Here is a 57,671-nt window from a genome sequence, read left to right on the forward strand (position 1 = left end):
GCACCTCGGAAACCGCGCGCATCATGCCGGCGGTGTTGGCCAGCGGGTCATGGCCCGGATAGGCCGGCCGGGCACTGCGTCGCGCACCGTGGCCGGGCTGCACCGGAAGGGCGATATTGAATCCCAGCTCGCGGTGCAACCGTTCGGCGCGGGCCACCAGCAGATCCGACGCCCCGCCCTGCCCGGCGCCATGCACCCACACCAGCCACGGCCGCGGGGCCGTGCCGTTCCGCACCAGCCTGACCTCCGCGGTCGCCGGCCCGCCCAGGTCGGCCAGCGACGACGGCAACCGCGGGTCGTGGTCGAAGCTCAGGACGTCATAGCGCAATCGGCCGAGTCGCCGGCGCCGAATCGCCTTCACCCGCAGCGGCTCCGGATCGGTGTGCGCCCCCTGAATGCCGAGCCCGCACAGCTGCTCGGCGGCGGGGACACAGGCGCGCAGCGGGCGGGTCAGCGCCGGCGCGGGACTGAACAGCGTGAAGGCGGTCAGGGCGAGCTCGTCGAGTGCGACCTCACCGAGTTGCCGCAGGCCGCGAGCTGACCGCGGACTCCAGCCCGGCGCGGCGCGCAGCGCGCTCACCGAGCGGGGCACCACCGCGGCCAGGTGCACGAGCTGTGGACCGCGCTGTGTCACCATCACGGTTCGACGAACCGCAGGATCGTCCGGGTCAGGTGCAGCGTCGCGATCCGCCATGCGCCGTCCCACTTTTCGTAGGTCTCGTGGTAGTGGCCGACGCCGTGTAGTTCGCGCCCGTCGGCGAAGATCAGCCAGTCCTCCATCGCCCAGATGCCGGTCGCGGTGCCGGCCGAGGTCAGCGTGATCTCCGGGGTGTGGCAGTGGTGCTTGGTCGCAACGCCGTCCAGGCTGGCCAGTACCTGCGGGACGAACGTGTCGGCGCCGTGCACCGGCGGTGCCGTCATGGGGTCGGCGCCGCCCACCGACACCGCCATGTCCAGGGTGACGACCAGGTCGTCGACGAATATCCCCCGCCAGCCCTCGGCGTCCTTGGTGTCCAAAAACCGGCAGTAGCGGGCCTTGAGCTGCCTGATCGCCTCGAGTTCGTCGGCTGCGGCCATCCGTGTCCCTCCATCGATCCACCATCCGGTCTTGCCCGCTCCGGCAACACCTGCTGAAATGGTTACAGTAATGCATTTAGTAGATACTCGCGAGGTGTGGAGGCGGTTGCGTGAAAGTTCCGTTCACCTGGAAAGTCACCGGATGGTTCATGGTCGGCTGGTCCCCCGAATTCCCCGCCGGTGAGGCGCGTCCGCTGCACTACTTCGGCGAGGATCTGGTCGCCTACCGCGACGCGTCCGGCGAACTGCACGTGATGGAAGCCCACTGCAAGCATCTGGGTGCGCACCTGGGCCACGGCGGCAAAGTGGTCGACGACTGCATCCAGTGCCCTTTCCACGGCTGGCGCTGGGGACCCGATGGCGCCAACAAGTACATCCCGTATCAGCCCGATCGCCCGAACCGGGCGCTGAAACTGCGGGTCTACCCGGTGCGCGAGCAGTACGACTGCGTGTTTGTCTGGCATCACCCCGACGGTAAGGAACCGCAGTGGGAGATGCCGGACATCTTCAAGAAATTCCCGCAGTTCGAGACCGACCCGGCGGCCTACTACCGTCCCTACCCGGAGTTCTCCCGGCGTGCCGCCAACGAGCCGGTGCATCCGCAGATCGTCGCCGAGAATGCCCCGGACAGCGCACATTTCGAGTACGTGCACCATGCCACGGTGACGCCCCGCGTGCTGGACTACAAGATCGTGGACCAGGAGTGGCAGTTCATCGCGGGCTGGCCCGACGCCGCCAGCGATGACCCGCAAGACCTCGCGCTGCGGTTCCACAGTCATCTGTTCGGGCTGGGCGGGGCGATCAGCGTGTTCGAAGGTGTGCAGAACCATCGGCTGATCTTCACCTGCACGCCCGTCGACGACGAGGTGTCCGATCTGTTCTATTCCATCTGGTGGCCGCGCATCCCGGGTGATGTCGCCGACGTGCCCTCCGGCGCGTTACGCGAACGCATCGAGCAGCAGTTCCTGTCGACCGTGTTCGACGACCTGCAGATCTGGCGCTACCAGAAGTACGTGGAGAACCCGGCGTTGTCCAAGACCGACGCCAAAGGCTATATGGCGCTGCGGAAATGGGCTACCCAGTTCTACGATGTGCCGCCGGTCGAGCCGATGGCCGCTCGCCGGTGACGGTCGACCTTGCCGCGCTGGCCGCACCGGCGCACACCGCGATCATCACCCAGGAACTGCAGGGCGCGGTGGTCGGACCGGATGCGGGTCTGGGGGTGCTGGCCGCCGAGGCCCGCCGGGTCGCCCTGCCCAGCATCGCGCGACTGCTTCCCGTGGCCCGCTCCGCGGGGGTGCGTGTGGTGCACTGCCTGGTGCAGCGCCGGCCCGACGGGCTGGGCTCCAACCACAACGCCAAGATCTTCGCCATCGGCCGCTCCGGCACAGACCTCACGCCGGGCAGTCCGGGTGCGACGTTGCTGCCGGAGTTCGGCCCGGACCCCTCGGATCTGGTGCTGACCCGCTGGCATGGGGTGGGTCCGATGGGCGGTACCGACCTGGACGCGATCCTGCGGAATCTCGGCGTGTCGACGCTGGTCGTGGTCGGGGTATCGCTGAACCTCGCCATTCCCAACGTGGTGCTGGATGCGGTCAACAGCGGCTACCACGTCGTGGTTCCCCGCGATGCGGTGGCGGGTGTTCCGACCGACTACGGTGCGGCGGTCATCGACCACACGCTGTCGCTGGTGGCGACGATCACCAGCACCGACGAGCTGCGGCAAACGTGGCTGCGGTGATCGAGAACACATCAAGTACGGTGCTCAGGGGGACGGGCCTATCTGAGTTGGAGGAATGATGTCGCAGACCGTTGAGAAGCCCGCCGTACAGTTCACGGTTCCCGCGGTCGTGAACGCGATCGCCGCCGCGATCGGTGACCGCGAGCTGATCATCCAGGGCGACAAGCGCTACACCTACGCGCAGACCGTCGACCGTGCCAACCGGCTCGCCGCCTACCTGCATTCCCGCGGGCTGGGCTGCCACACCGAGCGTGATGGGCTCGCCGGCCACGAGGTCGGCCAGGACCTGCTCGGCATCTACGCCTACAACGGCAACGAATTCGTCGAGACGCTGTTGGCGACGTTCGCTGCCCGGGTGGCCCCGTTCAACGTCAACTACCGCTACGTCAAAAACGAGCTGGCCTACCTGCTGGCCGATTCCGGCGCCACCGGCCTGGTGTATCACGCCGCATTCGCGCCGACGCTGGCCGAGGTGCTGCCGGACCTGCCCCACCTCACGGTGCTGATCCAGATCGCCGACGGATCCGGCAACGCCCTGCTCGACGGCGCCGTCGACTACGAGACCGTGATCGCCGAGACGGCGCCGCAGCCTCCGCCGGTGCAGCCGTGCCCCGACGACCTCTACGTCCTCTACACCGGTGGCACCACCGGGATGCCCAAGGGTGTGCTGTGGCGCCAGCACGACATCTTCATGGGCTCCTTCGGCGGTCGCGACCTGATGACCGGCGAATCGTTCGGCTCCATCGACGAAATCGTGGAAAAAGCCACTGCGAGTCCCGGCGCCAAGCTGATGATCCTGCCGCCGCTGATCCACGGCGCCGCGCAGTGGGGTGTGATGACCGCGATCAACAGCGGCCAGACGCTGGTGTTCCCGTCGGTGGTCGATCACTTCGACGCCGACGATGTGGTCCGCGCGATCGAGCGGGAAAAGGTGATGGTGGTGACGGTGGTCGGCGATGCCATCACCCGGCCGCTGGTCGCCGCGATCACCAGCACCAACGCCGATGTGTCGTCGTTGGCGGTGGTGGCCAACGGCGGCGCGCTGCTGACCCCGTCGGTCAAGCAGCAGGTGGTGGATCTGCTGCCGCACGCCATGATCGTCGACGGCGTCGGCTCCTCGGAAACCGGCGCACAGATGCGGCACCTGTCGACCTCGGGCTCGGTGTCGACCGGCAAGTTCTCCGGTGGCCCGGACACCTGTGTGGCCGCCGAAGACTTCAGCGCGGTTCTCGAACCGGGGCATGAGGGGCTGGGCTGGCTCGCGCAACGCGGATTCGTCCCGTTGGGCTACAAGGGCGACGCCAAGAAGACCGCGGCGACGTTCCCGGTGATCGGCGGGGTGCGGTTCGCGGTGCCCGGCGACCGGGCGCGACTGCTGGCCGACAACTCGATCGAGCTGCTGGGCCGCGACTCAGTGACGATCAACTCCGGCGGGGAGAAGATTTTCGCCGAGGAGGTCGAGATGGCGATCGCCTCGCATCCCGCGGTCATCGACGTGGTGGTCGCCGGCCGGCCCAGCGAGCGCTGGGGTCAGGAGGTCGTCGCCGTGGTGGCCCTGGCCGAGGGTGCCACGGCCGATGCCGCCGAACTCGTCGAGCACGCCGGCACCTCCATCGCCCGCTATAAGCTGCCCAAGGCGATTGTGTTCCGGCCGGTCATCCAGCGCAGCCCGGCCGGCAAGGCCGACTACCGGTGGGCGCGCGAGCAGGCCACCGAAGGCTAGCCCCCGTCCGTTATGCGCCGAACGTGTACTGGGCCCGACCTGCGGGCCGATTTTTCGGTCTGAGTACACGTTCGGCGACCCAGCCGGGTCAGCGTCTGCGCAGCCGGCGCCGCGTCCGGTTGCGCGCCATCCGCACCATCGTGTCGCCGTAGAGGCGCATCGCGCGGCCGAACGGCGGCGCGGCGGTCCCGGTCAGGCTGAACGGCAGATCCGAGCCCACCACCGTGCGGTAGTGGCTGAACGCGTCGAATCCGGCTTTGCCGTGATAGGCGCCCATCCCGCTGCGGCCCACCCCGCCGAACGGCGCCGCCGACGGAATCATCTGTGCGGCAAAGTCGTTGCGGGCCACCCCACCGCTGCGGGTGCGCCGTACGAAATCGCGGAAGTCGGCGCCATCGGGTCCGTACCAGTAGGCCACCAGCGGCGCGGGCCGGGCGTTGATGTGGTCGACGGCGTCGCTGACATCTCGGTAGCCCTGTACCACCAGCACCGGCCCGAAAATCTCCTCCTGCGCGATCGTCATCGCCGCGTCGACATCGCGGATGATGGTGGGCGCGATCTTGCGAGTGGCCCGGTCCGGCAACACTTCGCCTGCCGGAGCGACGGTTTCGACGCGGGCACCACGGTCGCGGGCGTCGTCGATGAGGCCGATCACCCGGTCGAAGTTCGCCTCGTTGACGCTCGAGCAGTAGTCGCCGTTGGTGACGATGGTCGGGAACATTTCCCGCAGCGTGCGGCGTGCCACGTCGACGAACGTATCGATCTGCGCCTCGGGCACCATGACATAGTCCGGGCACACACAGACCTGGCCCCCGTTGACCATGCGGGCCGACGCGATCCGGGCCGCCGACCGTGCGATGTCGGCGTCCGGGGCGACGACGACGGGGTTCTTGCCGCCCAACTCCAAGGTGACCGGGATGAGGTTGGCGGCGGCGGCGCGCTGCACTCGGGCGCCCACCGACGGTGAACCGGTGAAGAACAGGTGGTCGAACGGCAGCTCGGTGAAAGCCGCCGCCACGTCCGGCCCGCCGGTGACGATGTCGAGTTCGCTGGCATCGAAGTAGTCGGGTGCGGTGTCTTTCATCAACGCCGCGGTGTGCGCGGTGATCTCGGACATCTTGATCATCACCCGGTTGCCGGCCGCGAACGCCGCCGCCGCCGGCAGCACCACCAGGTTGACCGGGAAATTCCACGGGCCGATGATCCCGACCACACCGACCGGCGTCGGTTGCACCTCGGCGCGCAGCCCCACCATTCGCCCCGCCCTCAGCAGTGCTGTCGACCGCATCCACTGCGCCACATGCGATCTGGTGTGTTCCACGACCGGGATGATGCCGACCACCTCGGTGAACAACGAGGCGGACCGCGACCGGGTGCCGAAGTCCGCGGCCATCGCATCGACGAACGCGTCGGTGTTCTCCAGCAGCATCGCCAGCAGCCGGTCGATGCGGTTGCGGCGCAAAGCCACGGTGGGCGGACCGTCGGCCAGGAAGGATCGGCGCTGACGCTCCAGAACGCCGCGCATCGTCGCTTCTTCGCCGGCGTCGATGCGCCCGACGACGTTCGTCATGGTCGACTCCTTGCTGTACAGCGCCCCGCGCTCGGGCCAACGCTAGCATTGTCCACCGGCCCAGAATTGTTTACAGTCGAGCTTACTGTCGGGCATTCGGTGAGGCGGGAGAGGCTGGTCGGTGTGAACGACGCGCGACGCAAGGTGGTGGTGGTCGGCGCCGGATCGGGGATCGGCGCCGCGACGGCCGCTCACTTCCACAACCGCGGCGATTACGTGGTGGCCGTCGATATCCGGCCGAACCAGACACCGGCGTCGCGGCACCTGCGGTGCGACCTGCGCGATGCCACCGCCATCCGCGATCTGCTCGGCGACATCGGCCCGGGCTGGGATCTGTTGGCCCACGTCGCGGGGGTGCCGGGCACCGCGCCGGCCGACGACGTGTTGACGATCAACTACCTCGGGATGCGCTGGATGACCGAGGGCATGCTGCCGCTGCTGCACCCGGGCGGATCGGTGGTCGCGGTGGCCTCGACCGCCGCGTTGGGCTGGCAGCAGCGGGTGGAGATCCTCAACGGGCTGCTCGAGGCCACCGACGCCGAGGCGGTGCGGCGCTGGCAGGCCGGCCAGGATCCCGACTTCCCGGTGTACACCACGTCCAAGCAGGCGGTCATCCTGTACGCCAAGCGCCTGGCCGGCCCGGCCTGGTCCCGCTACCGGGTGCGGGTCAACACCGTCAGCCCGGGGCCGATCGAAACACCGATCCTGACCGATTTCGAACGGTCCATGGGCAAAGAGGTTCTCGACACCGTGCGGGCCACCGTCGGCCGGCACGGCACGGTCGATGACATCGTGCCGCTGATCGAGTTCCTCGGCTCACCGCAGGCCGGGTGGATCACCGGCCAGGACATCCTCGCCGACGCCGGCTTCATCAGTGCGATGACCGCCGGTGCGCCGATCCCACTGTAGGTCTCAACCAGGAGCAGCCCATGACCGTCGCCAGCCCGCCCACCTCGCCACACCCCTACCACAGTTTGGACATCTCGGATCCAAGCTTCTGGGACAAGACCTTTGACGTCCGAGACGAATACTTCGCCCAGCTGCGCGCCGAGGACGGGCTGAGTTGGCACCGTCCGATCCCGGCGATCTTCCCGCATGAGGAGACCGGCTACTGGGCGGCCACCCGGCACGCCGATGTGAAATACGTCAGCCAGCACACCGAGCTGTTCGGCTCCAGCCAAGGTGTCAGCGTCGACCCGATGCCGGCCGAGATCCAGCGCGGCATCAGCTTCTTTCTCACCATGGACCCACCCGAGCACACCCGCTACCGGCGCCTGATCAGCTCGGCGTTCACTCCTCGCCAGATCCGCCGCATCGAAGACCAGATCCGCACCAACGCGCGCGACGTGGTCGACCAGCTGATCGCCGACCTGCACTCCGGCGACCAGATCGATTTCGTGGCAAGCTGTTCGGGCAAGCTGCCGATGCGCACCATCTCGGACATGATCGGTATCGACCCCGCCGATCAGCAGGCCGTCGCCTACGCCGCGGAGAGCCTGTTCTCCACCAGCGACGACGACTACGCCTCCCTGGAGGAACGCGCCGTGCACGTGATGACCCAACTCGGGGTGCTGACCAACGCCGGCATCGAATTGGCCAAACTGCGCCGCAGCGCGCCGCACGAAGATCTGATGACCGAGATCGTCAACGCCGAAGTCGACGGTCACCGGCTGTCCGATGAGGAGATCGGCGCGTTCATGGTGCTGCTCGGCTCGGCCGGCAACGACACCACCAAACAGGCCACCTCGCATGCCTTCAAGGCGCTGGTCGATCACTCCGAGCAGCGGGAGTGGCTGCGGGCGGACTTCGACAACCGGATCGACGCGGCCGTCGAGGAATTCGTGCGCTGGTCGACACCGGTGATCGCGTTCTCACGCCACGCGCTGGTCGACACCGAGGTCGCCGGCACCCCGATCGCGGCCGGCGAAAAGGTGGCGCTGTTCTACTGTTCGGCCAACCGCGACGAGACGGTGTTCGACCGCCCGCATGACTTCGACATCACCCGCGCCCCCAACGCCCACCACGGCTACGGCGGCGGCGGCGCACACTTCTGCCTGGGCAACCAGCTGGCCCGCATGGAACTGCGCCACCTGTTCTACGAGTTGGTGACCCGGATGCCGGAGGTGACGCTCGGCGAGCCCGAGTACCTGCACAGCACGTTCGTGCACGGCATCAAGCGCATGCCGATCAACCTGGCCTAGAGTCGTTGCCATGGACCAATACCGGCGTGGCGACCTCGTCTTCGATGTGCTGGATCGCGGTCCGGCCGACGGCCCGGTGGTGATACTGCTGCACGGCTTTCCGCAGCAGAACACGTGTTGGGACGGGGTGATCCCGCGGCTGACCGCCCAGGGCTACCGCTGCCTTGCCCCCAACCAGCGGGGCTACTCGCCCGGCGCGCGCCCCAAGCGCCGCCGCGACTACCGGCTGCCCGAGCTCGTCGAGGACATCGCGGCCCTCATCGACGCGTCCGGTGCCGACAAGGTGCACCTGGTCGGGCATGACTGGGGCGCGGCAGTGGCCTGGGGCGTGGCGGCGCAGCACCCGGAGCGTCTGATCACGGTGGCGCCGATGTCGGTGCCACATCCGGCGGCGTTCAGTCGGGCCGCGCTGACCAGCAGGCAGGGGCTGGCGTCCTGGTACATGCTGTTCTTCCAGCTGCCCCGGATACCCGAGTGGCTGTTGCTCGGGAGGTCGGGCGGCATGGCGAAAGCCTTGCGCGCCACCGGGCAGAACCCCGCCGCCGCCGAGCGCGACGCCCGCGCGATGACCGAGCCGGGTGCGTTGACCGGCGGACTCAATTGGTATCGGGCGCTGCCATTGTCGGACTTCCGGCAGGTGGGCCAGAAGATCACCGTCCCCACCATGTACCTGTGGAGCGATCACGACTCCTACCTGGTGGAAAAGGGGGCCCGGAACTCGGCCCGTTACGTCAGCGCCGAATACCGCTTCGAAATCCTCGGCGGCCTTTCGCACTGGCTGATGGACCAGGAACCCGACAGGATCGCCGATCTGCTGCTGGACTGGTTCGCCGCGCACCCTTCCTGAACCCACTCGCCGTCTACTATACTGTAACCATTACAGTTAGGACGGAGAGCAGCCGTGGAACGTCTAGTCCAGGATGTCGCGGGCGTGCCACGCGCCGACTATCTGCGCGACCCCTATCCCTTCTTCGCCCAACAGCGTCGTACCGCCGGTGTCTTCGAGGGCACGGTGATGGATTACTCCAAGACCCCGGAGTCGTTGCGCCCCAAGCAGAGTTACGCCGCGATGTCGTTCAACGCGGTCAACACCGTCTTCCGCGACGCCAAGTCGTTCGACTCGCGAATCTACGACACCACCATCGGCCTGTTCATCGGGCCGACCATCCTGGCGATGGAGGGCGAGGTCCACCGCAAGCACCGCAACCTGGTCTCCGCGGCCTTCAAACAGAAGTCCCTGGCCCACTGGGAGCCCGATATCGTCCGCCCGGTCTGCACGGCACTGATCGACGAGTTCGTCGATGCCGGTTCGGCCGACCTGGTGCACGACTTCACCTTCGAGTTCCCCACCCGGGTCATCGCCCGACTGCTCGGACTGCCGCAGGAAGACCTGGCCTGGTTCCGCCGGCGGGCGATGGAACTGATCAGCTACACCGTCGACTACCAGCGCGCGTTCACCGCATCGGCGGCCCTCAAGGACTACTTCCTGGCGCAGATGGACATCCGCCGATCCGCACCGAGCCCGGACATCATCGGTGACCTGGTCGGCGCCGAGGTCGACGGCGAAAAACTCAGCGACGACGCCATCTTCTCGTTTCTGCGATTGCTGTTGCCGGCCGGGCTGGAGACCACCTACCGGGCTTCGGGCAATCTGCTGTTCCTGCTGCTGACCCGCACCCACCAACTCGACGCGGTGCGCGCCGATCGTGGCTTGATCGGCGCAGCCATCGAGGAGGCGCTGCGCTACGAGACACCGCTGACGACCGTGCAGCGCACCGCTACCCGCGACACCGAATTGGAGGGAGTCGCGATCCCGGCCGGCGCGGTGATCGACGTCTGTGTCGGCTCGGCGAACCGCGACGAGCAGCGCTGGGAGCGTCCGGAGGACTTTGACATCTCCCGCAAGTGGATTCCGCACATCACGTTCGCCGCCGGCGAGCACACCTGTCTGGGGCTGCACCTGGCGCGCATGGAGATGCGGGTTGCGCTGGAAACGCTTCTGGACCGGGTGATCAACCTCGAGTTGCTCGGCGCGGACAACCCGCACATCTCCGGTCAGCCGTTCCGGTCGCCGCGGGCGCTGCCGGTCCGTTTCGACGTCCGGTAGCGCTCACGCCCGCCGCGGCGCGCGGTGCCCGATGGTCTTGGTCTCCAGATACTGTCCGAAACCCTCGATCCCGCACTGGCGGCCGATTCCGCTGCTCTTGTAGCCGCCGAATGGCGCGTCGGCGCCGTAGTACATGCCGCCGTTGACGCCGATCGACCCGGTGCGGATCCGCCGCGCGATGCCCATCGCGCGTTCACCGGAGGCCGAGAGCACCGCACCGGCCAGGCCGTAGGCGCTGTCGTTGGCGAGCCGGACGGCGTCGTCGTCATCGGCGAACGGCAGCATCACCAGCACCGGACCGAACACCTCCTGTTGCGCGATGGCCGCGCTGTTGTCCACACCGACGATCACGGTCGGCTGCACATAGTGCCCGCCGGCCAGATGCTCCGGAAGATCCTCGAACGATCCTCCTCCGGTGGTGAATTCAGCCCCGTCGCGGCGCGCCTGGTCGCAGGCGGCCAGCACCCGCTGCTTCTGGGCTGCGCTGATCAGCGGGCCGACCAGGGTGTGCGGTGCGACCGGATCACCGACCGGCACCGCCTGGAAGGTCGCGGTGACGGTGGCGACCGCCTCCTCGAACAGCGACTGGTGCACCAGCATGCGGGTGGTGGCAGCGCAGGCCTGTCCGGCGTGTACGCACACCCCGAACGCGGCGGGGGCGAGCTTGGCCGGGTCCGCGTCGTCGAGCACGATCAGCGCCGACTTGCCGCCCAGCTCAAGGAAAGTCCGGCGCATCGTGTCAGCGCTCTGCTGCAACAGCAGCCTGCCGACGGCGGTGGAACCGGTGAACGAAACCATGTCGACCCGGGGATCGGTGCCCAGCAGGCCGGCGACCTCGTTGGACGGGGTCGGCACCACGTTGACGACGCCGGCCGGAATGTCGGTGCGCTGCGCGATCAGCCGACCCAGCCGGGTGGCGTTCCACGGTGTGTTCGGATCCGGCTTGAGCACGACGGTATTGCCGGTCGCCAGGGCCGGGCCGAGCTTGTTGAGGATCACTTCGATCGGAAAATTGGACGGGGTGATGGCGGCGACCACACCGATCGGCTCCTTGACCACGGTGCGCACATTGCGTTCGCCGAAAAGGCCGCCGCCGTCCAGCACCCGCTCCCACTCGAAATCGTCGATCAGCCGCGCCGGATAACGCAGCCCGTCGGCCAGCGGCCAGTCCAGCTGCGCGGTCGCGGTGGTCAGCACCGGGCAGCCCACCTCGGCGATCAGCTCGTCGCGCAACTCCTCCTGCTCGGCCTCCAGTGCCGCCTGCAACTGCTCCAGGCACCGGCGGCGCAGGTTGCGGTTCGTCGACCAGTCGGTGTCGTCGAAGGCGCGTCGGGCGGCGCCGATGGCGGCATCCATGTCCTCGGTGCCGGCCGCCGCGGTGCGTCCCAGCAGCCTGCCGGTCGCAGGGCTGAGGTTGTCGAACTCGGCGCCGCTTGCCGCCCCGGCCAGCCGACCGTCGATGAGCATCCGCGTCTCGGCGCGTTCGGCTGCCCGCTCCCCGACATCCACGCTGGTAGCGACGTCGCTCACAAGATCTCCTACCTGTCCGGGATGTACAACGGTAAACATTACAGTAGAATCATCTCGGCGACGGCGGGAGAGGGCTGCGGTGATCAAGGTGATGGAGGGCTTGCGGGTCCTCGAGGTGGCACAGTTCACGTTCGTTCCGGCCGCCGGCGCGATCCTGGCGGATTGGGGCGCCGACGTCATCAAGGTCGAGCACCCGGTGCGCGGCGACACCCAGCGCGGCTTCGTCAACATGGGCGGCTTCCAACTCGACCCGGACCGGCATCCGCTGATCGAGCACCCCAACCGCGGCAAGCGCAGCGTCGGTATCGACATCTCCACCGCCGACGGCCAGGAGGTGCTGTACGAACTCGCCCGCACCGCCGACGTCTTCTTGACCAACTATCTGCCCGCAGCCCGGCAGAAGAACAAGTTCGACCTCGAGCACATCCGGGCGGTGAACCCGTCCATCATCTACGCCCGCGGCAGCGCCTACGGCGACAAGGGACCGCAACGCGATGTCGGAGGGTTCGACGGCACCGCGTTCTGGACCCGCAGCGGAGTCGGCCACGCGTTGAGCCCGGAAGCCCTGGGCGGCCTGGTGTCCCAGGGGATCCCGGCGTTCGGGGACTCGATCGGCGGGATGAACATCGCCGGTGGGATCTCGGCCGCCCTGCTGCATCGGGAACGGACCGGGCAGGCCCTGGAGGTCGATGTGTCGCTGCTGTCCACCGCCTGGTGGGCGGCGGGTGCGAGCATGACGCAGGGCATGGAGACCGGGGAGACGATGCGCTCGGAGATGCCACAATCCGGCGGCTCGCCGTTCAATCCGTTCCTGGGCAACTACCTCACCTCCGACGGCGGCACCATCAACCTGTGCATCGTCAGCCCGACCGGCTACATCCGGGACACCTTCGAGCATCTGGGTATCGGCGAGGTCGCCGACGACCCCCGTTTCGCCGACGTGCTGCCGTTGATGGAGAACGCCGAAGCCGCAAGCGAACTGATCGTCGCGGCCGTCGCCGCCAAGCCGTTCGCGTACTGGCGGCAGCATCTGAAGACGATGAAGGGCCAGTGGGCGCCCGCACAGAGCTTCATCGAACTCAGCACCGATGAGCAGGCGATCGCCAACGACATGATCGTCGAGGTGGAGGCCGGCGACGGCGGAGCACCGCTGCGGGTGGTTCGCGGGCCCGTCCAGTTCAACCATGAACCGCTTCAGACCAGCCGGGCCCCGCAGGCCTCCGAGCACACCGAGATGGTGCTGATGGAGTTGGGTTTGGACTGGGACCGTATCGCTGAGCTCAAGGAGTCCGGGGCGATCGCCTGACCGCGTTGACTCTGCGCTGACGGCGCAGCCCACTCGACTTTTTCCGCCCCCTACGCACACCAGGAGGATTCATGCAGAAGGCTCTCGCGCCCGACATCACGACCTGGCCGGAGGACCATCCGCAGCTGGTCGGCAGCCGGTGCGGCGCGTGTTCGGCGACGGTGTTTCCCGAACAGCAGCGCTGCCCCCGATGCAGCAGCGACGCCATGACCCGGGAGTTGCTGCCGCGCAGCGGCACGCTGGTGGCGTGGACCACCCAGGGCTTCCCGCCCGGACCGCCCTACCGCGGCGCGACCGGTGCGACGTTCGTGCCGTTCGGCGTGGGTCTGGTGCAACTGGGCGACGTGATCCGTGTCGAGGGCCGGCTGACCGAGAATGACCCCGACAAGCTGGAATTCGGGATGTCCGTCGAGCTGACGATGGTGCCGTTGAACACCGACGACGACGGCAACGAGATCCTCACCTTTGCCTTCCGACCCGGCGAGGCGCGGTCATGAACGAGGTCGCCATCATCGGTGTCGGCCTGCACCCATTCGGCCGCTTCGAGGGCAAGTCAGCGATGGAAATGGGTGTGGACGCCATCTTTGCCGCGGTGGCCGACGCCGGCGTGCAGTGGTCGGACATCGGCGCCGCGACCGGAGGCAGCTGGACGGTGGCCAACCCCGACGCCATCGTCGGGATGGTGGGACTGTCCGGGATTCCGTTCACCAACGTGTTCAACGCCTGCGCCACCGCGGCCAGCGCCGCCAAGGCCTGCGCGGACGGAATCCGGCTGGGCGACTACGACATCGGGATCGCCGTCGGCTTGGACAAGCATCCGCGCGGCGCGTTCACCGAGGATCCGGCCCTCGTCGGGATGCCGCGCTGGTACGCCGAGAACGGCCAGTACCTCACCACCCAGTTCTTCGGGATGAAGGCCAATCGCTATCTGCACGACCACTGCATCTCGCAGGCCACCCTGGCCAAGGTTGCCGCCAAGAACTTCCGAAACGGCGCGCTGAACCCGAATGCGTTCCGCCGCAAACCCATTCCGGAGTACGAGATCCTGGCGTCGCCGATGCTGAACTATCCACTGACCCAGTACATGTTCTGTGCGCCCGACGAGGGTGCGGCCGCGGTGGTGATGTGCCGGGCCGACATCGCCCACCGCTACACCGACAAGCCGGTGTACCTGCGCGCCGTCGAGGTGCGCACCCGTCGCTACGGTGCCTATGAGGTCAACACCACGTTCGCCCCGGTCGCCGAGGACCTCGCCCCGACCGTCTATGCGGCCCGCGCGGCGTTCGAGCGGGCCGGCGTCGCGCCGCAGGACGTCGACGTGATTCAGCTGCAGGACACCGATGCCGGCGCGGAGGTCATCCACATGGCCGAGTGCGGGTTCTGCGCCGACGGCGAGCAGGAGCGGCTGCTGGCCGACGGCGCCACCGAGATCGGCGGCGCCCTGCCGATCAACACCGACGGCGGGCTGATCGCCAACGGCGAGCCGATCGGCGCGTCGGGGCTGCGCCAGATCCACGAGCTGGTGCGCCAGCTGCGCGGCCAGGCCGGGGATCGCCAGGTGCCCGGTGCGCCCAGGGTCGGTTTCGCCCAGCTCTACGGTGCCCCCGGCACGGCGGCCGCCACCATCCTGACCACCTGATCCCCGGCGAGCAGACGCAAATGTGCCCTTAAAGCCACCATTTTGGGCACTTTTGCGTCTGCTCGCCGTGTACAGAGAGGACCCCCATGACTCAGTTTCGTGACGCACCGATCTTCGATGCCGATCAGCACATGTACGAGACTCCGGAGTCGCTGACGAAGTTCCTTCCCGAGAAGTACTCACGGGCAGTCCAGTTCGCCCAGTTCGGCCGCCAGACGCGGATCGTGATCAACGGCAAGGTCACCGACTTCATCCCCAACCCCACCTTCGAGCGGGTCGCGGCTCCCGGCGCGCATGAGAAGTTCTTCGCCGGCGACAACGTCGAGGGTCTCACCCTGCGCGAGATGCAGGGGCCGGCGATCGACGCCCCGGCCGCCACCCGCAACCCCGACGACCGGCTGGCCGAGCTCGATCGGCAAGGTGTGGTCGAGGCGCTGAACTACCCGACGCTCGCCAGCCTCGTCGAACACTCCAGCGCCGAGGACCCGCAGTTGACGCTGGCGATCATTCACGCGCTGAACCAGTGGATGCTCGAGCACTGGGGCTACGTGTACCGGGACCGGATCTTCTCCACGCCGATCATCAACCTGTCCGAGGTCGATGCCGCCCAGCGGGAGCTCGCCTATCTGCTGGACAACGGCGCCCGGGTCGCGTTGATCAAGCCGGGACCGGTCAACGGCCTGCACGGGTGGCGCTCCCCCGCACTGCCCGAGTTCGACCCGTTCTGGCGTGACGTGGAGGCCGCCGGCCTGCCCATCGTATTGCATGCCAGCTACCCGCCACTCGACGACTACGTCAGCCGCTGGGAGCCTCCGCACACGCAGAACTTCATGGCGCAGAGCGCCTTCCGCTGGATGGTGTTTGGCCATCGCGAGATCGCCGACATGATCACCAGCCTGATCTGCCACGGCACGCTGACCCGGTTCCCCAAGCTGCGCATCGCCAGCGTGGAGAACGGCAGCTCATGGATCTACCCGCTGTTCGGTGACTTCGAGGACCTGTGCAAGAAGATGCCGCAGAACTTCCCGGAACACCCGCACGACGTGTTCCGCCGCAACATCTGGGTCAGCCCGTTCTGGGAGGGGTGCGTGGCCGACGTGGTCGACACCGTCGGCTGGGACCGGGTGCTGTTCGGCTCGGACTACCCGCACCCGGAAGGTCTGGCCGAACCCAAGGGCATCTGGAAGTACGCCGAGGGCATGGACGTGCGCCGCACCTACGACTTCATGGGCGACAACGCCCGCCGGTTCATGGGCCTGCCGATCGCCAACCCCGACCCGGCCGCCGGGCATCCACCGGCTCTGGCGCGGACCTGACGGTCCCCGGCCCCAGCCCCAGCCCCGGCCCCGGCCCCGGCGAGCAGACGCAAATGTGCCCAAAAAGCCCTCGTTTTGGGCATATTTGCGTCTGTTCGCGCTATCGGGCCGGGGAGTAGTTGGGTTTTCCCAAACCCAGGGCGTATTGGGCGATCATGTTGCGGAACACTTCCAGGGTGCCACCGTAGATACCGACCAGCGGCGCGAACCGGTAGACGTATTCGCTGCGGTCGCCGGCACCGCCCTCGGCGCCGATCGGCAATGCCGTCACCGCACCGCCGATGTCCATCAACTCCGGTGAGATGTCCCGCATGGTCTGGGCGATCGCCACGCGACCGAAGATGCTCGGCGTGGACAGCGCGACCTCCATCCGGGCGGTGCTGCGTCCGAGCCGGTAGGCCACCGAGCGGTCGTCGACGCCGCGACGCCCGACCAGTGCCGCGACATGGTCGGCGGCCTCGCACATGAACATGGCCTGGTGCATCATGATCGACACATCGGCCAGGCCGTCGACGGCGGCGGCCACCGCGCCGTGTTCGGCGTCCAGCGGTTCGCGCACCACCGCCCAGCCACCGTTGACCTCGCCGAGGCGGTAGCGGTCGTCGACCCGGACGTCGCTGTAGTAGACGATGTTGGTGCGGTCGCCGTCGACGGTGCGGATGCCCTGGATCTCGATGCCGGGTGAGTCCAGCGGAACCAGAAACATGGTCAGGCTCTTGTGCTTTGGCGCGTCCGGGTCGGTGTTGGTGATCAGGAACACGTACTGGCAGTTGTGCGCGCCGGTGGTGAACATCTTCGAGCCGTTAATCAGCCAGCCGTCGCCGTCGCGCACCGCGCGGGTCTTGCAGGTCGCCACATCCGAGCCGCCTTCGGGTTCGGTGTAGCCCAGGCACAACCGGACCTCGCCGCTGAACACCCGCGGCATGACCTCGTCCCGCAGCTCGGGCGAGCCGAATTTCGCGACCGACCGCGCCACCATCGAGGTGGTTCCCCAGGTCACCCAGGGCACTTCGTAGCGCCGCTTCTCCAGCTCCCAGATGCGCCGGCGCACCCGGCTGAACCCGCCATCGGCCTCCGAGCGCCATTCGGCCTCCAGATACCCGGCCGCGCCCAGCGCCAGATGCACGCCCTCGTCGAAGTTGTCACCGGTCTCCCGGTCGCGTCGGATCACCTCCTCGGTGACAACCGTGCCCAGCAGGGTGCGTACCTCGTCGCGGAAGGCCTTGTCGTCGGCGGACAGTTCGACGCGTGAGAAATCCATCGGTTGCTCCTAAACCTGTGCCGCGGCTTCGCGGGCGGCCACCAGTTGCGCGATGTACACCGCGGTGGCCCCGGGGTCTCCGCCGGCCAGCGGCCAGCCACGGGCCCGCACCAGGTAGGCCGTGGCGGCGGCCTCCGCCGACACACCGAGACCGCCCTGGATGTGCACCGCCATGGTGGCTGCCTTGGCGGCCTCCTCGGCCATGAACACGAACGCCGACGGCGCCAGCTCCGGACGCTCGGCCGGCTCGTTGTCCATGAACCACGCAGCGCGGTGGGACAATCCGCGCCCGCCCTGCACGGCGATGGCCATGTTCGCCAGCGGATGTGAGATCGCCTGCAGCGTCGAGATCGGCACCCCCAGGGTGTAGCGGGTCTTGGCGAACTCCGCGGCGATGGTCATCGTTTCCTCGACCAGACCGACCAGGGCCGCCGCCGTCAGCAGCCGCCACTCATCCAGTGCCCGCTGATACTGCGCGACAGCGTCCGGGCCGCTGGCCAGCACGGTGCGCTGGTCGGCGGCGCCGGGGTCCACCCAGGCCATCGGCAGCTTGCCGATGTTGTCGACGCGGGCCGGCCGGGTTCCGAAGCTGAGCAGGACCACGTCGGCGCCGTCGCGGATGATGATGTGGTCGGCGATCGAGCCCGCGGCGATCAGCCGGACGCCGTCGACCGGATGCAGCGCGGGGTCCATCGCGACCACCTGCCGGCCGGCCACGATCTCCGCCGACACCGTCCCCAAACCCGCCAGCAGCCGCGCAGCGCAGACGTGGTCGATCCAGGGCACCGGGGCCAGGGTGCGGCCGATCTCTTCGGCGACCAGAGTGAGGTCGACCATTGTCGCCCCGTCGCCGCCGGCGGATTCCGGCAGCGCCATGGTCGTCGCACCCATCGCGCACAGCCGTTCCCACAGGCTCTTGTCGAACCCGGATGCCTCCGCCGCGCGCACGGTTTCGATCGCACAGTACGTCTTGAAGAACTGCCGGTAGGCGTCCCGCAGCGCGGTGTGGTCCTCGGACAGGCTGTAGTCAAGCCTGCGCAGTTCGTAGCGGTCCATGGCGTTACTGCTCCTGTCCGGTGAAAAAGAAGTCCTGCGCGTTGTTGTAGAGGTAGTTGTCCAGCACGTCGGCGGGCAACTGCAGTGCGCTCGCCTCCGGCACCACCCGGCGCATCTTCAGCACCGGCCAGTCCGAGCCGAAGATCACCTTGTTCGGGCCGCGGGTGCGCATGTAGTGCAGCAGGCTGTCCGGCAGTCGTTTCGGTGACCACGCCGAGGTCATCAGGCGCAGGTTGCTGTATTTGATCAGTAACCGGATCGCGATGTCCCACCACGGATCAGCGCCGTGGATCATGCACAGCCGCAGTTCCGGGAATCGGACACAGACCCGATCCAGATGGATGGGGTTCTGCACTTCGCCGGGGATCGGCGGCCCGGGAATCCCGGTGTTGATACACAGCGGCAACTCCAACTCGGCGCATTTGGCGTACAGCGGGTAGTACACGGCGTCGCTGGGCGGATACTGCCCGTCGCCCCAGAAGCTGGGTCCCACCGCGGCATACACGACGGGCAGATCGGCCACGACGGCCGACAGCTCCCGCAGCGAGGCCACCGGGCGCAGCAGGTTCATTCCCCCCATCGCCAAACTGAACCGGTCCGGCCGGGCTTCGACGAATTTGCGGGCGGTGACCGACGGCTTGACCAGCGAGTCCATCAGGATCGCCTTGGTCACGCCCTGAGAGTCCATCTCGTCGAGCAACTCGGCCATCTCGACGGGGGCGAACATCGACTCGGGACCCTTGAAGTAGTCGTCGCGCACCTTGAGCATCCAGCCGGGCTGCTGCTCGGTTTCGCCGAAATGCACATTGACCAGGCAGTCGATCGCCCGGCGTGGCTCATCGGTCATGTCACCCCTTGTCGTGCAGTGTCTTTCGCCCAGCGGTAGTCGGCCTTACCGTTGCCGAGGCGGCGGACGGCATCGACGACGACGAACTGCTTGGGCGCCTTGAACCGGGCCAGCGTCGCGGTGCAGTGCGCGTGCAGTTCGGCGGCGCTGACGGCCGCACCCGGGTGGAAGGCGACCACCGCGACGATCTCCTGCCCCCACCGTTCACTGGGCCGGCCCACCACCAGCGCGTCGGCAAGCCCGGGGTGGGCGCGCAGAACTTCCTCCACCTCTTCGACGAACACCTTCTCGCCGCCGGTGTTGACCACCAGCGAGTCGCGGCCGTACAGCCGCAGTGTGCCGTCGTCTTCGATCGACGCCCGGTCCCCGGAGATCACCACCGGCACACCGTCGACCTCGGGAAAAGTGCGCCGGGTGGCGTCGGCGTCGTCGAAGTAGCCCAGCGGGATTCGTCCGGTCCTTGCCACCCAGCCGGTTTCACGGTCACCCGGGGCGAGGAAGCGGCGGTAGTCGGCGGATACCAGCAGGCCGCCGGTGCGCAGCTCGAAGGTGTCGCGCCGCGCGCCGCGCTGGCTGTGACCGAAGCCCATGTTGCCGGTCTCCGACGAGCCGTAGCCGTTGATCAAGGTGATCTGCGGCAGGTAGTCCAGCAGCGCGCGCTGATATTTCGGATTGGTCGCCGCGCCTCCGGTGCCGATGGCGAACAGCGACGACAAGTCGTAGCTGCGTCGGCCGAGTTCCTCCACCAGCGGCGCGACGTAAGCGTCACCGACCATGGTCATCATGCCGACCTTTTCCCGCTCGGCGGTTTCCAGGGCGATGCGGGGATCGAATCGGGTCCGGGTGTCGTAGAGCACGACGGTCTGACCGCTCAGCGCCCCGGAGAACACCGTCCACATTCCGGCCGCGTGCATCAGCGGCGACACCGCGAACCATGGCGCGCCGCAATGGCGCACCTTGTCGTGGATCTCGGTGACGGTGTCGTGGTCGGCGCCGTTCATCGATGAGACGTAGATGTCACCTTGCCGCCACAGCACGCCCTTGGGGCGCCCGGTGGTGCCGCCGGTGCAGATCATCAACACGTCGTCGGGCGATCCGGGTGTGGCGCAGTCGGCGTCGCCCTGCTCCAGCGCGTCCGCCAGGGTGACTGCGCCCGGCAGTTCCGCGGCGTCGCTGCCGTCGTCGATCGAGATCGCCAGCGCCACACCCGCGGCAGCCAACACATCGGCGAATGTGGCTCCCAGTGACCGGTGGTAGATCACGGCACGCGGTTTGACGTAGTCCAGCAGTTCGGCGACTTCGCGTGGCGCGTAGTAGTGGTTGACGTTGACCGGGACGGTGCGCGCCTTCAGACACCCGATCACCATGTCGGGGTACAGATCGTTGTGCATGATCAGCGCGACCCGGTCCTGGCCGCACTCCCAACGATGCAGCGTCTCCCGTTGCCGGTGGGCGCCCAAGCCCTGGCCGGCCAGGAAGTTCGCCAACCGCCGGGTGCGTTCGGCGACCTGCGCGTAGCTGCTGCGACGCTCCCCGCAGATCGTCATCACGCGATCGGGGATGGCGTCCGCGATCGCGTCGAGGACGGCCCCGATCGTCCATTCGCTCACGGGGACGCGGTGGCCGCGACGTTGGCGCCGAGCAGGTTCAAGGCGTTGTCCCGCATCACCTTCCGGGTGTCTTCGGCGCTGAACTCGGGAAACTGCGGAATATCGGCGGTGAAGGTCATCGGGTCGGCGAGCCCCTCGCCGTGCGGCCAGTCCGAGCCGAACAGGATCTTGTCCACCCCGATGGTCTCGGCGAGCAACTTGACGTCGTCCTCGTAGTAGGGGGCGATCCAAACATTGTTCCGCAGCTGCTCCACCGGATCTTCCTTGAAGTGGTACGGGGCGGTGTTGGCGGCCTTCTTGAGTCGCTTGATCAACCGGTACACGAAGTAGGAGCCGTTCTCGATGCTGGCGACCTTCAACGCGGGATGACGGCTGAACACCTGGTGCACGATCATCGAGGCCATGGTGTCGTGGATCGCCCGATCGTCGAGCAGAATCTGGTCGAGCGGATCCTTCTTGCCGAACCCTTCGAACCTCGCCTGACCACCCCACAGCGCCGCGATCGCCAGATAGCCACTGTCGGACAGGTGAAAGCCGACCGGAACACCGGCCTCGGCCAACCGCGCCCACACCGGATCGTGCAGCGGGTCGCCCAACGACCGTGGCTTCACCACCCCGGGCACCGGAGCGGGCCGCACCAGCACCATCTTGGCGTCGCGTTCCAGGACGAATTCGACTTCGTCGACGGCTTTCTCGGGATCGGCCAGCGAGATCATCGGTGCCGAGATGAACCGGTGGTCGGGACGGTCGAAACCCCAATCCTCGTCGAGCCAGAGGTTGAACGCATGCAGCGACGCCATCGTTGCCTCGACGTCGTGCTTGAGTGCCTCCTCCACGCCGCAGGCGAACGTCGGCAACATGAACACCATCTCGAGGTTCTGCCGGTCCAACACCTTCACCCGCGCCTCGCGGTCCTGGTATTCGGGGTGATCGCCGAGGCGGTCGACCTTCATCAGCGATGCCGGATCGACGCCCTCGGGGATCTCGCCGCGGAACAACAGATCCAGGCAGCCGGGTTCGATGATCGGATCGAACGTCGGGTTCGGGATGAACTGGTTGATCACACCCCCCATGACGGCGAAGGTGCGTTTGCCCTCGGTGAGCATCTGCACGCCGCGGCGCGTGAATTCCTTGGGCAGATGCCGGGTGAACGAGTCCACCGGCTCGTAGTAGTGGTTATCGGCGTCAATGGCTCGATAGTCCAGCGTCATCGCCGTAATCCTTTCCGTGAGCAGAGGGGTTCAGCGGCGGGAATTTCGGCGGCCGCTTCTCCAGGAAGCTGGTGATGCCCTCGACGACGTCGGGCCGCAGCAGCGACTCGTGCATCAGCGTTTCGGCGTGTGCGCTGACCTCGCCGACATCACGCAGCGCATCGTCGTACGCCTGTTGCTTGATCACCGCCAACGACGCCGGTGAGCAGTTGTGGGCGATGTCCTCCGCGTAGGCCAGGGCACGGGCCATGAGTTGATCGGGTGCCACCACTTCCTTGACCAGACCCAGCGTTTGCGCCTCCTCGGCGTAGAACGTGCGCCCGCTCAGCAGCAGGTCCATCGCCGCACCCCAGCCGGCCAGCCTCGGCAGAATCCAGGAGATTCCGTATTCGGCGATCAGTCCACGGCGGGTAAACGCGGTGGCGAATTTTGCTCCGGCAGCGGCGAACCGGACGTCACACATCAGTGCGTGGGTGAGGCCGATACCGACGCAGGCACCGTTGACGGCGGCCACAATGGGCTTGCGCAGCGCAGTCAGGAAATGCGGGTGCCGTTCACCGACCAACGTGGTGACGTCGGTGTCGCCGTCGCCGAGCTTTTCATCGATCGACCCCGACCCGCCGAGGTCGGCGCCCGCGCAGAAACCGCGACCGGTTCCGGTGAGCACGATGACACGCACCGCCGGATCGGCTTCGGCCCGGTCGATCGCGCGGTAAAAGCCCGAGGAGATGTCGGGTCCCCACGCGTTGAGGCGCTCCGGGCGGTTGAGGGTCACGATCGCGACGCCGCCGGCGGTGACGTCGTACAGCACGGCGTCTTGACGGTCGGAATCCCTGACCACGCTCACCCGCGACACCTCCTCGCCGTTGACGACACCGCTTCGTGATTACTCATACTGTATACCTTTCGGTAGCGGCGCGCGCAAGTCGCCACGGCGCACTACGTCGTCACCTGTTCGCTGGTCAGGGGCCTATTCGCCGATCAGCCCCAGCCGGCGGTAGGCGGTGCTGATCTGCTCGCGGGCCGCCGCCGGCAGCTCCGCCTGCGGAGGCCGGGAATGCGGGTAGCCGCCCACCGGCAGGCCCAGCAGCGACGCCGCGTACTTGAAGGCGCCGCCCCAGTGCGTGAAGTAGTCGGGGCGGCCGGGATAGCGGGTCAGCCAGGACCCCATGTCGAGGTCGAACTGGTCCAGCCCCGATTGCCGCCCGTAGTCCATGGCCTCGATCAGCCGGTCGGCCATGATCAACGCCCAGTACTCGCTGAGCAGTCGGCGCTGCGGCGTCTCGAACAGGTAGCCGGTGGTGCCCAGTTGCGCCGGGCACACGATCCCCTCGCGCAGCCATCCGGCGCGATACACCGTCTTGTCGCATTCCCAGATCACCAGGCCGGGTGCCAGTTCGTGCAGCATCCGGCTGTTGACCGGCCGGAACGCCCCCTCCTTGGTGGCGCACACCGCCGGGATTTCCGCATAGAGACGGGCACTTTCGGCCGCGCTGAGCACGTAGCCCGAGGACGGCGAGTTGAACATCCCCAGCGCGATGTCGGTGCGTTCGCTGATGTAGCGGAAGAAGCGCAACACCCCTTCACCACCGTGGGTTTCCATCATCGGCGTCTGGATGTAGACGATGTCGGCACCGGCCTGCTGGGCATGCCGGGTCAGGTCCAGACAGTCCTTGGCCGACGTCGCCGCGGTGCAGGCCTGGATGATGATGTCGGGGTTGGCTGCGCGCGCCTCGGCGATCGCGACCTCCAGCAGGCGTTTGCGTTCGGCGATGGTCAACGACCAGAATTCGCCCACCCCGCTGGTGCACCACAGCATCGGATGCCCGAGATCGCTGACGCAGTACCGCACCAACGCGCGGTAGGCGTCGACGTCGATGTCCTCGCCGTCGACCCCGCAGAACGGGGTGTACAGCGAGTCACCGATTCCGCGCAGCGCCCCGCGCGCCCACTCTCGCGCGTCGCGTGCCGTCGCCATCCTCGACTCCTACCCCGCGGTGACGTCCTCGACGGCGGCTAGCTGCCGGTCCAGTTGGGTGCCCGCTTCTCGGCGAACGCGATGGCCCCCTCCTTGGCGTCGTGCGAGGAGAACACCGGTGTGATGAGTTCCATTTGCTTCTGCCACATCTCATCGGGCGACCAGCCCGCAGCCTGGACCATGATCTCCTTGGTCACCGCCACCGCCAACGGCCCGTTGGCGGTGATCCGATCGGCGAGCGCGATCGCCCCGGCCAGCGCCTCGCCCGGTTCGGTCAGCACGTTGACGAAACCCCACTCGGCGCCCTGCTCGGCGGTGAACGTCTCACCGGTCAGCGCCAACTCCAGCGCTTTCTGATAGGGGATGCGGTGCGGCAAGCGAAGCAATCCGCCGCCGGCGGCCACCAGCCCCCGCTTGACCTCGGGGATACCGAATTTCGCGCCCTTGCTGGCCACCACCAGGTCGGTGGCCAGCACCAGCTCGGTGCCGCCGGCCACCGCGTGCCCCTCGACGGCGGCGATCAGCGGCTTGCGCGGCGGCCGTTCGGTGAAGCCCAGACCCCGGCCGGGCACGTACGCCAGTTCGCCGGCGGCAAACGCTTTCAGGTCCATCCCGGCGCAGAAATTGCCCCCCGCCCCGGTCAGTACACCGACCGACAGCTCGGGGGTGTCGTCGAGTTCGTCGCAGGCCGCAGCCAAGCCTTCGGCGACCGCCTTGTTGGCCGCGTTGCGGGCCTCCGGCCGATTGATAGTGATAATGAGAGTCCGCCCTTGGCGCTCCCGCAGCACCGCTTCTGACACCGAACCATCCTTCCCTCGCCGGATCGATACTTACCAGAATCCTTACCATAGGCGTTACAGTTGAAGGATGAGAACCCGTCCCCGTGCGCCCGGCGGGCCCGTCGGCCGCTCGCCGGTATGGTTGACCGCGCACGACGGACCGCGACCCATCGCTGGTCAGGCAGTGTCGCCGAACCACATGTGCAGGAACGAACCCCCGGGAGGTGCCCGCCGTGGCCAAGCAAGCAACCGCTGAGAAGCGCCAGCGGCGTGAACGCGGATCGATCAATCCCGACGACATCATCGACGGTGCGTTCGAACTCGCCGAGCAGGTCGGGGTGGACAACCTGAGCATGCCGCTGCTGGGCAAGCATCTCGGTGTCGGGGTCACCAGCATCTACTGGTACTTCCGCAAGAAGGACGACCTGCTCAACGCGATGACGAATCGGGCGTTGCGGCAGTTCGTGTTCGCCACCCCCTATGTCGAAGCCAACGAGTGGAGCGAGACCCTCCGCAACCACGCCCGCACGATGCGAAAGGCGTTCCTGGCCAACCCGATCCTGTGCGACCTGATCCTGATCCGGGCAGCGCTGAGTCCGCGCGCCGCCCGGCTGGGTGTGCAGGAGGTGGAAAAGGCGATCGCCAGCCTCGTCGAGGCCGGGCTGTCCGCCGAGGAGGCGTTCGACACCTACTCGGCGATCTCGGTTCACGTCCGCGGATCGGTGGTGCTGCGCCGGCTCTACGAGAAGAACCGGGAGGCTGCCGACGACGGTCCCGGTGACTTCGAAGAGGTCATGGTCATCGATGCCGAGACGACGCCGCTGCTGGCGCAGGTCACCAGCGAGGGGCATCGGATCGGCGCGGCCGACGACACGAATTTCGAGTACGGCCTCGATTGCATCCTCGACCACGCCAGCCGGTTGATCGAGTCGGGCAAGAAGCGGTCACGTACCAAGTGACCTGCGCCGGATAGCCCGCGTCAGCGCGAGATTGCCGTCAGGGACAGCGCCACTCACACGTTTCGTTCCACGATGCAATCTCGCGAGTCATGCAGCGCCGTCGGCGGATAAGGCCGGTCTAGACCTCGACGACGACCGCGCCGCCCTGGCCGCCGCCGGCGCACATCGCGGCCACCCCGATGCCGCCACCGCGGCGCTGCAGCTCGTAGACCAACGTGGTCACCATCCGGGCCCCGGACGCCGCGATCGGATGCCCCAGGCTGCAACCGCTGCCGAAGAAGTTGACCTTCTCCTCGTCCAGACTGTATTCGCGGCATGCCGCGATCGGCACCGACGCGAACGCTTCGTTGATCTCCCACAGCGCGACATCGGCGGGGCGCAGCCCGGCCCGTTGCAGCACCTTGCCGATCACCTTGACCCCGCCCAGTCCGGTGTCACGCGGCGCGACACCCACGGACGCCCAGGCTTTGACCGTCCCCATCACGGTCAGGCCCTCGGTGTCCGCGTAGTCGCGGTCCACCAGTGCGACCGCCGCCGCGGCGTCGTTGGTGCCGCTGCTGTTGCCCGCGGTGATCGAGAACCCCTCGATCTCGGGGTGCAGCACCTTCAGGCCGGCCAGCTTCTCGGCGGTGGTGTCGCGACGGGGGAACTCGTCGACGCTGAACTCGATCACCGATCCGTCGGGCAACTCCACCTTCAGCGGCACGATCTCGTCGACGAACTTGCCGGCGTCGATCGCAGCGATCGCCCGCTGATGTGACCGCGCCGCCCACGCGTCCATCTCCTCGCGGGTGATGCCCGCCGCCTGCGCGGTGTTCCAGCCCACCGTGATCGACATGTCGCGGGTGGGTGCGTCCGGGGTCTCCGGGTGCGTCGGCGGCATCCACGGCTCGATGAAGCTCACCTCCGGCCCGGGCACCCGCCACTTCGTCAGCGGCGTCATCGACAGTGACTGCACCCCGCCGGCGATCAGCACCCGCTCCATGCCGGAGCCGATCTGCGCCGACGCGTTGCCGATCGCCGTCAGGCTGCCCGCGCAGTGCCGGTTGACGGACTGGCCGGGAACAGTTTCCATCCCGCATTTGGCGGCGGCGTAACGCGCCAGATCACCCCCGCCGTAGTGGGATTCAGCGAAGATGATGTCATCGATGGCGCTGGACTCGAGGCCGGCGCGGCGCACCACCTCGGGCAGCACGGTGGTGATCAGCGTCTCCGGCGGAGTGTTGACCAAGGTTCCCTTGAACGAGCGTCCGATGGCGGTCCGAACGGCACCGACGATGACAGGAGTGGACATTCTGCAACCTTACACTATGAGACGTTTATGTAAACCTAGCAGTGAGCCGGGCCGACCGGTACCCGGCCTCAGGGCTCGGGGACCTCGAAGTGCTCGTCGCGCAGCCGGAAGGCCTCCTTGGTTCCGTGCTGGGCCCGGGTCTTGACGAAGTTGAACTCGCCGGGCGAGAACTGCAGATTGGTTCCGTAGGCGTGGAACAGATAGCTGGCCACTTCCTCGCCCTGGTAGGCCTGGCTCTGCTCGACCAGCCGGAACGCCTCCTTGGCGATCACCACGCCGTCGGCGGGCATCTTGGCCGCCTTACGCGCCCAGTACCGTGCCCGCGCCGAAACCATGTCCGGCGCACAGGTTTCGGTGAACACACCGAGGTGTTCGACGGCGCCGGCCTCGATGATGTCGCCGGTCAGCAGCAACCGTCGCGCCAGCACCGGCCCGAGCCGGTGAAAGAACATGTGCAGGCTGCCCAGCGCCGGTCCCAGGAAGCGGACCGCCGGCATGCCGATCCTGGTGGTCCGCCCGATCACCGAGATGTCCGTCATCAGCGCCATCTCGAAGCCGCCGCCCAGGGCGTAGCCGCTGATCTCCCCCACGGTGACCTTCGGGAAGCCCATCAGGTTGTGATAGAAGCCGAACGTCTTGCGGTCCACCGTCAGCCGGCGCCGCTGGCTGGGCCGACTCTTGGTCGGCGCCTTCTCGGCACCCTCGCCGTACCAGCCGTAGGCGTTGTTCATGTCGGCACCGGTGGAGAACACCCCGTCGGCGCCGCGCAGCAGCACGACCACCAGATCGTCGTCCTCGGCGACCTTATCCAGGCAGCGGGCCACGGCACCACGCATCGCGGCGTCATAGGAGTTGCGCTGCGCGGGGTTGTTCAAGGTGATGGTGGCGATGCGTTCGTCGTAGTCGACGTCGAAGAGCACACGGCCGTCGGGATCTGCGGGCGTCATCGGACAGGATCCTCCTTCCCGGGCCGTCGCCCGCCGAATTGGTAGCCGGTCAGCTTTTCCGGCGGCGACGCGACCGTGTTGGCCTCACCGGTGCACAGCACCTCGTCGTCGTGACGCAGCCGCACCACCGAGGTGATGCCGCGCTCGTCTTCGGTGCGCACGATGTCGAAGGTCAGCTCGGTCAGGACGGGCGTGGGCCGCCGAAAGGTCACCGAGAGCGTCCGGGTGCGTCCCGCCAGCTGCGCCGCGCAGCTCTGATGCTGGATCACGCAGTCGAAGAACACGCCCAGGAATCCGCCGTGCACCAGCCCCGGCGGACCCTCGTAGTTCAGCGGGAACGTCACCCGGCCCGAGGCGGTCTCGACGCCGAGGTGGTCGAAGCGATATTCCGGGAAACACGGATTGAACGCGCCGATGTCGAACGCATGACTCAGATAGACACGGTGGTCGCTACCGCCGTCCGCGCCGATCCGCGGCGCGCTGTTCGGCGGGGCGACCGCGGCCAGCTGCTGTTCCCAGCCGGCGAAGCGGGCCAGCATGTCATCCACCGCCGGATGCGGGTGCTCCACGGCGAGCAGCAACCCGGTCAATCGACGCATCGCCGCGGCGGCGGCGACCGTCTGTTCCAGCGGCTGTTCCCCGTAGCGGGTGACCCCCGCGGTTGTTGACACGCCCGTGCCTTCCGCCATCCGAACTTCCCTCGACTCGCGACAATCGTATAGCCTACTGTATGGGTAACGATATAGCGACGGAAGGGCGGACATCACCGTGACCGACGATGCGACCGAGGGCTCGGTGCTGACGCATCGCGACGGTGCGTTGCTGCGGATCACCCTGGACCGCCCTGAGCGCCGGAACTCGTTGAGCCATAACATGATCGACACGCTGGTGACCGTGTTGACGGCGGCGTCCAGCGACGACACGCTGCGGGCCGTTCACCTGCGCGGCGCCGGGACCGACTTCTGTAGCGGCGCGGACTGGGTGGCCACCAATACCGGCGGCGGCCGTCCCCGCGCCGGCGATCTGGTTCGGCGCATCCCCAATACCGCGCACCGGGTCATCGAGCTGATCCACAGCATCCAACTGCCGGTGGTCGCCAGCGTCCGCGGTTGGGCGGTCGGCCTGGGCGCCAACCTGGCGCTGGCGGCCGACTTCACCGTCTCGGCGCCCGACGCGGTGTTCTGGGAACCCTTCGTGTCCCGGGGATTCAGCCCGGATTCGGGTTCCACCTGGCTGCTGCCCCGGTTGATCGGCCTGGCCCGGGCCCGGCGGATGCTGCTGCTCGGCGAGAAGGTCAGCGGCGCCGACGCCGCCGACTGGGGGCTGATCCATCAGGCGGCCGCCGACCCGGATGCCGCCGCCGAGGAACTGCTGGCCCGCCTGGCCGACGGACCCACGGTCGCGATCGGGCTGACCAAACAGGCCCTCAACCACGGCCAGCAGGCAAGCCTGGCGGCGTCCTTGACCCAGGAGCTGTTCAACCTGGAATTGTCCTGCCGGACAGCTGATTTCAAGGAAGGGCTGGCTGCGTTCAGTCAGCGACGCCCACCCGAGTTCAAGGGTCGTTAGCCGAAGGGGCCATGGATGACTGCTGAATCCGCGCGGTTCGATTCGATCACCTACGACGTGGACGCACACACGGCGACGATCACGCTGAACCGTCCCGAGGCGCTCAACGCGCTCAGCCCGCACATGATCACCGAATTGCGGGCCGCCTACCACGAAGCCGAGAACGACGACAACGTCTGGATGCTGGTCGTGACCGGCACCGGCCGGGCGTTCTGCACCGGCGCCGACGTCAAGGCGATCCCCGGTGACGGCAAGGTGATCAACGAACGGCCCTACCTGTCCAGCTATGAGCAGTGGGAGGCCCCGCAGGAGGGCACCCCGCCGTTTCGCACCATGGCCAAGCCGGTGCTGGCGGCCATCAACGGCATCTGTTGCGGCGCAGGGCTGGACTGGGTCACCACCGGCGACATCGTCATCGCCTCGGAGCAGGCCAGTTTCTTCGATCCGCACGTGTCGATCGGCTTGGTCGCCGGACGCGAGGTGGTCCGGTTGGCCCGGGTGCTGCCCCGCTCGGTGGCGCTGCGGATGGCGATGATGGGCCGCCACGAACGGCTCAGCGCCCAGCGCGCTTACGATCTCGGCATGATCAGCGAGGTCGTGCCGCACGACCGGCTGCTGCAGCGCGCCCACGAGATCGCCGGCCTCGTCAACTCCAACGCGCCGCTGGCTGTGCGCGGCACCCGGCTGGCGATCCTCAAGGGCCTGGATATGCCGCTGCACGAGGCAGAGATGCTCGCCGAAGCGTTCCGGGAACGCAACCTGCACACCCAGGACTCACTGGAGGGGCCCAAGGCGTTCGTCGAGAAGCGGGCACCGGAGTGGCGGTGCCGATGATGCCGTTCGAGACCATCCTGCTCGACTTCGACCGCGCCGATCAGGTGGCGACCATCACCGTGAATCGTCCGGATCAGCTCAACGCCTTCAATCGCACGCTGTGCGAGGAGATGGCCGCCGCGTGGCGCATCGTCAAACTCGACACCGGCACCAACGCCGTGGTGCTGCGGGCGGCAGGCACCCGGGCGTTCAGCGCGGGGCTGGACGTCAAAACCCCGTACGGGCAGCCGGAAAACGTCTGGAATCACGAGGATCCCGGCGAGTTGCTCAGCCCCAAGTGGCAGAAGATGTTCAAACCCGTGGTGTGTGCGGTACAGGGTATGTGCACCGCCGGCGGGTTCTACTTCGTCAACGAATCCGACGTGGTGATCTGCTCGGCCGACGCCACGTTCTTCGATTCGCACGTGTCCGCCGGGCTGGTCTGCGCGCTGGAGCCGATCGGGTTGATGCGCCGCATCGGCCTGGGCGAAACGCTGCGGATCGCGTTGATGGGAAACGACGAGCGGGTCAGCGCGGACACCGCACTACGGATCGGGCTGGTGACCGAGGTGGTCCCCGCCGAAGACCTGTGGGCGCGTGCCCATCAGATCGCGGCGACGATCGCCGCCAAGCCGCCATCGGCCACCCAGGGCACCGTCAAGGCGATCTGGGAGTCCCTGGACAAGCCGTATCGCGCGGCGCTGGATCAGGGCCTGATCTACACCCGGCTGGGCAACCCGCTCGGTCAGGCCGAACTCGACGCACAGCCCCCGCGACCCACCACCCCGCCCCAGATCCGGTGATGACCCATCGGTTGAGCCGCCGCATCGCGCACGTCCTCGAGCTGCAGCCGCAGGCGGCCGCGCTGGAGTACGACGGCACCTGGTACTCCTGGGCCGATCTCAGCGATCTGGCCCGGCGCATCGCGGCGTTGACCGCGGGACGGCGGGTCGGGATTCTGCTGCGCAACCGGCCCGCTCAGGTCGCCGCACTGCTCGGGGTGCTGTTGGGTGGCGGCTGCGTGGTGGTCATCAATCCCTCCCGCGGCGACGATCGCACCCGCAGCGATATCACGGCGATGGCGCTGCCGATGGTGATCGGCGAAGCCGGCGACCTGGCCGCCTTGGTCGCCGCCGGCCCGCACACCACGGTGGTGACGCTGACCGGGCTGACCGAGGCTGCCGAGGTGCACGAGGCAGCCGAACCTGGTACCGACCCGGGCCGTCCCGGGGTGGCGGTGTGGATGTTGACCAGCGGCACCACCGGTCCGCCCAAACGGGTCGATCTCAGCTACGACATGTTGGCGCACAGCGTGCTCGGTCCGGAACCCACCGAGCTGCGCGGTGGTGTCGCCATCGTCAACTCGCCGCTGGTGCACATCGGCGGGGTGTTTCGGGTGCTGCAGTGCGTCGCGGACGCGAGATCTTTTGTGCTGCTGGACCGCTTCGAGCTGGCCCGGTGGGCCGACGCGGTCCGCAGCTATCGACCCAAGGCGGTGTCGCTGGTGCCGGCCGCGCTGCGGATGGTGCTGCATTCGGACCTGACCCGCGACGACCTGGCCGGTATCCGCGCCGTCACCTCCGGCACCGCGCCGCTGTCCGCCGACGACGCTGACGCGTTCACCGACAAGTACGGCATCCCGGTATTGACCTCTTATGCGGCAACCGAATTCGGCGGCGGGGTCGCCGGCTGGACGCTGCCCGACTACCAACGGTACTGGCATGCCAAACGCGGCAGCGTCGGCCGGGCCAGCCAGGGTGCCCAGCTGCGGGTCGTCGGCGAAGACGGTGCGCCCCTTCCGCCCGATCATGCCGGGCTGCTGGAGGTCAAACCCGGCCAGCTCGGCCCCGCGGTGGACTGGATGCGCACCACCGATCTGGCCCGCATCGACACCGACGGGTTCCTGTGGATTCTGGGCCGAGCCGATCAGGCGATCATCCGCGGCGGGTTCAAGGTGATGCCCGACGACGTCCGTACGGCGCTGGAGGCCCACCCCGCGGTGACCGGAGCGGCGGTCATCGGTCGCCCCGATGAGCGGCTCGGTGAAACCCCGGTCGCCGTCGTCGAACTGCGCGCCGGCTCCTCGGTTGACGCCGACGCACTGGTGGAGTTCCTGCGGACCCGGCTGGCGCGCTACGAAATCCCGACCGACATCACCGTGGTGGCGGCCATTCCGCGGACGCCGTCGGGCAAGGCCGATCTCGCGGCGGTCCGGCGGCTGCTCAGCGTGCAGGACGAGCATGCCCGGTGAGGCGCCGACGCTGCCGGCGGTTCTGCGTGCCCAGGCAGCCGCCCGGGCCGAGCATCCGCTGCTGATCTGCGATGCGGATCGGCTCAGTTACGCCGATGCCGAGCGACGTTCAGCCGTACTGGCTTCCACACTGGTCACGCTGGGCGCCGGGAAGGACACCCACATCGGGGTGCTGTACCCCAACGGCGCGGCGTTCTTGGTGGCGGCGCTGGCCGCGGCGCGCATCGGTGCGGTGGTGATCCCGTTCGCCACGACTGCCCCGGCACCGGAGCTCCGTGCGCAGCTGCTGCACAGCGATGTGCAGATCCTGCTGGCCGCCGAGGCCTACCGCTCCCACGACTACCGGCAGCGGCTGGCCGAGGTGATCGCCGACGTCGATATCACCGCCGGCCCGATCTACAGTGTCGAGGCGCCGCAGCTGCGCCACATCGTGTTCGATGTGGCGCCGCCGGGCGCTGATCCGATCCGCGATCCGCGGCTGGCGGCGCTGGAAGACGACGTCGAGGCCTGCGATCCGGTGGCGATCATCTACACGTCCGGGTCGACCGGCAACCCGAAAGGGGTGGTGCACACCCATGCCGGGCTGCTCGGCCACCAGCGCAACCTCAACGAGATCCGCGGCCTGTGCGCCGATGACACGCTGTTCTGCAATTCGCCGTTCTTCTGGATCGGCGGGTTCGCGTTCGCGCTCCTGGCCACGCTGCTGGCCGGGTCGACCCTGCTGTGTTCCAACGCCGTCGATCCCGACGCGACGCTGGATCTGATCGAGGCCGAAAAGCCGACCATCACCAACGGTTTCGTCGGTGGCGTCGCGGCTCTGGCCCGGCGTCCCGGTTTCAGTAGACGCGACCTCTCCTCGCTGCGGCGCGGCAACCTGTATCCGATCATGGCGCCGGAGGTTCGTCCGGCCGATCCGCAGTTGCGGCACAACATGCTCGGCCTGACCGAGACCGGCAGCGTGGTGTTGATCAGCGACGACGAATCCGATCAGCCGTCACACCGGCGCGGCAGCTACGGCCGCCCCGCCCCCGGCTTCGAGTGCCGGGTCGTCGACCCCGACAACGGTTTCGATGTAGTTCCCGGGGCCGTCGGCGAACTGTGCGTGCGCGGCCCGTATCTGATGCAGCGGTACTACAAACGCAGCCGCGAGGAGTGCTTCGACGACGACGGGTGGTTTCACACCGGCGATCTGGTGCGCGTCGACGCCGACGGGTTCTACTACTTCCTCGGCCGACGCCGTTCGATGATCAAGACCGCCGGGGCCAATGTGTCGCCGGCGGAGGTGGAACGCGCGATCGCCAAGGTGGCCGACGGCGCCGTCGCGCACGTGCTCGGTCTGCCCGACCCCGACCGCGGACAGCTGGTCGCCGCCGTGCTGATCGGCGACGGCCTCGACGAATCCGTTGTGCGGGAGCGGCTGGCAGCCGAGTTGTCCGCTTACAAGATCCCGCGGCGCCTGGTTGTGCTGCCGGCCGCACAGGTGCCGCTGCGTCCCAACGGCAAAGTCGATCTGCAGCAGCTGGCGAAGGTGTTCGATGCCTGAGCAGCTGACCATCGATGCGCTGGTGCGGGGCCGGGCCGCCGAGGGCGCCAAACCGGTGGTGATCGATCCGGGCACCCGGCTCGGCTACGCCGAACTCGAGCGGTCCACCCGCGAGCTGGCAGCGGTGTTCATCGGCGCCGGTGTCGGCAAGGGAACGCGGGTCGGGCTGATCATGCCCAACGGTGTGCGCTGGGTGCAGATCGCGCTCGCGTTGACCCGCATCGGCGCGGTGCTGGTCCCGCTGAGCACCCTGTTGACCGCCCCGGAACTGGCCGCCCAGCTTCGGGTAGCCTCGGTGCAGGTCCTGATCGGCGTCGAGGAGTTCCGCGGCCACCGCTACCTCGATGACCTGCCGGCCGATCTTCCCGCGCTACGCGAAGTCTGGCCGGCCGATCGGCTGCTCCCCGCCACGCCCGACCCGGGCGCAGCCCGGATCGTTGACGCCGTGACGGCGACGGTGACCCCCAGCGACCCGTTGGTCATCATGTTCACCTCCGGCAGCAGCGGGCTGCCGAAAGGTGTACAGCACTCCCATGGCAACGCGCTGCGGGCGGTGCGGTCGGGCCTGGATGCGCGCTGCGTCGATTCCAGCACACGGCTGTATCTTCCGATGCCGTTCTTCTGGGTCGGCGGGTTCGGCAGCGGTGTGCTCTCGGCGTTGCAGGCGGGGGCGACGCTGGTCACCGAGGAGATCCCGACGGCCGAAAGTACCCTGCGCCTGCTGGAATCCGAACGGGTCACACTGTTTCGCGGCTGGCCCGACCAGGCCGAGACCCTGGCCCGTCACCGTGGCAGCGCCGACTTGTCCGCGCTGCGCCCGGGCAGCCTGGAAGCCCTGCTGCCGCCGGAGCAGCGCGCCGAACCCGGGGCTCGGGCCACCCTGTTCGGCATGACCGAAGCCTTCGGGCCGTACAGCGGCTGCCGCGCCGACACCGACATGCCGCGCTCGGCGTGGGGCAGTTGTGGAAAGCCCTTTCCCGGCATCCAGGTTCGCATCGTCGACACCGACACCGGCGCCCCGGTTCCGTCGGGCACTATCGGCATGATTCAGCTGCGGGGGCCACACCTGATGCGCGGCATCTGCCGCCGCGGCCGCGAGGACGTGTTCACCGTCGACGGCTTCTACCCCACCGGCGACCTCGGCCACCTCGACGCCGACGGGTTCCTGTTCTCCCACGGGCGTTGCGACGACATGTTCAAAGTCAGTGGCGCCACGGTGTATCCCGGAGAGGTCGAGCGGGCGCTGCGGTCCGTCGCGGGCGTCGACGCCGCTTTCGTCACCAATGTGACGCAGGCCGGCGTCGAGCGGGTGGGTGCGCTGGTGGTGTGTGGTGGCCACACCGTGCCGGAGCTGCGCACCCAGGCCCGAGCGCTGCTGAGTTCCTTCAAGGTGCCGACGGTGTGGCTGCTGGCGGATTCCGATGATGCGGTGCCGCGCGGCTCGACCGGCAAGGTGGATGTGCGCCGGCTGCGGGCGATGTTGCTGGCGACCTAGCCGGCCGACGCCCGCCGCCGCGGACTCATCCGGCTGGAGGCGTCCACCACCCCGTGCTCGATGAGGTGGTCGATCATCGGCGCCGCCGCTGCGGCGAGGTGTTCGGCCATCGTGGTGCGGGCCAGTTCCGCGTCGTGTTTGGCCAATGCCGCCAGCACCTGCCGGTGATGCTTGCAGGATTTCGCCGGCCACCCGCTGACCGTGGGAAACACCGATTCGGCCGCGTAGCGGGTGATTTGGGACATCAGCTGGGCCAGCTTCGGTGAGTCGGCGGCGACGTTGATGGCCCGATGGAAGTCGTGGTTGAGCCGCACCGCGGCTTCTTCGTCGTCGCGGGCGTAGGCGCCTTCCAGCTGATCCTGGATCGCCCGCAAGGCACGCACCTGCTCGGCGGTGATGTTGGCTGCCGCGCGGGCGGCGAGTTCCCCGCCGATGTGGGCCTGCACGTCGGCGACGTCGGCGATGTCGCGGGCGGTCACCGGCAGCACCACGAAGCCGCGGTGCGGTTGCTGTTCGAGCAGCCCCTCGGCGCGCAGCCCGAACAGCGCCTCGCGCACCGGGGTGACGCTGATACCCAGTTCGGCCGCCAGCTGGTCCAGCCGCACATACTGTCCGGCCGGGTAGCTGCCGTTGAAGATCCGCTTGCGCACGAAGCGGGCCACATCCTCGGAAAGTTGTGACCGGGTGGGGAACTCGGGGGTGCCCACTGCTCAGATCCGATAGTCGGCGAGCAGCCGCTTGCTGATGATCTGTTTCTGGATCTCGCTGGTGCCCTCACCGATCAGCAAGAACGGGGCGTCGCGCATCAACCGTTCGATCTCGTACTCCTTGGAGTAGCCGTAGCCGCCGTGGATCCGGAAACTCTGCTGGGTCACCTCCGAGCAGAACTCACTGGCCAGATACTTGGCCATCCCGGCCGCGACGTCGTTGCGCTCCCCGGAGTCCTTGAGCCGCGCGGCATTCACCATCATCAGGTGCGCTGCTTCGACTTTGGTGGCCATCTCGGCCAGCTGGAAGGCGATGGCCTGGTGATCAGCGATCGGTTTGCCGAACGTCTCGCGTTGCTGAGCGTAGCGCACCGCCAGTTCGAACGCCCGGATCCCCACCCCGCATGCCCGCGCCGACACGTTGACCCGGCCGACCTCGATACCGTCCATCATCTGGAAGAACCCCTGGCCGGGGGCGCCGCCGAGAACGTCGCCGGCGGCCGCCCGGTAACCGTCGAAGATCAGCTCGGTAGTGTCGATGCCCTTGTAGCCCAGTTTGTCGATCTTGCCGGGAATGATCAGCCCCGGCGCGACTTCCCCGAACCCGGTCGGCTTTTCGACCAGGAAGGCGGTCAGGTTGCGGTGCGGCTTGTCGGCGCCCTCGTCGGTGCGCACCAGGGCGGCCACCAGCGTCGAACTTCCGCCGTTGGTCAGCCACATCTTCTGGCCGTCGATGGTGTAGCCGCCGTCGGAGTTTCGGGTGGCGCGGGTGCGGATCGCGGCGACGTCGGATCCCAGTTCGGGCTCGGACATCGAGAATGCGCCGCGGGTCTCCCCCGTCGCCATCCGCGGCAGATAGTGCTGCTTCTGTTCGTCAGTGCCGTGCTGACGCAGCATGTAGGCGACGATGAAGTGGGTGTTGATCACGCCCGAGACGCTCATCCAGCCGCGGGCCAGTTCCTCGACGCACAACGCGTAGGTGAGCAGGGATTCGCCCAGCCCGCCGTATTCCTCCGGAATCATCAGACCGAACAGGCCCATCTCACGCATGGCGTCGACGATCGCCTGCGGATAGGTGTCGGTGCGTTCCAGTTCGGCCGCCGTCGGGATGACGTCCCTGTCCACGAATTGGCGGACCGTCGCGACGATTTCGGTTTGGAACTCGGTCAGACCCAGGGTTTGCGCAAGTCTGGTCACTGTTCGACCCTTTCGAAGATTGCCGCCAGGCCCTGACCGCCGCCGATGCACATGGTTTCCAGTCCGTAACGGGCACCGCGCCGGGTCAGCTCGCGGGCCAGGGTGGCCAGCATCCGGCCACCGGTCGCGCCGACCGGATGCCCTAGCGAGATCCCCGACCCGTGCACGTTGGTCCGCTCCCGCTCGGCGGCGCCGAACCCCCATTCGGCCATCACCGCCAGCGCCTGCGCGGCGAACGCCTCGTTCAGCTCGATCAGGTCGATATCGCCCAGCCGCAGACCGGCTTTGGCGAGCGCGGCTTCGGTGGCCGGAACGGGTCCGATGCCCATGACGTTGGGTGCCACCCCGGCAACGCCCCAGGACGCCAGCCGCACCAGCGGTGTCAGTCCCAGCGCGTCGGCCTTCTCCCGGGTGGTGACCACGCACATCGATGCGGCATCGTTCTGCCCGCTGGCGTTGCCGGCGGTCACCGTCGCGTCCGGATCATCCTTGCCCAGAACCGGTTTGAGCTTGCCCAGTGACTCCACCGAGGTATCGGCGCGGGGATGCTCGTCGGTGTCGACGACTTGCTCACCACCGCGGGTTCGGACGGTCACCGGGATGATCTCCTCGGCGAACACACCGCTGCGCTGGGCGGCCACCGCCCGCCGATGCGAGGTGACCGCCAGTTCGTCCTGTTCTGCCCGGGAGATGCCGTACTGCCGGCGCAGGTTCTCCGCGGTCTCCAGCATGCCGCCGGGCACCGGGTGGTGCTGTCCACCGGCCGTCGTCCGGCCGCGCGCCAGACCGTCGTGCACCGTCACGCCGCCGCGGGAGCCGCCCCACCGCATGTCGGTGGAGTAGAACACCACATTGCTCATGCTCTCCGCGCCGCCGGCGACGACGACGTCGCTGTCACCGCTGGTGACCTGCAGACAGGCCTGGATCACCGCCTGCAGTCCCGACCCGCAGCGCCGGTCGACCTGCATGCCCGGAACCGCCACCGGCAGACCGGCATCCAACGCCACCACCCGGCCGATCGCCGGCGCTTCGCTGCTGGGATAGCAGTGGCCCAGAACCACGTCGTCGACGGCGCCGACGGGAATACCGGTGCGTTCCAGCAGTCCCCGCAGCGCGGCGACGCCGAGTTCGACCGCGCTCAGCGAGGCGAACATACCGCCGTAGCGGCCGATCGGGGTGCGTACCGGCTCGCAGATCACCGCCTCGCGGAAGGTCACAGGTGCCGGCCTCCGGTCACCTCGAGCACGGTGCCGGTCATGTACGAGGACAAGTCGGAGGCCAAGAACAGTGCGACGTTGGCCACCTCGTCGGGTTCGCCGGCCCGTCCCAGCGGCACCTCGGCCACTTTCGAATCCCAGATGCGTTGCGGCATGGCCTCCGTCATCGCCGAGCGGATCAAACCCGGCTGGATCGCATTCACCCGGACACCCAGATACGCCAACTCCTTGCTGGCGGCTTTGGTCATCCCGACGATGCCGGCCTTGGCCGCCGAGTAGTTCGTCTGGCCGACCATGCCGACCTTGCCGGAGATCGACGACATGTTGACGATCGCACCGCGCTGCTGTTCCCGCATGATCGCCGCGGCGGCACGCAGGCCGTTCCAGGTGCCCTTGAGATGCACGGCGATGACCCGATCGAAGTCGTCTTCGGTCATCTTGCGCATGGTCGCGTCGCGGGTGATGCCGGCGTTGTTGACCATGATGTCCAGCCCGCCGAACATGTCGATCGCGGCGGCGACCAGGGCGTCGACCTCGGCTGCCGCGGTGACGTCGCAGCCGACGGCTGCGGCCACGCCCGACCCGCCGAGCTGTTCGGCGGCGGCTTGGGTGGCAGCCAGGTTCACGTCGCCGAGCACCACCCGGGCGCCTTCGGCGATGAACCGTTCCGCGATGGCGTAGCCCAATCCCTGGGCACCGCCCGTGACGACCGCTGTCCGACCGGTCAACAACGACATCTGATCACCCACCTTCTCTCCGCATTCGTTCGGTTATCGTATTTCATATATGATCTGCCCCGGAACGGTGGGGCCGGGGTGCGATGCGGAGGAGCGGCGATGAGCGAAGTCAGCGACGAGGATTTCGCCGAGATCCTGGCGCAGACCCGCCACTTCGTCCGTAGCGCCGTCGTGCCCCGGGAATCGGAGATCCTCGACGAGGACAAGGTGCCCGACGATCTGCGCGACCAGGCCAAGGCCATGGGCCTGTTCGGCTACGCGATTCCCCAGCAGTGGGGCGGCCTGGGGCTCAACCTCGCCCAGGATGTCGAACTCGCGATGGAGTTGGGCTACACGTCGCTGGCCGTCCGGTCGATGTTCGGTACCAACAACGGGATCGCCGGGCAGGTGCTGGTCGGGTTCGGCACCGACGAACAGAAGTCGCGGTGGCTGGCATCGATCGCCAGCGGCGACGTCGTCGCCTCGTTCGCGCTGACCGAGCCCGGCGCGGGCTCCAACCCGGCCGGATTGCACACCAAAGCCGTTCGGGACGGTTCGGATTGGATCATCAACGGCCAGAAGCGGTTCATCACCAACGCGCCCACCGCCGACTTGTTCATCGTGTTCGCCCGTACCCGGCCCGCCGACGAGCAGGGTGCAGGTATCGCGGTGTTCCTGGTGCCGGCGGACGCGCCCGGTGTCGAGGTCAGCGTCAAGGACGCCAAGATGGGCCAGGAGGGCGCCTGGACCGCCGACGTCAACTTCAGCGATGTGCGGGTGCCCGGGAGCGCACTGGTCGGCGGCAGCGAGGATCACGGCTACCGGGCCGCGATGACGTCGCTGGCCCGCGGCCGGGTGCACATCGCCGCGCTGGCGGTCGGCACCGCGCAGCGCGCGCTGGACGAGTCCGTCGGCTACGCGGCCACCGCCACCCAGGGCGGCACACCGATCGGCAACTTCCAGCTGGTGCAGGCGATGATCGCCGACCAGCAGACCGGGGTGCTGGCCGGTCGGGCGCTGGTGCGCGATGCCGCCCGGCTGTGGGTGGCCGACGAAGACCGTCGCATCGCACCGTCGGCGGCCAAACTGTTCTGCACCGAAATGGCCGGTAACGTGGCCGATCTGGCGGTGCAGATCCACGGTGGCACCGGCTACATGCGCGGAGTGCCGGTGGAGCGGATCTACCGCGACGTCCGGCTGCTGCGGCTCTACGAGGGCACCAGCGAGATCCAGCGCCTGATCATCGGCGGCGGTCTGGTCAAGGCCGCACAACGGCAATCCGTCAAATGACAACCGAGGAGTGGGTATGAGCGGGCGGCTGACCGGCAAGGTCGCGTTCATCACCGGGGCGGCGCGCGGGCAGGGCCGTGCGCACGCCGTGCGGATGGCGACCGAGGGCGCCGACATCATCGCGATCGATGTGGCCGGCAAGCTGCCGGACTGCGTGCCCTATCACCCGGCCACCCCGGAGGATCTTGCCGAAACGGTGCGGCTCGTGGAGGCCACCGGCCGGCGAATCCGCTCCGCGGTCGTCGACACCCGCGACTACGACGGGCTGTGCGAGACGGTCGCCGACGGGGTCGGCGCCTTCGGGCGCCTGGATGTCATCGTCGCCAACGCCGGTGTCGCGGCGCCGGCGACGTGGGATGCCATCACCCCGGCGTCGTTTCGCGACGTGATGGACATCAACGTGACCGGCACCTGGAACACGGTGATGGCCGGTGCCCAGCACATCATCGACGGCGGCCGGGGCGGCTCGATCATCCTGATCAGTTCGGCGGCCGGGCTCAAGCTTCAGCCGTTCATGGTGCACTACACCGCCTCCAAGCATGCGGTCACCGGGATGGCTCGCGCCTTCGCCGCCGAGCTGGGCAAGCATTCGATCCGGGTGAACAGCGTGCACCCCGGACCGGTGAACACCCCGATGGGCACCGGCGAGATGCCCGCCGCGGTGGCCAAGGCCATGGCGAGCTACCCGCAGCTGAGCAACATGCTCACACCGTTTCTGCCGATCTGGGTCGCCGAGCCGGAGGACGTCGCCGACACGGTGTGCTGGCTGGCCAGCGACGAGGCCCGCACCATCACCGCGGCCCGGATTCCGGTCGACCAGGGTTCCACCCAATACTGAGCGGCATCCCCCGCGAACAGACGCAAAAGTGCTCTGAATTAACCAGTTTAGGGCACTTTTACGTCTGCTCGCGAGGAAGGTGCCGCGTTGAACAACCGCACCAGGAACGCCACCTGGTGCTCGGCGACCCGGTCGAACCAGGGGTGGCCCGGCCACACGTCGAAGTGGTCGCACGGGTAGTGGTGCACCTGCGCCCGGCCGCGCACCGCGGTCTTCGTCACCGAGCTCGCCGGCACATATCGGTCGAAGTCGGCGATCTGCACCAACAGCGGGCAACGCAGCTGCTTGGCCGCCGAGTTCGCCCGGATCCGGCCGACTTCCAGACCGACGGCGGAGTCGACCTGGTTGCGCCACGTCGGACCCGCCAGGGCGTGGTAGCTCTCGTAGGCACCGTCTAAGGCGAGCGCACCCGGTTCACCGGGACGTCCCACCAGCGGCATCAACGTGGCGGCGCGGCCCAGTGCCACCGCGATGCGGCTTTTGACGCCGATCAGCGTCCAGCGCAGGGCGCCCAGCAGATCGGTCTGCACCACTGCGGCACGGCTCACCGCCAGTCCGCTGGTCAGCGGGGTGAGTGCGATGACCGCCGCCACCTCGTCGCGGCCGAGCGCGGCGTGCAGCACATGGCCGCCGGACAGCGACACGCCCCACAACACCACCCGCCCCGGATCGACACCCGGCAGCGTCTTGGCCGCCGTCACCGCCGCCGCATAGTCGGCTATCTGGCGGCTGATCGAAATGCTCTGTCGGGGCTGCCCTTCCGACGCGCCGAAGCAGCGGAAGTCGAAGGCCAACACGTCCAGCCCGGCGGCGGCGAACCGTTCGGCGAACGACGCCAGGCCCGAGTCCTTCGTGCCGCCGAAGCCGTGCGCCATCACCACCACCGGTCTGCCGGCGGACCCGCCGAGTCGGTCGTCGTACGCCGGGAAATGCCAGGCGTCGCACCGCACACCCGCGGAGTCGAAGGTGACGTCGGTGCGGATCATGGCGCCTCCCCGGTGATGCCGTAGATGGAGCCCAGCCAGATCGCCGCGGCACCGTCCAGGAGTTGCCGGCGGGACAGCGTGCCGCCCAGCGTGAGTCGTTCCAGCATGCGGTCGTTGAACTCCATCAGCACCGACGCCAAAACTGTGGCGTCCAGCCCGTCGGGGGCCGCACCGGCTGCGCGTTCGGCGCGGATCATGCCGGCCACCGGTTCGACGAAGGATTGCCGCGCACTGTCCCACACGTCACGCACCGCGGCGCTGCTGCCGCGGGCCTCCAGCCGCGCCCGGAACAGGTGCCGGTGGCGCTCCCAGGTGTCGAAAAGCCCTTCCAGCATGGTGTAGACCCGGGTCCGCGGCGATTCGGCGGCCATGGTGAACACGTCGGTGACGAAGAACGTGTCGTCATACATCCGCTCCATCAACGCCGCGACGGCAGCCGCCTTGTTCTCGAAGTAGAAGTAGAACGCCGACCGGGACACCCCGGCCTGCTGGGCCACCGCGGTGAGATTGACCTCGTCGAGACCGCCCTGCTGCAGGCTGCGTTCGAGGGCGTCCAGAATCGCGTCCCGGCGCGCGTCCCCGCGCTGCGGCGGGCGACGGTCGGTGACCGATCTCATGCCCGCACCGTCGCTCGTCGGGATCGGGCCCGCCGCATGCCTGCCGGTAACTCGCGGGTGCGAATGTCGTGCTCGTAGTAGAAGAAATCCACCTGCTGGGTGTGTCGTGGCCGGTCGGTGCAGTGCCCGGTGTAGCGCTGCTGATCGGCAGCGATCACCTGGTCCATCTCGTTCACCGACGGCAGCGCGTACTGCCCGACCGCGTACGCGGCCAGCAGCCGTGACTGGCACTCGACGAACGGGAACAGCGTCGGAACCGCCTGCGCGAGGCCGATGAACACCAGATCGTCGAGTCCGGGCTTGAACATGCGTTTGTAGAGCCGGATCTGGTTGTCCGGGGCGCTGATCAGATCCTCGCGGAAGAACGGGAAGGTGATGTTGTAGCCGGTGGCGTAGACGATCACGTCGAAGTCGTCACGGGTCCCGTCGTCGAAATGCACCGTGGCACCGTCAAGCCGGGCGACGTTCGGTTTGGGAATCACGTCCCCGGAGCCGAGCCGCAAGGGCAGCTCGACGGACTGAGTCGGGTGGGCTTCGAACAGCTTGTGGTTGGCCGGCGGCAGACCGTACAGCGTCGGATCGATGCCCAGCAGCGGCGCGGCCTTCTGCAGCGCCTTGCGCTGCCAGGACAGCGGCAGATACGGCGTGGTGCGCCAGAACCTGTCGCCGGGCCGGCCGGCGAGGTACTTCGGGACGATCCATGCGCTGGACCGGGTGGACAGCGTGACCCGGTTCTGCAGCGCCTTGGACGACAGTTCAACGGTGATATCGGCTGCGCTGTTGCCGATCCCGACGACCAGGATGCGTTTGCCGGACAGCTCCAGCGGGGTGCGTGGATCGATGTAGTGGTGCGAGTGGATCGTGTCCCCGGTGAACGTGCCGGGAAACTCCGGCAGCCGGGGATCCCAGTGGTGGCCGTTGCCGACCACCAGCAGGTCGAAGCCGCGGATCTGGCCGGCCTGGTCCTCGATCTCCCAGCCGCCGGCGTCGAGCCGACGGGCCCGCACCACGCCGTTGGTGAACTCGATGTTCTCCAGCAGACCGAACGTGTCGGCGTAGGCATCCAGGTAGGACTTGATGTCGGAGTGATGCGGAAAGTCCGGGAAATGCTCCGGGATCGGAAAGTCCTGGAACGACAACCGGTGCTTGGAGGTGTCGATGTGCAGCGACCGGTAGGCGCTGCTGTGCCCGTTGGGGTTGCCGAACGCCCAGTTGCCGCCGATCCGGTCGGACAGCTCGAAGGTGGTGTAGGGCACGCCGTAGTCCTTGAGCATCTTGCCGGCGGTCAGCCCGCTGATTCCGGCGCCGATCACCGCGGTGCGCGGCAGCTCGCCTTGGGTCGCCCAGTTGCTCACCCGTGCGACACTATCCAGCACTTCTGACAGTTGTCAATGAATTCTGACAGTTGTCAGACCGTCAGAACTCTAGGACACCAGATCAAGCGTCCCCAGCTCTCGCACGGCCTGACAGCCGCGCCGCAGCATGGTCACGATCATGTCGTCGCCGCGGTCGGTGCCGACCGCGAACGCAAATCCGAGCGCGGAGATGAGCAGCGCCTGGATCGCCCCGAATCGGTAGTCGTCCCAGCAGGTTTCGCGGTCGTATCCGGTGATGCCGTAGGTCACCAGCGCGTCGTGGTACTCCCCCACCAGGTCGCGTTCGATCTCGGCCCGCAGCGTGGGCTCCAAGCTGGTGGCGGTGAAATAGGCGAGGTCGCGGGTCGGCAGCCCCACCCCTAACGTCTGCCAGTCCACCACCGAGATGCTGGTGCCGTCCGGGGTGAACAGCATGTTGTCGAGGCGGTAGTCGCCGTGGATCAAGCTGAAGCGCTCGGTGCGGCTCAGCACCCACGGAGTCACCAGGCTCATCGCGGCCCGCAGCGTGTCGCAGTCGGCCGGTCCCAGTTTGGCGCCCAGTTTCTCCGCGGTGACATCGGCGCTCAGTTGCGCGATATCGCCCATCCCCTTGGCGCCGGCCGCGTCCAACTGCGTCATCGCCAAACCGGGGAAGGTGGGCCACTGTGGTCCGCACCAGGTGGGGCCGTGCAATCCGGCTAGCGCGGCGGCCGCCAACCGGGCCTGCGTCTCCCCGCAGCCGGCGATCTGGTCGCCCTGCACGGCGGGGGCCTGGTCGGCCAGCAGCAGCGCGTAATCGGCGGCGTCTTCGCTGATCTCGCAGTGAAAGCACTGCGGGACCGGGATTTTCACCTGGTCGGCGACCGAACCGTAGAACGCGCATTCGCTGCGGTAGCCCAGCGCGACCCGGTCGCGCACCGTGTCGTCGCCCGCGGGAAGCTTGATCACGAACGTCTCCGGCAGGCCACCCGGATTGTGCGCGTAGTGCGCGGCGACCCGGTAGGTGGCGCCGGTCTGGCCGGTGCCCACTGCCGTCACCTCGACCCGGTCCACCGTGACGAGGTCGTCGCCGCTGCTGAGCACCCGCGCCAGCCAGCCGCTGGTCACGTCGGCAGGGTAACGCGGGATCGGCTGGGTCATCGCGGTGGTCCCTCCGGTTGGTGTTGAGCGGCGCGCTGTTGGGCGACGAACCGAATGGCCAGGCGTTGCAGGAGTCCGGGGGCCAGCCGCGCGAACAGCCAGGAACCGTAGGCGGCGCGGGGCGTCACCAGTAGCGCCCGGTTGCGCCGTACCGCGCGTAGGGTGTCGCGGGCCAGCCGGTCCGGATCGTGAAAATTCTTGCCGCCCTGCCCGGTCCGGTAGTAGTCCCGGGTGCTGAGGTTGCCGATCACGCCCTTGTCCAGGATCGGGGTCTCCACGGCGGTCGGGCACACGGCGAGCACACCGACACCGTGTGCCGCGGCTTCGGTGCGCAGCGCCAGTGACAGCCCGACCACCGCGTGTTTGGTCATCACGTAGCTGGTGATCAGGCCCGCTGCCGCCAGGCCCGCCATCGACGCGGTGTTCACGATGTGGCCGTGGCCTTGGCGGATCATCACCGGGTAGGCGGCCGCCACCCCGTGCACCACGCCGCGGATGTTGACGTCGATGATCGCGTTCCACTGCTTTAGGGTCAGCAGTTCGGTGTCTCCGGCCCAGGTGATCCCGGCGTTGTTGAACATCAGATCCAGGCGCCCGGCCCGGTTGACCACCTCATCGACGACGGCCTGCACCGCGGCTGCGTCGGTCACGTCCAGTTGAGCGGCCCGCGCGCCCAGGGCGGTGGCGGTCCGCTCGGCGGCGTCCCCGTCGATGTCGGTGCACACCACCTCGGCGCCCGCGCCGGCCAGCGCCCCGCACAGCGCTGCCCCGATCCCGGAGCCGGCGCCGGTGACGACCGCCTGCCGGCCGGTGAAGTGCCCCACCGGGTTATCCCCGCACCGTGTACCGGATCGGCAGGTGTTTGAGACCGCCGACGAACGTGGTGGCGATGTGCTGTGGCGCACCGGCCAATTCGATGGAGTCCAGCCGGGGCAGCAGTTCGGTGAAGAAGCTGCTGACCTCCATGCGGGCCAGCGCCGCCCCCAGGCAGAAGTGCACACCGTACCCGAACGCGACGTGCTTGTTGGGGTCGCGGGCGATGTCGAATCGGAACGGGTCGGCGAAGATCGCCTCGTCGCGGTTGGCCGACGGATAGGACAGCAGCAGCGATTCGCCCGCGGCGATCTCGACGCCGCGGATGCTGGTGTCGGAGGCGGCGGTACGCATGAAGGCCTTGACCGGGGTGACCCAGCGGATCATCTCCTCGACCGCCAGCGGCATCAGATCGGGTGCGGATCGCAGCTTCTCGCGTTGATCGGGATGCTCGAGCAACGCGAGCAGACCGCCGGCGATGGTGGCGCTGGTCGTGTCGTGGCCGGCCGCGGCGATCAGCACGTAGTAGGAGACGGTGTCGATGTCCGACAGCGGTTCCCCGTCGATGCGCGCGTTGGCGATCACCGAGGCCATGTCGTGGGTGGGGTTCGCGCGCCGGGACGCGGCCACCTCGGTGAAGTACTGGAACATCTCCAGCAGCGCGGTGATCTCCTCGCCCGCGGGGACATCGCGCCGCAGTTCGTCGTCGTCGTTGCCGAAGAGCTCCTGGGTGAGCTTGAGCATCATCGGAAAGTCCGATTCCGGCAGGCCGAGCAGCGACAGGATCACGTACAGCGGGTAGTTGACCGCAACCTCCTGGACGAAGTCGCATTCCGGCGCCCGCACCAACATCGCGTCGACGTAGGTTCGGGCCAGTTCGTCGACGCGGGTCTTCAGCGCCCGCATCGCCTTGGGACGAAACCAATCGGCCCCGATCGCCCGCACCACCCGGTGCTGCGGGTCGTCCATGTGGATCAGGGTGCGTACCCCGGTGGCGGCCTGACGCTCGTCGTTCTCGGCGGTGATCAGCACCGGGCGCGGCCAGTTGGTGAACAGCTCGTTGTCCCGCTCGATCGCCATGATGTCGTCGTGCCTGGTGATCGCCCAGAACGGCTGATAACCGGCCACGTCGACCCAGGAGACCGGCGCGTGGGTGCGTAGATGACTCAGTGCCGCATGCAGTTTCGGCTCGTCGGTGTAGGCGGACGGGGTGGCGAACACCCGCGCCGCTTCGTCGATGATCCGGGTGCTCACCTGGGTCCTCCTGACGTGGTCGGGCTGGTGCGCAAGCCGTCGAGGACGGCGGTCGCCGTGGATTCCGACGCGCGCGCCAGGAATCCCGGCAGGATGCGGTCGAGCGCACCGTCGGCTCGGGCGCGCAGCTTGGCCGGCAGCTCGCCTACCGGGGCCACCACCGCGAACTCCTCGAGCATGTCGTCGTCGATCAGCGTGCCCATCGCGTCCCAGTCGCCCTGCAGCGACAGCCGGCGCAATTCGGGCTGCAGCTCACCCCACCCGTGCAGCTCCAGCACCGCACGGTAGGACGGTGTCGACGCATAGAAGGCGAGCTGCTTGCGGGTCGCGGTGGCCGCGGTCCGCAGTTCCTCCTCGGTTTCGCCGGTCACCACGAATACCGGGGCGGACAGCTCGAACGCGGCGCGGTCACGTCCGGCGCGATCCAGGCCGCGCTGCACCGCCGGAATCGTCACCTCCTCCAGGTACCGCTTGGTGGTGAAGGCATGGGCGTGCATGCCGTCGGCGACCTCACCGCACAGCTCCGTCATGGCTTCACCGACCGCGGCGATGAAGATCCGCGGGAACCCGTACGGGTGGCGTTCGGGCATGAACATCGGCGTCATGATCGTGTGCGTGTAGAACTCGCCCTCGAAGCGCAGCGGGGCGCCGTCCTGCCACGACGACCAGATCGCCCGCAGCGCATGTACGAATTCACGCATGCGCGCCACCGGGTGGCTCCACGGCATGCTGAACCGCTTCTCGATATGCGGACGGATCTGGGTGCCCAGCCCGAGAATGAAGCGGCCCCGCGAGTAGGACTGCAGATCCCAGCCGACGTTCGCGACGGTCATCGGATTACGTGCGAATGCCACCGCGACGCTGGTGCCCAACTCCAGCCGGGTGGTGTGCTCGGCGGCCAGCAACAGGGGCAGGAACGGGTCGTTGTTGATCTCACCGACCCAGCAGCCGTCGTAGCCGAGGTGTTCCAGGTCGCGGGCGCCGGCTGGGACGCGTGCCAGGCGAGCGGGCAGACCTCCGTCGACCTTGAGGCTGCACATGCCGGAGACGCTACAGTAAGGTCTTCAGTTGAAGCAACGGTCAAGTGCGCGGGGCAGCGCCTGCCCCTCAGCGGGTCACGGGAATCGCTGGTAGCACCGGTCTTTGTCGTCATCGAGCAGCCCGGACCGGAATGCCAGGATTCGGGTGAATCCGGCGGGCACGGTGTTGCCGTCGACGTCGCTGGCGACCAGCCCGTTGGCCAGGATCCCGGCGACCGCTTCGTCGAGGTCGCCGGCGGACAGGATCAATCCCTTGCCCTCGTTCAGACCGTTCGGGTCTGCCATACCCCGCTGACCGACGCCGGTCAGGCACGCGGTTCGCAGCCCCGCCATCGCCGACGTCAACCCGACACCACGCTCGTGCTGCATCGCCAGTGCATAGCGCGACATGACGACGGAGAATGCGGAGTTGTCGCCCTGCAGGATCACCTTGTTGTTCTCGTCAGCGGCTTCGCCCATCTGTTGCAGCGCAGGCAGGTCGACGTAGATGGTGTTGTTGGCCGGACAGTACGACGCTGGCGGACTGGCCTGAGCGTCGGCGCATTTCGCGTCGTCGAAGGAAAGCGTGGGCGCCTCGGAGGGGCTGTAGATTCCGTTCATCACCTCCATCAGGGCCGTCAGGTTGTCCTCGGTGATCTCGACGTCCCCGCTCTCGGTGCCACCACCCTGGGTGGGCTGCAGCGACATCGGCAGATCGCCGCGGCGCCCTTCGATCTCCTTCATGTCGATCGCCGCGCACGCCGAGGTGCCGCTGTCAAAGCCCATCTGAAAGGCGCTGATCCGGTCCAGCGCGGTTCCGTGTCCTTCTTCGATCATCTCCTCGTCGTCGGGACCCAACACCGGGTCGCGCAGGTTGATGACCCCGGCCAGGATGTGGTTGAGCCCGTCGGTCGTGCTGAGCGTGAAACGAGATGAGTTGCCCGCGGCCACGTTCTGCAGGTAGACACCGGCAAAGCAGTCGGCTTGCTGCTCGGCGACGATGGTCGGGGTGTGCTTGTCGATCAGTCCCGCCATGTACTGCACGGCGTGCCCGTACTCGTGGGCCAGCGTCCCGGTGATCGACATTTCGCCGTAGTACTTCTTGCCGGCCGGCAACAGCACGCCGCGATCCCAGGCCATCAGGTTCGACTTGTGGCAGTAGAAGGCGTTGACCAGCTGGTAGGTTTCCGAGCTGCACAGCCGCGGGCTCGACGGATCGGTCGAGTCGTAGGACACCGTCTTGGCGACCGGCTCGAAGCTGCCCTGCAGTCCCTGGTAGTTGGTGCGCCAGAAGTCCTCGATGTCGTTGAGCGACAGCAGCGCCAACTTGTCGATCTCACCGTTGTCGGTGTTCTCCACCGTGCCGGTCGGTGCCGGGGCATTGTCTCGCGGACCGCTGGGCCCGTCGGTCACCGGCAGACCCCCCACCCGCGCCGGGTTGTAGAGCATCGATATCGCCTTGCCGGATACCACCGACCCGCAGCCGGCCAGCATCAGCGCGGCACACGCCGCCAGCACGGCCGATCGAGCCCAGCCCGCCCATATCCGGCGCCGGGTGCTGCGACTACTCATTGAGCCAACCTCGTCTCGGTTCTCGTCGGGCGGCACGGTCACCGCAGCCAGCGGATTCAAGAATACTGTCCTATTCGGGCGGGTTCGGGAGCCAATTTCACGTTGAGCGATCTGCCCGCGCCAACAGCCAGGCCTGTCCCGCGCCCTCACCGGTGGCGATCACCTCGAGGTCGGGGAATGCCGCCGGCAGCTCCCCGGCGGTCACCCGGAAGGGCCCGGGACTGCCGCCGACCTCGCTGAGCGCGGTGATCGCCAGCAGCCCGCCGGGCGCCAGTCGCTCGGTGATCGCCCGGTCCAGCCGGCGGTCCCGGAATCGGTGGCACATCAGCAGGTCCACCGGTGGTCCGGCGGGCAGCCCGTCATCGAGGTCCGCGGCGTCGAACCGGCAGCGGTCCTCGACTCCGCATCGTCGGGCCAGTCCGCGAGCCTGCTCGACGGCGACCGGCGAGATGTCGATCCCGCGCACCTGCAGGCCTCGCCGGGCCAGCCAGACGGCGACCGCTCCCTGCCCGCAGGCCAGATCCAGGGCGTGCCCGCTGCTGGGGAATTCGTGGCCGAAGGCGGCGAACACCGTCGGCGTTGCGACGTCGTCGGGACGGACCGGCCCCAGTCGGGTATAGCGCTCATCCCAGCGGACCCGGTCGACCTCACCCATCGGAGCCCACCGGCTCAGCCTCGGACGCGGTCGGGGCGGGCGTAGACGTTCATCGAGTCGCCACGCAGGAACGCCACCAGGGTCAAACCGGACTCGGTGGCCAAATCCACCGCCAGCGACGAGGGTGCGGACACCGCGGCCAGCATCGGCACGCCGGCCATCACCGCCTTCTGGGTCAACTCGAACGAGGCGCGGCCGCTGACCAGCAGAACCGTGCCGGTCAGCGGGATCCGGTGATGTTCGAGCGCCCACCCGATCACCTTGTCGACCGCGTTGTGGCGGCCGATGTCCTCACGGACCACCAGCATGGCGCCGTCGGCGTCGAACAGCGCCGCGCCGTGCAGGCCGCCGGTGCTGGCGAAGACTTTCTGCGCGTCGCGGAGTTGGTCGGGCATCGCCGACAACGTCTCGGCCGACCACACCGTCGGGTCATCGCCCGGGCAGTACCGGCTGCTCAGCCGCACCGCCTCCAGCGATGCCTTGCCGCACACCCCGCACGACGAGGTGGTGTAGAAGTTTCGGGTCACGTCGAGCTCCGGCGAGGCGACGCCGGGGGCCAACGTCAGGTCCAGCACGTTGTAGGTGTTGAGCTGTCCGTCCGTCGCGCCGCGGCAGTACTGGGCAGTGACCAGGTCGTCGCGACCGGCGATGACTCCCTCGGTGAGCAGAAAGCCCTGGGCGAGTTCGATATCGGAGCCGGGTGTGCGCATGGTGACGGTGATCGCGGCGCCGTTGACCCGGATCTCCAGCGGTTCCTCGACGGCCAGCGTCTCGGGCCGGTCCACCGTGTTCGCGGCGGTCACGTGCTGGGCGCGCCGCCGTGCCGTCACGCGTCCCATCAGCGGGGCTCCAGCCGGACGATGATCGCCTTGGACACCGGGGTATTCGACCTGGCTGCAACATGATCCAGTGCGACCAGGGCGTTGGTCTCCGGATAGTAGGCGGCTGCGTTGCCGACCGGCGTCTGGTAGGCGACCACCATGAAGTCGGCGGCGCGGCGCTCCTGCAGCTGGCCGTCACCGGTGGTGAACTCCGACACCAGGTCGACGCGGTCACCGGCGGTCAGTCCGAACCGCGCGATGTCGGCGGGGTTGACGAACACCACCCGGCGCCCGCCGGCGACCCCGCGGTAGCGGTCGTCGAGGCCGTAGATGGTGGTGTTGTACTGGTCGTGGCTGCGTAGGGTCTGCAGCACCAGCCGGCCTTCCGGGACGCGGACCCACTGCAGCGGGTTGACCGCGAAGTTCGCTTTGCCGGTGTCGGTGGGGAATTCGCGTGCGTCGCGCGGCGGGTGGGGCAGCTGAAAGCCGTCGGGTGCCCGGACCTTGGTGTTGTAGTCCGCGCAGCCGGGCACCACCGCCGCGATCGCGTCTCGGATGGTGTCGTAGTCGGCGGCGAACTGCACCCAGGGCACCGGATGATCCGGCCCGAACAGCGCGCCGGCCAGTCCGCACACGATCGCGACCTCGCTGCGCACCTGGTCGCCCGGCGGGTGCAGCCGCCCCCGGGACAGGTGCACCATCGACATCGAATCCTCCACGGAGACCTGCTGTTTGATGCCGTTCTGGATGTCCCGGTCGGTGCGTCCCAGCGACGGCAGGATCAGGGCGGTTCCGCCGTGCACCAGGTGGCTGCGGTTGAGTTTGGTCGACACCTGCACGGTCAGCGCGCAGGTGCGCAGCGCGGCCTCGGTGACCGCGGTGTCCGGTGTGGCCGAGGCGAAATTGCCTCCCATCCCGATGAACACCCGCACCCGTCCGTCGCGCATCGCGCGGATCGCGTCGACGGTGTCCAGGCCGTGTTCGCGCGGACTGAGGATCCCGAACCGGGTGTCCAGCGCGGCCAGGAACGCCTCGGGCATCTTCTCCCAGATGCCCATGGTGCGGTCGCCCTGGACGTTGGAATGCCCGCGAACCGGGCACAGCCCGGCTCCGGGTTTGCCGATCATTCCGCGCATCAGCAGCACGTTGGCGATCTCGGCGATCATCGGTACCGCGTGCCGGTGCTGCGTCAGACCCATCGCCCAGCACGCCACCACCCGGTCGGATTCGGCCAGCATCGCCGCGACCCGCTCGAGCTGGGCGCGCCCAATCCCGGTGGCCTCCAGTACCGTATCGAGATCAACTGCCCGGGTGTGGGTTTCGTATTCGGTGAAGTTGGCGCAGTGTGCGGCGACGAAGTCGCGGTCGACGATACTGCCCGGCGCGCGGTCGTCGGCCTCCAGCAGCAACCGACCCAACCCGGCGAACAGCGCCATGTCGCCGCCGAGACGGATCTGGACGAACTCGTCGGCGATCGCGACACCGTGGCCCACCACCCCGTGGACTTTCTGCGGATCCTTGAACCGGATCAGCCCGGCCTCGGGCAGCGGGTTGACGGCGATGATCCGCGCGCCGTTGGCCTTGGCCTTTTCCAGCACCGAGAGCATCCGCGGATGGTTGGTGCCCGGGTTCTGGCCGGCGATGATGATCAGATCGGCCTGGGTGAGGTCTTCGACGGTCACCGAGCCCTTGCCGACGCCGATAGCGTCCACCAGGGCGCTGCCCGAGGATTCGTGGCACATGTTGGAGCAGTCCGGCAGGTTGTTGGTGCCGAAGCTGCGGACCAGCAGCTGGTAACAGAACGCGGCCTCGTTGCTGGTGCGGCCGGAGGTGTAGAACACCGCCTCGTTCGGGCTGCTCAGCGCGTCCAGATGTTCGACGATAAGACGGTTGGCCTCATCCCAGTCGATCGGCCGGTAGTGATCGTCACCCGCCCGCAGCACCATCGGGTGGGTGAGCCGGCCCTGCTGGGAAAGCCAGTATTCGGGGCGGGCGGCCAGGTCGGTGACGCTGTGGCGGGCGAAGAAGTCCGGGGTGACGACCCGGGTGGTGGCCTCCTCGGCGACGGCTTTGGCGCCGTTCTCGCAGAACTCGGCGATCTTGCGACCGCCGTGCTCCTCCGGCCAGGCGCACCCCGGGCAGTCGAAGCCGTTGCGCTGGTTGATCCGCCCCAGCGCGGCCGCGGTGCGCCACGCCCCCATCGACTCCAGCCCGCGCCGCAGCGACACCAGCACGGCCTTGACCCCGGCGGCCTCTTTTTGCGCGCCCGCCGCGACCACCGCGCGCTCGTCGTAGGAGGCATCGATGTCGCGACCGCTCACGGCTGCCTCCTCACGCCCATCGCCACGGCACCTTTCGCGTGGCCCCCACTGCATTGTTCCGCAAACTGCTGGTCAACGCTGTCAGCGGGGTGAGGTCGGGGTGCTAGCGTCCGAAGCCGGCGTCGCGCAGCGCCTGCGCCATGGACCCACCGGCCGGGGCGCTGTCCCGCCGATCAGAGTTGCGGCCACGGCTCGGGTTTCGCCGTTCTGGTTGTTTGCCGGTGTCGCGACGCACCGGCCGTTTGGCCTGGCCGCCCTGGGGTGTGTCGCCCAGCCGCAGGCTCAGCCCGATCCGCTGGCGCTCGACGTCGACGTCGACGACCTTGACCCGCACCACCTGCCCCGAGCGCACCACCTCGTGCGGGTTGGAGACGAAACGCTCGGCCATCGCCGAGACGTGCACCAGGCCGTCCTGGTGGACCCCGACATCGACAAACGCGCCGAACGCGGCGACATTCGTCACCACTCCCTCCAGAACCATGCCCACCGCCAGGTCCGCGACCTTTTCCACACCGCTGGCGAACGTGGCCGTCGCGAACGCGGGCCGCGGATCGCGTCCCGGCTTTTCCAGTTCGGCGAGGATGTCGGTCACGGTGGGGACACCGAATCGCTCGTCGGCGAACTCGGCAGGTCGCAGCGACCGCAGCCGCCGCTCATCGCCGATGAGTTCGGCCAGGGTGATCCCGGCGCGGTCCAGGATTCGCCGAACCACCGGGTATGCCTCCGGGTGCACGCCGGAGGCATCAAGCGCGTCGTCGCCGTCGCGGATACGCAGGAAGCCCGCACATTGCTCGAATGCTTTGGGACCCAGCCGGGGCACGTCCAGCAGCGCGCTGCGGTTGCGGAACGGCCCGGTCTTGTCGCGATGCGCGACGATCGCCTCGGCCAGCGATTCCGACACGCCCGACACCCGCGCCAGCAGCGGGACCGACGCGGTGTTCAGGTCGACACCCACCGCGTTCACCGCGTCTTCGACCACTGCGACCAGGCTGCGGGCCAGCGTCGCGGGTGTCACGTCGTGCTGGTATTGCCCGACGCCGATCGAGCGGGGTTCGATCTTGACCAGTTCGGCCAGCGGATCCTGCAGCCGTCGGGCGATCGACACCGCGCCCCGCAGCGTCACGTCGAGGTCGGGCAGCTCGTGGGCGGCATAGGCCGACGCCGAGTACACCGACGCGCCGGCCTCGCTGACCATCGCCTTCGCCGGGGCGGGCGCGCCAGCGGCCCGGATGTCGGCGATGAGTTCGGCGGCCAGGGCGTCGGTTTCGCGGGATGCGGTGCCGTTGCCGACCGCGATCAGCTCCACCCCGTGGCGCGCCACCAGCGCCGCCAACGTCGCCTTGGCGGTGTCCCACTGCTTCTGCGGCTGATGCGGGTAGATCGCGCAGGTGTCGACGACCTTGCCAGTGTTATCGACGACGGCCACCTTCACCCCGGTGCGAAATCCCGGGTCCAGGCCCAGCGTGGTGCGGTTACCGGCGGGCGCCGCCAGCAACAGGTCCTTGAGGTTGCGGGCGAACACCGCCACCGCCTCCTCCTCGGCGCGCAGCCGCAGCCGCACCCGGGCATCGACCGTCGCCGAGAAGACCAGTTTGGTGCCCCACGCCCACCGCACCGTCTCGGCCAGCCACGGTGTCGCCGCACCGGGCGCCGCCATGTCGATGCCCAGTGATTGGGCGACCGTGGCCTGGTAGGCCTCGTCGCCGCCGCCGTCGAAGCTCAGCGACAGGGCTTCCTCCTTCTCCCCGCGCATGACGGCGAGCACCCGGTGCGACGGCATCGTCTCCAAGGATTCGGCGAAGTCGAAATAGTCGCGGAACTTCTGCGCGTCGGGGCTTTTCGCAGCGTCCTGCGAGCGGGGCACGGTCCGCAGCGACCCGTGCGACCAGAACCGCTCCCGGACGGCGCCGACGAGCTCGGCGTCCTCGGCCGCCCGCTCGATGAGGATGTACCGGGCCCCCTCCAGCGCGGCGGCTGCGTCGGCGACGTCGTCGCCGAGGAACTGCCCGGCCAGCTGCTGCGGATCGCGGGTCGGGTCGGCCAGCAGCCGGTCGGCCAGCGGCTCCAGTCCGGCCTCGCGGGCGATCTGCGCCTTGGTGCGGCGCTTGGGTTTGTAGGGCAGGTAGATGTCCTCGACGCGCGCCTTGGTGTCGGCGGACAGGAGCGCAGCCCGCAGCTCGGCGGTGAGCTTGCCCTGCTCCTCGATCGAGGCCAGAACCGCGGCGCGGCGGTCGTCGAGTTCGCGCAGGTACCGCAGCCGCTCCTCCAGGGTCCGCAGCTGGCCGTCGTCGAGGCTGCCGGTGACCTCCTTGCGGTAGCGGGCGATGAACGGAACCGTCGCTCCCCCGTCGATCAGGTCGACGGCGGCCGCCACCTGACCCTCCCGCACAGCCAGTTCCTCAGCAAGACGGGCATTTACCGATTTGACCGATACGCTCGACATCACGCGCAGGACCCTACCGAACGCGTCGGACATGAAAGAGATCGGCGATGACCCATGTGCGCCTCGGCGGATACCCGGCCAAGAAGTGCGCCCGCCTCACCCACAACAACTTCGCGCCCGGAGCGCCCGAGTTGGGTCCGGTGTCAGCGGAGGTGCAGGCGTTGTGGGATGCCGGTCGCGACTTCGAGGCGACGGTGGTCGATGAGCTGTCGTCGCTGCACGGCGCGGCGACGCTGGTGGTGCTCGACGATTCGGCAGGGTGGACGCAGAACCAGGTTCGCACCCTGGAGGCCATGCGGGCCGGGATCGCCGTCATCGCGGGCGGACGCCTACCCGACAGCAACGGCCGGATCGGGGCACCCGATGTGCTGATCCGCCACGGCGACGGCTATCTGCCCGTCGACATCAAGAACCACCAGTGCCTCAAGGCGGGCAAGAAATCCGCGGTGGAGGTCTCGTCGCTGTCCGCGCCCGATGAGCGACGGGTGTGCGATGGCCACAGCAATCGGGCCAACAGCTGGCGCGACGATGTCATGCAGCTGGCGCATTACACACGAATGTTGCAGGAGTTGGGCTTTCATCCCGACGCCGGACCCAACATCGGCGGCGTCATCGGCAGCTCAGATCTGACCGCCGTGCTCGACGAGGTCCTGGGCATCACCTGGTATGACCTGGACGCGCAGGTCATCGACACCTACTCGGCCAGCAGCCCCACCCAGCGCAAAAAGCGGTCGGCGCTGCAACGCTACGACCACGAGTTCGGTTTCCGCGTGGCCGTGGCCGAGGCCGCGCAGGCCGGTGGCGAGATCGTCCGGCCGTACCGCATCTCCGACTGCGATACCTGTGCGTGGTTCGACTATTGCGCTGAGGTGGCCGGTACCGACGAC

At 68.2% G+C, this 57,671-nt stretch carries 52 protein-coding genes (2 of these 52 cut by a window edge); 21 read left to right on the forward strand and 31 right to left on the reverse strand.

Annotated features, from left to right (window positions below; translation table 11 throughout):
* Both AC5Y36_RS11470 and AC5Y36_RS11475 read right to left on the reverse strand, forming a co-directional pair.
* Positions 1–637, reverse strand: the 5' portion of a protein-coding gene (locus AC5Y36_RS11470) for an alpha/beta hydrolase (protein ID WP_500041020.1). The gene continues 470 nt to the left of window position 1, outside the view; 637 of the gene's 1,107 nt are visible here — the first part of the coding sequence; its start codon is at positions 635–637; its stop codon lies beyond the left edge, outside the window.
* Positions 637–1,077 carry a nuclear transport factor 2 family protein gene (locus AC5Y36_RS11475; RefSeq protein ID WP_500041021.1) on the reverse strand — a complete coding sequence of 147 codons (441 nt, stop codon included), beginning with the start codon at positions 1,075–1,077 and terminating at the stop codon, positions 637–639. The genes AC5Y36_RS11470 and AC5Y36_RS11475 overlap by 1 nt, the downstream gene beginning before the upstream one ends.
* Positions 1,078–1,187: 110 nt before the next feature.
* Between AC5Y36_RS11475 and AC5Y36_RS11480 the strand changes: the two genes are divergently transcribed.
* The 3 genes from AC5Y36_RS11480 to AC5Y36_RS11490 are packed head-to-tail and all read left to right on the forward strand — an operon-like array spanning position 1,188 to position 4,541.
* Positions 1,188–2,204, forward strand: a complete 1,017-nt coding sequence (locus AC5Y36_RS11480) for a Rieske 2Fe-2S domain-containing protein (RefSeq protein ID WP_500041022.1) — start codon at positions 1,188–1,190, stop codon at positions 2,202–2,204.
* A complete protein-coding gene (locus AC5Y36_RS11485) occupies positions 2,201–2,818 on the forward strand; it encodes a cysteine hydrolase family protein (RefSeq protein WP_500041023.1) in 618 nt (205 codons plus the stop codon). Before AC5Y36_RS11480 ends, AC5Y36_RS11485 begins: the two co-directional genes overlap by 4 nt.
* 55 nt (positions 2,819–2,873) lie before the next feature.
* Positions 2,874–4,541, forward strand: coding sequence for an acyl-CoA synthetase (locus AC5Y36_RS11490; protein WP_500041024.1), 1,668 nt, complete (start codon positions 2,874–2,876; stop codon positions 4,539–4,541).
* Positions 4,542–4,629: 88 nt separating this feature from the next.
* On the opposite strand, the gene AC5Y36_RS11495 is transcribed toward AC5Y36_RS11490, so the two are convergent.
* Positions 4,630–6,111, reverse strand: coding sequence for an aldehyde dehydrogenase family protein (locus tag AC5Y36_RS11495; protein WP_500041025.1), 1,482 nt, complete (start codon positions 6,109–6,111; stop codon positions 4,630–4,632).
* Between the two features lie 123 nt (positions 6,112–6,234).
* Between AC5Y36_RS11495 and AC5Y36_RS11500 the strand changes: the two genes are divergently transcribed.
* Genes AC5Y36_RS11500 through AC5Y36_RS11515 form a run of 4 tightly spaced genes read left to right on the forward strand, consistent with a single transcriptional unit; the run spans position 6,235 to position 10,419 of the window.
* Entirely contained in the window at positions 6,235–7,020 is a 786-nt protein-coding gene (locus AC5Y36_RS11500) for an SDR family oxidoreductase (protein ID WP_500041026.1), read from the forward strand.
* A gap of 20 nt (positions 7,021–7,040) precedes the next feature.
* The gene (locus tag AC5Y36_RS11505; RefSeq protein WP_500041027.1) at positions 7,041–8,312 is read left to right on the forward strand and encodes a cytochrome P450; all 1,272 of its coding nucleotides are present in this window, start codon (positions 7,041–7,043) and stop codon (positions 8,310–8,312) included.
* 10 nt (positions 8,313–8,322) lie between these two features.
* Complete coding sequence (locus tag AC5Y36_RS11510; RefSeq protein WP_500041028.1) at positions 8,323–9,159, forward strand: alpha/beta fold hydrolase; 837 nt, start codon at positions 8,323–8,325, stop codon at positions 9,157–9,159.
* A gap of 54 nt (positions 9,160–9,213) precedes the next feature.
* Complete coding sequence (locus AC5Y36_RS11515; protein ID WP_500041029.1) at positions 9,214–10,419, forward strand: cytochrome P450; 1,206 nt, start codon at positions 9,214–9,216, stop codon at positions 10,417–10,419.
* Between the two features lie 3 nt (positions 10,420–10,422).
* Here the strand turns inward: AC5Y36_RS11515 and AC5Y36_RS11520 are convergent, their stop codons facing one another.
* Positions 10,423–11,886, reverse strand: coding sequence for an aldehyde dehydrogenase family protein (locus tag AC5Y36_RS11520; protein ID WP_500041093.1), 1,464 nt, complete (start codon positions 11,884–11,886; stop codon positions 10,423–10,425).
* A 154-nt stretch (positions 11,887–12,040) separates the two neighbouring features.
* Between AC5Y36_RS11520 and AC5Y36_RS11525 the strand changes: the two genes are divergently transcribed.
* The 4 genes from AC5Y36_RS11525 (at position 12,041) to AC5Y36_RS11540 (ending at position 16,210) form a co-directional block, all read left to right on the forward strand.
* Positions 12,041–13,255, forward strand: coding sequence for a CaiB/BaiF CoA transferase family protein (locus AC5Y36_RS11525; RefSeq protein ID WP_500041094.1), 1,215 nt, complete (start codon positions 12,041–12,043; stop codon positions 13,253–13,255).
* Positions 13,256–13,326: 71 nt separating this feature from the next.
* Positions 13,327–13,752, forward strand: coding sequence for a Zn-ribbon domain-containing OB-fold protein (locus AC5Y36_RS11530; RefSeq protein ID WP_500041030.1), 426 nt, complete (start codon positions 13,327–13,329; stop codon positions 13,750–13,752).
* Complete coding sequence (locus AC5Y36_RS11535; RefSeq protein WP_500041031.1) at positions 13,749–14,894, forward strand: thiolase family protein; 1,146 nt, start codon at positions 13,749–13,751, stop codon at positions 14,892–14,894. Before AC5Y36_RS11530 ends, AC5Y36_RS11535 begins: the two co-directional genes overlap by 4 nt.
* A gap of 86 nt (positions 14,895–14,980) precedes the next feature.
* Positions 14,981–16,210, forward strand: coding sequence for an amidohydrolase family protein (locus tag AC5Y36_RS11540; protein ID WP_500041032.1), 1,230 nt, complete (start codon positions 14,981–14,983; stop codon positions 16,208–16,210).
* 100 nt (positions 16,211–16,310) lie between these two features.
* Here the strand turns inward: AC5Y36_RS11540 and AC5Y36_RS11545 are convergent, their stop codons facing one another.
* The 8 genes from AC5Y36_RS11545 to AC5Y36_RS11580 all read right to left on the reverse strand — a co-directional run bounded on the left by AC5Y36_RS11545 (position 16,311) and on the right by AC5Y36_RS11580 (position 24,973).
* Entirely contained in the window at positions 16,311–17,471 is a 1,161-nt protein-coding gene (locus AC5Y36_RS11545; protein ID WP_500041033.1) for an acyl-CoA dehydrogenase family protein, read from the reverse strand.
* Positions 17,472–17,480: 9 nt separating this feature from the next.
* The gene (locus tag AC5Y36_RS11550) at positions 17,481–18,527 is read right to left on the reverse strand and encodes an acyl-CoA dehydrogenase family protein (RefSeq protein ID WP_500041034.1); all 1,047 of its coding nucleotides are present in this window, start codon (positions 18,525–18,527) and stop codon (positions 17,481–17,483) included.
* A gap of 4 nt (positions 18,528–18,531) precedes the next feature.
* The gene (locus tag AC5Y36_RS11555; RefSeq protein WP_500041035.1) at positions 18,532–19,374 is read right to left on the reverse strand and encodes an amidohydrolase family protein; all 843 of its coding nucleotides are present in this window, start codon (positions 19,372–19,374) and stop codon (positions 18,532–18,534) included.
* Positions 19,371–20,984, reverse strand: coding sequence for an acyl-CoA synthetase (locus AC5Y36_RS11560; protein ID WP_500041036.1), 1,614 nt, complete (start codon positions 20,982–20,984; stop codon positions 19,371–19,373). Before AC5Y36_RS11560 ends, AC5Y36_RS11555 begins: the two co-directional genes overlap by 4 nt.
* Positions 20,981–22,195: an amidohydrolase family protein gene (locus tag AC5Y36_RS11565; protein WP_500041037.1), complete on the reverse strand. Its 1,215-nt coding sequence runs from the start codon at positions 22,193–22,195 to the stop codon at positions 20,981–20,983. Before AC5Y36_RS11565 ends, AC5Y36_RS11560 begins: the two co-directional genes overlap by 4 nt.
* Positions 22,170–23,042, reverse strand: a complete 873-nt coding sequence (locus tag AC5Y36_RS11570) for an enoyl-CoA hydratase (protein WP_500041038.1) — start codon at positions 23,040–23,042, stop codon at positions 22,170–22,172. Before AC5Y36_RS11570 ends, AC5Y36_RS11565 begins: the two co-directional genes overlap by 26 nt.
* 123 nt (positions 23,043–23,165) lie before the next feature.
* The gene (locus AC5Y36_RS11575; protein WP_500041039.1) at positions 23,166–24,173 is read right to left on the reverse strand and encodes a dihydrodipicolinate synthase family protein; all 1,008 of its coding nucleotides are present in this window, start codon (positions 24,171–24,173) and stop codon (positions 23,166–23,168) included.
* Positions 24,174–24,211: 38 nt separating this feature from the next.
* Positions 24,212–24,973, reverse strand: coding sequence for a crotonase/enoyl-CoA hydratase family protein (locus AC5Y36_RS11580; protein ID WP_500041040.1), 762 nt, complete (start codon positions 24,971–24,973; stop codon positions 24,212–24,214).
* 212 nt (positions 24,974–25,185) lie between these two features.
* Between AC5Y36_RS11580 and AC5Y36_RS11585 the strand changes: the two genes are divergently transcribed.
* A complete protein-coding gene (locus AC5Y36_RS11585; protein WP_500041041.1) occupies positions 25,186–25,911 on the forward strand; it encodes a TetR/AcrR family transcriptional regulator in 726 nt (241 codons plus the stop codon).
* Between the two features lie 118 nt (positions 25,912–26,029).
* On the opposite strand, the gene AC5Y36_RS11590 is transcribed toward AC5Y36_RS11585, so the two are convergent.
* The 3 genes from AC5Y36_RS11590 to AC5Y36_RS11600 form a co-directional block, all read right to left on the reverse strand.
* A complete protein-coding gene (locus tag AC5Y36_RS11590) occupies positions 26,030–27,205 on the reverse strand; it encodes a thiolase family protein (protein WP_500041042.1) in 1,176 nt (391 codons plus the stop codon).
* 68 nt (positions 27,206–27,273) lie between these two features.
* On the reverse strand, positions 27,274–28,152 hold the full coding sequence (locus AC5Y36_RS11595; RefSeq protein WP_500041043.1) for an enoyl-CoA hydratase/isomerase family protein: 879 nt from the start codon (positions 28,150–28,152) through the stop codon (positions 27,274–27,276).
* Entirely contained in the window at positions 28,149–28,841 is a 693-nt protein-coding gene (locus AC5Y36_RS11600; RefSeq protein ID WP_500041044.1) for a hypothetical protein, read from the reverse strand. The genes AC5Y36_RS11595 and AC5Y36_RS11600 overlap by 4 nt, the downstream gene beginning before the upstream one ends.
* 73 nt (positions 28,842–28,914) lie before the next feature.
* On the opposite strand from AC5Y36_RS11600, the gene AC5Y36_RS11605 reads away from it, so the two are divergent.
* Genes AC5Y36_RS11605 through AC5Y36_RS11630 form a run of 6 tightly spaced genes read left to right on the forward strand, consistent with a single transcriptional unit; the run spans position 28,915 to position 35,823 of the window.
* The gene (locus AC5Y36_RS11605; protein WP_500041095.1) at positions 28,915–29,721 is read left to right on the forward strand and encodes an enoyl-CoA hydratase/isomerase family protein; all 807 of its coding nucleotides are present in this window, start codon (positions 28,915–28,917) and stop codon (positions 29,719–29,721) included.
* A 15-nt stretch (positions 29,722–29,736) separates the two neighbouring features.
* On the forward strand, positions 29,737–30,555 hold the full coding sequence (locus AC5Y36_RS11610) for an enoyl-CoA hydratase/isomerase family protein (RefSeq protein WP_500041045.1): 819 nt from the start codon (positions 29,737–29,739) through the stop codon (positions 30,553–30,555).
* Positions 30,546–31,337, forward strand: a complete 792-nt coding sequence (locus AC5Y36_RS11615) for an enoyl-CoA hydratase/isomerase family protein (RefSeq protein ID WP_500041047.1) — start codon at positions 30,546–30,548, stop codon at positions 31,335–31,337. Before AC5Y36_RS11610 ends, AC5Y36_RS11615 begins: the two co-directional genes overlap by 10 nt.
* Complete coding sequence (locus tag AC5Y36_RS11620) at positions 31,337–32,785, forward strand: class I adenylate-forming enzyme family protein (RefSeq protein ID WP_500041048.1); 1,449 nt, start codon at positions 31,337–31,339, stop codon at positions 32,783–32,785. Before AC5Y36_RS11615 ends, AC5Y36_RS11620 begins: the two co-directional genes overlap by 1 nt.
* Positions 32,775–34,328, forward strand: a complete 1,554-nt coding sequence (locus AC5Y36_RS11625; RefSeq protein WP_500041049.1) for a class I adenylate-forming enzyme family protein — start codon at positions 32,775–32,777, stop codon at positions 34,326–34,328. Before AC5Y36_RS11620 ends, AC5Y36_RS11625 begins: the two co-directional genes overlap by 11 nt.
* Entirely contained in the window at positions 34,321–35,823 is a 1,503-nt protein-coding gene (locus tag AC5Y36_RS11630) for a class I adenylate-forming enzyme family protein (protein ID WP_500041051.1), read from the forward strand. The genes AC5Y36_RS11625 and AC5Y36_RS11630 overlap by 8 nt, the downstream gene beginning before the upstream one ends.
* Here the strand turns inward: AC5Y36_RS11630 and AC5Y36_RS11635 are convergent.
* Genes AC5Y36_RS11635 through fabG form a run of 4 tightly spaced genes read right to left on the reverse strand, consistent with a single transcriptional unit; the run spans position 35,820 to position 39,681 of the window.
* Complete coding sequence (locus tag AC5Y36_RS11635; RefSeq protein ID WP_500041053.1) at positions 35,820–36,530, reverse strand: GntR family transcriptional regulator; 711 nt, start codon at positions 36,528–36,530, stop codon at positions 35,820–35,822. The genes AC5Y36_RS11630 and AC5Y36_RS11635 overlap by 4 nt on opposite strands.
* A gap of 3 nt (positions 36,531–36,533) precedes the next feature.
* Positions 36,534–37,727, reverse strand: coding sequence for an acyl-CoA dehydrogenase family protein (locus AC5Y36_RS11640; RefSeq protein WP_500041054.1), 1,194 nt, complete (start codon positions 37,725–37,727; stop codon positions 36,534–36,536).
* Entirely contained in the window at positions 37,724–38,944 is a 1,221-nt protein-coding gene (locus tag AC5Y36_RS11645) for an acetyl-CoA C-acetyltransferase (protein WP_500041056.1), read from the reverse strand. Before AC5Y36_RS11645 ends, AC5Y36_RS11640 begins: the two co-directional genes overlap by 4 nt.
* Complete coding sequence (fabG, locus tag AC5Y36_RS11650) at positions 38,941–39,681, reverse strand: 3-oxoacyl-ACP reductase FabG (RefSeq protein ID WP_500041057.1); 741 nt, start codon at positions 39,679–39,681, stop codon at positions 38,941–38,943. Before fabG ends, AC5Y36_RS11645 begins: the two co-directional genes overlap by 4 nt.
* A 99-nt stretch (positions 39,682–39,780) precedes the next feature.
* Here fabG and AC5Y36_RS11655 point away from each other — a divergent pair, with 99 nt between their 5' ends.
* Positions 39,781–40,950, forward strand: coding sequence for an acyl-CoA dehydrogenase family protein (locus AC5Y36_RS11655; RefSeq protein WP_500041058.1), 1,170 nt, complete (start codon positions 39,781–39,783; stop codon positions 40,948–40,950).
* 16 nt (positions 40,951–40,966) lie between these two features.
* A complete protein-coding gene (locus AC5Y36_RS11660; protein ID WP_500041059.1) occupies positions 40,967–41,788 on the forward strand; it encodes a mycofactocin-coupled SDR family oxidoreductase in 822 nt (273 codons plus the stop codon).
* A 47-nt stretch (positions 41,789–41,835) separates the two neighbouring features.
* Here AC5Y36_RS11660 and AC5Y36_RS11665 read toward each other — a convergent pair whose 3' ends face one another.
* From AC5Y36_RS11665 to AC5Y36_RS11720, 12 genes are all read right to left on the reverse strand, one after another.
* Complete coding sequence (locus tag AC5Y36_RS11665; RefSeq protein ID WP_500041060.1) at positions 41,836–42,774, reverse strand: alpha/beta hydrolase; 939 nt, start codon at positions 42,772–42,774, stop codon at positions 41,836–41,838.
* Complete coding sequence (locus tag AC5Y36_RS11670) at positions 42,771–43,391, reverse strand: TetR/AcrR family transcriptional regulator (RefSeq protein WP_500041061.1); 621 nt, start codon at positions 43,389–43,391, stop codon at positions 42,771–42,773. Before AC5Y36_RS11670 ends, AC5Y36_RS11665 begins: the two co-directional genes overlap by 4 nt.
* Positions 43,388–44,746, reverse strand: coding sequence for a flavin-containing monooxygenase (locus tag AC5Y36_RS11675; protein WP_500041062.1), 1,359 nt, complete (start codon positions 44,744–44,746; stop codon positions 43,388–43,390). The genes AC5Y36_RS11670 and AC5Y36_RS11675 overlap by 4 nt, the downstream gene beginning before the upstream one ends.
* Positions 44,747–44,815: 69 nt before the next feature.
* Positions 44,816–45,886 (reverse strand): phosphotransferase family protein, encoded by a 1,071-nt coding sequence (locus AC5Y36_RS11680; RefSeq protein ID WP_500041064.1) that lies wholly within the window; start codon positions 45,884–45,886, stop codon positions 44,816–44,818.
* The gene (locus AC5Y36_RS11685) at positions 45,883–46,710 is read right to left on the reverse strand and encodes an SDR family NAD(P)-dependent oxidoreductase (protein ID WP_500041066.1); all 828 of its coding nucleotides are present in this window, start codon (positions 46,708–46,710) and stop codon (positions 45,883–45,885) included. Before AC5Y36_RS11685 ends, AC5Y36_RS11680 begins: the two co-directional genes overlap by 4 nt.
* Positions 46,711–46,714: 4 nt before the next feature.
* Entirely contained in the window at positions 46,715–47,953 is a 1,239-nt protein-coding gene (locus AC5Y36_RS11690) for a cytochrome P450 (protein ID WP_500041067.1), read from the reverse strand.
* A complete protein-coding gene (locus AC5Y36_RS11695) occupies positions 47,950–48,993 on the reverse strand; it encodes an LLM class F420-dependent oxidoreductase (protein WP_500041068.1) in 1,044 nt (347 codons plus the stop codon). The genes AC5Y36_RS11690 and AC5Y36_RS11695 overlap by 4 nt, the downstream gene beginning before the upstream one ends.
* A 75-nt stretch (positions 48,994–49,068) precedes the next feature.
* Positions 49,069–50,544, reverse strand: a complete 1,476-nt coding sequence (locus tag AC5Y36_RS11700; RefSeq protein WP_500041069.1) for a neutral zinc metallopeptidase — start codon at positions 50,542–50,544, stop codon at positions 49,069–49,071.
* 97 nt (positions 50,545–50,641) lie between these two features.
* Positions 50,642–51,199: an SAM-dependent methyltransferase gene (locus AC5Y36_RS11705; RefSeq protein WP_500041070.1), complete on the reverse strand. Its 558-nt coding sequence runs from the start codon at positions 51,197–51,199 to the stop codon at positions 50,642–50,644.
* A gap of 14 nt (positions 51,200–51,213) precedes the next feature.
* Positions 51,214–52,038, reverse strand: a complete 825-nt coding sequence (gene fdhD, locus AC5Y36_RS11710; RefSeq protein WP_500041071.1) for a formate dehydrogenase accessory sulfurtransferase FdhD — start codon at positions 52,036–52,038, stop codon at positions 51,214–51,216.
* A complete protein-coding gene (locus AC5Y36_RS11715; RefSeq protein WP_500041072.1) occupies positions 52,038–54,341 on the reverse strand; it encodes an FdhF/YdeP family oxidoreductase in 2,304 nt (767 codons plus the stop codon). The genes fdhD and AC5Y36_RS11715 overlap by 1 nt, the downstream gene beginning before the upstream one ends.
* A gap of 103 nt (positions 54,342–54,444) precedes the next feature.
* Positions 54,445–56,784, reverse strand: a complete 2,340-nt coding sequence (locus AC5Y36_RS11720) for a Tex family protein (RefSeq protein ID WP_500041096.1) — start codon at positions 56,782–56,784, stop codon at positions 54,445–54,447.
* Between the two features lie 47 nt (positions 56,785–56,831).
* Here AC5Y36_RS11720 and AC5Y36_RS11725 point away from each other — a divergent pair, with 47 nt between their 5' ends.
* Positions 56,832–57,671: the 5' portion of a ribonuclease H-like domain-containing protein gene (locus AC5Y36_RS11725; protein ID WP_500041073.1), read on the forward strand. 822 nt of this gene lie beyond the right edge of the window; only the first 840 of its 1,662 coding nucleotides appear in the window; its start codon is at positions 56,832–56,834; its stop codon lies beyond the right edge, outside the window.

Source organism: Mycobacterium sp. NGS50 (assembly GCF_059812545.1).

Bases quoted from the DNA above. Each gene is read 5' to 3' on its own strand.
- AC5Y36_RS11625 (WP_500041049.1), top strand. From the start codon at position 32,775: ATGCCCGGTGAGGCGCCGACGCTGCCGGCGGTTCTGCGTGCCCAGGCA.
- AC5Y36_RS11705 (WP_500041070.1), bottom strand. From the start codon at position 51,199: ATGGGTGAGGTCGACCGGGTCCGCTGGGATGAGCGCTATACCCGACTG.
- AC5Y36_RS11660 (WP_500041059.1), top strand. From the start codon at position 40,967: ATGAGCGGGCGGCTGACCGGCAAGGTCGCGTTCATCACCGGGGCGGCG.
- AC5Y36_RS11505 (WP_500041027.1), top strand. From the start codon at position 7,041: ATGACCGTCGCCAGCCCGCCCACCTCGCCACACCCCTACCACAGTTTG.
- AC5Y36_RS11590 (WP_500041042.1), bottom strand. From the start codon at position 27,205: ATGTCCACTCCTGTCATCGTCGGTGCCGTTCGGACCGCCATCGGACGC.
- AC5Y36_RS11665 (WP_500041060.1), bottom strand. From the start codon at position 42,774: ATGATCCGCACCGACGTCACCTTCGACTCCGCGGGTGTGCGGTGCGAC.
- AC5Y36_RS11545 (WP_500041033.1), bottom strand. From the start codon at position 17,471: ATGGATTTCTCACGCGTCGAACTGTCCGCCGACGACAAGGCCTTCCGC.
- AC5Y36_RS11720 (WP_500041096.1), bottom strand. From the start codon at position 56,784: ATGTCGAGCGTATCGGTCAAATCGGTAAATGCCCGTCTTGCTGAGGAA.
- AC5Y36_RS11700 (WP_500041069.1), bottom strand. From the start codon at position 50,544: ATGAGTAGTCGCAGCACCCGGCGCCGGATATGGGCGGGCTGGGCTCGA.
- AC5Y36_RS11550 (WP_500041034.1), bottom strand. From the start codon at position 18,527: ATGGACCGCTACGAACTGCGCAGGCTTGACTACAGCCTGTCCGAGGAC.
- AC5Y36_RS11525 (WP_500041094.1), top strand. From the start codon at position 12,041: ATGGAGGGCTTGCGGGTCCTCGAGGTGGCACAGTTCACGTTCGTTCCG.
- AC5Y36_RS11655 (WP_500041058.1), top strand. From the start codon at position 39,781: ATGAGCGAAGTCAGCGACGAGGATTTCGCCGAGATCCTGGCGCAGACC.
- AC5Y36_RS11565 (WP_500041037.1), bottom strand. From the start codon at position 22,195: ATGACGCTGGACTATCGAGCCATTGACGCCGATAACCACTACTACGAG.
- fdhD (WP_500041071.1), bottom strand. From the start codon at position 52,038: ATGGGACGCGTGACGGCACGGCGGCGCGCCCAGCACGTGACCGCCGCG.
- AC5Y36_RS11595 (WP_500041043.1), bottom strand. From the start codon at position 28,152: ATGACGCCCGCAGATCCCGACGGCCGTGTGCTCTTCGACGTCGACTAC.
- AC5Y36_RS11600 (WP_500041044.1), bottom strand. From the start codon at position 28,841: ATGGCGGAAGGCACGGGCGTGTCAACAACCGCGGGGGTCACCCGCTAC.
- AC5Y36_RS11535 (WP_500041031.1), top strand. From the start codon at position 13,749: ATGAACGAGGTCGCCATCATCGGTGTCGGCCTGCACCCATTCGGCCGC.
- fabG (WP_500041057.1), bottom strand. From the start codon at position 39,681: ATGTCGTTGTTGACCGGTCGGACAGCGGTCGTCACGGGCGGTGCCCAG.
- AC5Y36_RS11475 (WP_500041021.1), bottom strand. From the start codon at position 1,077: ATGGCCGCAGCCGACGAACTCGAGGCGATCAGGCAGCTCAAGGCCCGC.
- AC5Y36_RS11620 (WP_500041048.1), top strand. From the start codon at position 31,337: ATGACCCATCGGTTGAGCCGCCGCATCGCGCACGTCCTCGAGCTGCAG.
- AC5Y36_RS11610 (WP_500041045.1), top strand. From the start codon at position 29,737: ATGACTGCTGAATCCGCGCGGTTCGATTCGATCACCTACGACGTGGAC.
- AC5Y36_RS11520 (WP_500041093.1), bottom strand. From the start codon at position 11,886: ATGCTCATCGACGGTCGGCTGGCCGGGGCGGCAAGCGGCGCCGAGTTC.
- AC5Y36_RS11575 (WP_500041039.1), bottom strand. From the start codon at position 24,173: ATGGCGACGGCACGCGACGCGCGAGAGTGGGCGCGCGGGGCGCTGCGC.
- AC5Y36_RS11680 (WP_500041064.1), bottom strand. From the start codon at position 45,886: ATGACCCAGCCGATCCCGCGTTACCCTGCCGACGTGACCAGCGGCTGG.
- AC5Y36_RS11530 (WP_500041030.1), top strand. From the start codon at position 13,327: ATGCAGAAGGCTCTCGCGCCCGACATCACGACCTGGCCGGAGGACCAT.
- AC5Y36_RS11695 (WP_500041068.1), bottom strand. From the start codon at position 48,993: ATGTGCAGCCTCAAGGTCGACGGAGGTCTGCCCGCTCGCCTGGCACGC.
- AC5Y36_RS11555 (WP_500041035.1), bottom strand. From the start codon at position 19,374: ATGACCGATGAGCCACGCCGGGCGATCGACTGCCTGGTCAATGTGCAT.
- AC5Y36_RS11540 (WP_500041032.1), top strand. From the start codon at position 14,981: ATGACTCAGTTTCGTGACGCACCGATCTTCGATGCCGATCAGCACATG.
- AC5Y36_RS11670 (WP_500041061.1), bottom strand. From the start codon at position 43,391: ATGAGATCGGTCACCGACCGTCGCCCGCCGCAGCGCGGGGACGCGCGC.
- AC5Y36_RS11495 (WP_500041025.1), bottom strand. From the start codon at position 6,111: ATGACGAACGTCGTCGGGCGCATCGACGCCGGCGAAGAAGCGACGATG.
- AC5Y36_RS11490 (WP_500041024.1), top strand. From the start codon at position 2,874: ATGATGTCGCAGACCGTTGAGAAGCCCGCCGTACAGTTCACGGTTCCC.
- AC5Y36_RS11630 (WP_500041051.1), top strand. From the start codon at position 34,321: ATGCCTGAGCAGCTGACCATCGATGCGCTGGTGCGGGGCCGGGCCGCC.
- AC5Y36_RS11510 (WP_500041028.1), top strand. From the start codon at position 8,323: ATGGACCAATACCGGCGTGGCGACCTCGTCTTCGATGTGCTGGATCGC.